Here is a 57,671-nt window from a genome sequence, read left to right on the forward strand (position 1 = left end):
GAACACGACACCGACCCCCCACCGTTCTAGCCACAGGGGCAGGGTCAGGGGCGGCGAATAGAGTGACGGTGGTCTAGTCGGAAGAAGAATTTTCCCGTTTCAGTGGGCGCATGTCTGACCGCGTTGGGGGCGCCGGACTACCGACGTGGCGGGTCAGATGGATTAGCCAGGGCCGAGCGGTCGGGATGTGGCGGGCCTCGTCACTTTCCCCGGTGGGAACTGCGGACTCGTTCGGGCCCGGGAGAGCCGGAAGTGCTCGAACGCGCTTCGAAAACCGCCCGGAGTGACTGACCTCACTCCGAGTCGACCACCTGCGTACTCATGGTGGATTCAGGTAACGAAATGGGGAAGGTAGATGCAACTGCGAGGAGCCGTCACTACGGTGGGAGACGATTATGAACCCAGGAGAACGAGCAACACCCCGTAACCCTGATTCGTCCGACGCGGTATTTCGTCCGCCCACAGCGGCAGACGGCACACGTATGTGGGAGATCGCTCGCGACAGTGGAGTTCTGGACCTCAACTCGTCATACGCCTACGTGCTGTGGGGAGCGGAGTTCGCGGACAGTTCCGTGGTCGTCGAGGTCGAAGGCCGAGTCGTCGGCTTCGTCACAGGCTTCATACGAGCCTCCGAACCGGACACGATTTTCGTGTGGCAGGTCGGCGTCGACGCCGACCAGCGAGGCAAGGGCCTCGCGGCACGGCTCCTGCACAGTCTGATGGACCGCACTGGTGCGCAACAGGGCACCGTGAGACTTCGGACGACAATCAGCCCGGACAACGAGGCCTCGCAGCGCACCTTCGGGGCAGTCGCTCGCGACCGCGGCATGACGTTGTCCAGTGAGGATTACCTGAGCGCCGAACTTCTCGGCGAGGAGCACGAACAGGAAGATCTCTACACGATTTCCTAGACCTGGGCGACGGGCCGCCCGGCCCGCCACCGCCGCCCGCACCATCTTTATTGGAGTGATCACGAAATGACCGAATCCACGTCTGAAGCCAACCTTGATACCTCGATCTTCACCGACCGTGAGTCCGAGGTCCGTAGCTACTCCCGCAACTGGCCGGTCGTGTTTGACACCGCCAAGGGAGTCACGCTGAAGACCGTCGATGGTGACGAGTACCTCGACTTCTTCGGTGGTGCCGGTGCCTTGAACTACGGCCACAACGACGAAGACATGAAGAACGCGCTGATCGACTACATCACGCGTGACGGAGTCACCCACTCGCTGGACAAGTTCACCGTCGCCAAGCGGGCTTTCCTGGAGACGTTCAGCAGCACGATTCTCGAGCCGCGTGGCCTCGACTACAAGGTGATGTTCCCCGGGCCGACGGGCACCAATGCCGTCGAGTCGGCGCTGAAGCTGGCGCGCAAGGTCACCGGCCGTGAGGCCATCATCAACTTCACCAACTCATTCCACGGCATGACCCTGGGATCGCTGTCCGTGACCGGTAACTCGATGAAGCGCGCCGGCGCCGGCATCCCGCTGGTCCACGCCACGCCGATGCCCTACGACAATTACTTCGGTGGGGTCACCGAGGACTTCCAGTGGATGGAGCGCGTACTCGTCGACTCCGGCTCGGGCATGAACCGCCCGGCAGCCGTGATCGTGGAGTGCGTCCAGGGTGAGGGCGGCATCAACGCCGCTCGCGCCGAGTGGCTCCAGGCCCTCGACGCGCTCTGCAAGCGCCACGACATTCTGCTGATTGTCGACGACGTCCAGATGGGCTGTGGTCGCACCGGCGAGTTCTTCTCCTTCGAGTTCGCGGGGATCAAGCCGGACATCGTGTGCCTCTCCAAGTCCATCGGAGGCTACGGCCTTCCGCTGGCGGTCACCCTGTTCAACCGCGAGCTGGACGAGTGGACCCCGGGCGAGCACAACGGCACCTTCCGCGGTAACAACATGGCGTTTGTCGCCGCCGATGTGGCGCTGCGCAAGTACTGGTCCGACGACAAGCTGCAGAACCGCACCCTGGAGAACGGTCGCGTTCTCCGCGAGCGCTTCTCTCCGTTGGTCTACAAGTACGAGGACAAGGTCGAGTTGCGTGGCCGCGGCATGGCGTTCGGCATCGCGTTCCTCGAGAAGCCCGAACTAGCCGGGCAGGTCATGGCCCGCTGCTTCGACAACAAGATGCTCGTCGAGACCGCCGGTCCGAGCGACGAGGTCGTCAAATTTCTCGCGCCGTTGACGCTCACCGACGAAGAGCGGGACCGCGGTATCGAGATCTGCTACGAGGCCGTCGACTACGCGCTCGCCCAGCAGTACGCCTGATATCGCAGCACGCCAGCTCCGGCAACACACCTGACCGCGCCCTTCGAGGAGGCACTTCATGATCGTCCGAACCACCGCCGAGATCACCGATACCGACCGCCACGTCAAGGGCAACAACGGTAACTGGGAGTCCAAGCGAATCGTCCTGGCCAACGACCGTGTGGGTTTCTCGTTTCACGAGACCACCATCGCCGCCGGTACGACCAACGACTTCCATTACGCCAACCACATCGAGGCCGTCTGGTTGACCCGCGGTAAGGGCACTCTGCGGGACCTGACCAACGACAAGGAGTACCCGCTCGCGGCCGGGTCGATGTACCTCCTTGACGGGCACGAGAAGCACCAGGTGATCGTGGAGGAGGAGATGCAGATGCTGTGCGTCTTCAACCCTCCGGTCGTGGGCGACGAGAACCACGACGAGAACGGTATCTACCCGCTCCTGCGCCTACAGGACGACGGGTCGGTCGTTCGCGAGAAGTAAGACCCCGCGCCCAGGACTCCCCGGCAGCCGGTCACCGTGACCGAGCCCGCCGGGGAGTCCTGTGTTCGCGGGATGAGCCGGGCCACCCCCGAGGGCGCTGCAGGACCTAGAACGGCCACTCGCTGCGCATCGGTCGGTCCAGGCCCGGCTCGATGAGGTATTCGAGGCCGAACGAGAGCTCGTAGACCGCGGGCGGCAGGCTCAGCATGAGTCCGATGTCGCTCGTCTGACTGGCGTGGCACTCCATCGCCTGACGCTTGAGGGAGAGGACGTCCTCGGGCAGATCTATGGCCCACGCGATCTCCGACTCCGGCACTCCGACCGGCTGACCGTCGTCGCCGGTGAGGATCATCTCCCGGATCTCCGCCACGTCCGAGCCTCCGGAGGCCAGCGCGTCGAAGAGTTCAGCAACCTCCGGCCTGTCCATCATCGCCAGCTGGGCGGTCTGGTTGGTCGTGGACTCCATGAGCCGGGGCCGGCGCGACGCCAGTTCGGCCGCCCGTCGGGTAAGGCGATGCACTGCGATGTGGTCGGGGTGGCCATAATTGCCGTGATAGTCGTAGCCCACCACCACATCGGCGTCCTCACGGTCGAGGATCCGCACGAGGCGTCCTGCGGCGTCGTCCACATCGGCCTGATTGAGGGACCGCGGGTCGTCGTTCTCGGCCCAGCCGGTCATGCCCGAGTCGCGGAAGCCCAGCCAGTCGAGGCGTTCGACGCCGAGTACGCGGGCAGCCGCGAGGGCTTCACCTCGTCGGTGTTCGACCAGGTTGCCGTCGTCCCCTAGGTGTTCGGGTCGTTGACCGTGGTCGCCGTCAGTGGCGAAGACCGTCACCACACGATGTCCGGCGCGGGCGGCGAGCGCCATCATGCCGGCGGTTTGCGAGGACTCGTCATCGGGGTGGGCGTGGACAAAAACGATGGTGGACACGGTGTTCAGGGTATGCCGCTCAGGGGAGATCGAGGGCGCGGACCCAGTCGCCGTGCCCGTGCGCCGTGGCGAGGGGACGACCGTTGACGGCGACGACGAAGATGCCCTTGTGCCGCCGGAGCGATTCCGGCACCTGCGCGGCCACGTCGGGCAGAAGGGTCACGCCCTCGACCGAAATCCACACCGCGCCAGTGTCGCCGCAGAGGGCAGTCATGCGTCGGACGAATTCGGCGCGCGCGGGCGGCTCGAGGTACCCGAGTACAGCGGTGTGGAACACCACGGGAGTCGAACCGGCGGGGCAGGCGGCCACGGCGGCGTCGACGTGCTCAACGAGGTCGCCGGCGATGAACTGCGGTGGATCGGCGGCGGCGATGTCCAGCGCCGCGTCGAGGCGGGGGACGCGTTCGTCCTGCTGGCCGGGCCAGATGAGGCTGCGCAGCCACGCCCGCGAGTCGGGGTCGGAGGCATCGATCGGGGACAGGTCCACACCACCCCGGTGCGCAACCACCGGAAGCGAACGGGGCAGGGGGATGCCGTCGCGAAGATCGCAGGCGAGGACCGGGGTAGCGCCCGGTGTGGACGGGTCGGTGGGGTGCAATTCGTGTGACCCGCCGTCGTCGAACTCGTACCGGTATGCGTAGCGGTCTGGGTATAGGCATAGGCCGGCGGAGGCGCCCACCTCGACCAGTGACAGGGGGCCGGGTAGTAGGGACAGGAACGGCAGCAGTACAGCGCAGCGCTTGGCCTCGTTGGTCTGCGTGGAGTGGGTGAGCGCGATCTGCTCGATCTCGGACCAGTGGGCGTGGACGTACGTGCGGAAGGCGGCGTAATCCTCGGTCTCGGGCGCGCCGGCGTGGCGGGCGGCGGCGAAGACCAGCGCAGGCTGCCGCTTGATCCTGGGAAGGGACTCGATCAACGCACAGGTGCCGGGATCATCGGCGATGCCCCGGGCCCACGATAGGTAGACCGGGGTGCGACCGCGGACCTCGAAGCGGGCGAAGTCGGCGTAGCGGGTCGCAACATCATCGACATGCGCGGAGTCCATGCGACAAGAGTGACACAGGGCTGCGGATCGCCCAGCATCATGGCGGAGGGGCTGGTGCCGGACCGCAAAAGACGGTACCTTGGTGATACATCAACGAAATTGCGTACCGCCACACCACGCCGACCCCTGGAGGCCACCATGGCAGACGACACCGAGTTCATCGCAGCGCAGAACGCCGCAACCGACGGAGAATTCGTTCGCGACGCCACCTACATCAACGACCGCGTGGTGGCGGGTCTCGAGCCCGGGTCCGCACCGGTAGGCGACAAGATCGGCGAAATGCGCTGGCCTGTCGAGGCCGGGCGGTACCGCCTCATGGCCGCCCGCGCCTGCCCGTGGGCCAGCCGCACGATCATCGTGCGCCGCCTCATGGGACTTGAGGACGCCATCTCGATGGGCCTCGCGGGACCCACTCACGACATCAATTCCTGGGTGTTTGACCTCGACCCGGACGAGAAGGATCCGGTCACCGGCCTGCACCGCCTACAGGAGGCTTACTTCAACCGCATCCCCGATTACCCCCGGGGCATCACCGTTCCCGCGCTCGTGGATGTGCCCACCAAGTCTGTGGTGACGAACGCGTTCCAGAAGTTGAACTTTGACCTCCTGACCGAATGGTCCGCATTCCACCGTGAGGGCGCCCCCGACCTGTACCCGGAGAAGCACCGCGACGAGATCGACGAGCTGGACTCCTGGATCTACCCCACTGTGAACAACGGCGTCTACCGCAGCGGATTCGCTGCCGAGCAGAGCGCGTACGAGAAGGCCTACGACGAGCTGTGGGCCTCCCTGGACCGACTCGAGGAGCGGCTGACGACGCGTCGGTTCCTCGTGGGCGACACGATCACCGCCGCGGACATCCGCCTGTTCACCACCCTCGTGCGCTTCGACGCGGTCTACCACGGACACTTCAAGGCCAATCGCAGCAAGATCAGCGAGATGCCCGCGCTGTGGGGTTACCTCCGTGACCTGTTCCAGACCCCCGGCTTCGGTGACACCTGCGATTTCCCGCAGATCAAGGAGCATTACTACAACGTCCACCGGGACGTGAACCCCACCGGCATCGTGCCCAAGGGGCCCGACCTGACCGGCCTGTTCACTCCGCACCACCGCGAGGAGTTGGGCGGCAGCCCGTTCGGCGACGGAACGGCTCCCGGTCCCATCGCGAACCCGGTAGAACGCGTCCCGGAGGGGCATGGCGCGGACTGAAGGTCGGGTTAACGCCTAGACTCATCGCCTGTGAACCCAGCCTCCGCCGAACTCGGCCGCTACCGTCGTGGCGCCCGGCAGTTCCTCATGTTCGGCATCGTCGGCGGCTCCGGGATGGTCGTCAACATGATCGTCACTGTTTTGATGAACAAGGCCAACGGCGGCACCCAGAACGCGCAGGACATCCTGTTCCCCATCGGGGGGACGGAATTCAACTTCCGGTTCACCACGCTCGTCTGGGTGGTGGCGTTCTTCGTGGCAAATTTTTACAATTTCCTGCTCAACCGTCACTGGACGTTCGGCAAGGGGCACAAGGCGCCGGCGTGGCAGGAATTCTGGCCGTTTCTGGTGGTGGGGTCGGTGGCCGCGGCTGCGGGAATCTTCATCAAGCTCGCGTTCACCAATCCCACCAGCCCGATCTATCTGCCCGAGCCGTGGTGGCACGAGGACGCGGGTATCCACTCCCGGGAGTATTGGAGCCAGCTGCTGACGATCGTCATCACGATGCCGATCAACTTCGTCGTCAACAAGCTCTGGACGTTCCGCGCGGTGCGTAACCGTCACCACGCGCGGTCCACGGCCGACGCGGTGGTCTAGGCCGGGCCGTGGAGAACTCGCCCCTCGTCCTCTGGTTCGACCTGCTGGGCGTGTTCTTTTTCGCACTGTCCGGAAACCTGTTGGCGGCGCGCAAGGACATCGACATCACCGGCGGCCTGGTGCTGGGGCTGCTCGCCGGCCTGGGTGGCGGGATCATCCGAGACGTCCTGCTGGGGGTCACCCCGCTCGCGCTCGCGCAGCCCGTCTATCTAGTCCCCGTGGTGGCCGCGGCGACGGTGCTGTACCTGCTCGGATCGCACATCCACCGTGTGCAGACTCTCATCGTGACGTTCGACGCCGTGGGGCTCGGCCTGTTCTGCACCTTCGGCACGGCGCGGGCGCTGGACCACGGGATGCCGGTGGCGTCTGCGCTGCTGCTCGGGGTGGTCACGGCTGTCGGTGGCGGGTTACTGCGCGACGTGGTGGCCAACGAGATCCCGGCCGTGTTCAGCGGTTCCAATCTGTACGTCATCCCGGCGGCCACCGGAGCCGCGTTGACCGCGGTCGCGGTCGAAACGGGGACCTGGGGCCCGGTCGCGGCAGTCGTGCTGTCCTTCCTCGCCTTCGCGTTCCGCATGGTCGCGTGGTTCAGGCAGTGGCGCGTCCCGGCGCCTGTCCGCAGCTGGACCGTGCGGGACCTCGACGTGCTCCGGCGGCGAGAACGGTCGGTGTTCGGCCGCCCGCGCGAGGAGGAGAGTTTCGACGACAACTACGACGACGACAACAACGACGAGGACCGCCGTCGCGGGAACGACGGCGATCCCGATAGTGGTCCAGGCTTCCGGCCGGGCCGACGCCGGTAGGGTTGCCCGGTGCAGTACTACCTCAGCCTGCTAGGTTTCGCGGCGATCGATTCGGTCAACCTTCTGGCCTTCGCCGTCATCGCCGGACTCTGGCTGACTGCGGCCAGTCGCGGGGGGACATTCGCTCCGCGTGCCGCCAGGTTCACAGGTGGTGCGTTCTGCGGCATCGTGGTGCTCTCGCTCATCTCGGTGTGGGTGATCGGCAACAACCAGGAGTTCGTCCGCAGCCTGTTCTACAGCCTGTGGGCGATGGTGGTGCTGGGGGTGGTGGGCTTGGTCGTCACTGTTCTGGGATTGCGCCGTCCGGCGGCCGCCAAGGAGGATGCCGTCGAGGCGCCGCTCGCTGAGACCGCACTCCAGAGGTTCGGAATCATGGCCACGGGCATCGCGCTCGGCATCATCCAATCCGGGACGTCGGCGCCGTTCGCCGCCGGGATGGTGCTCATCTCGTTCGCCGAGACCCCGTGGTGGTCGAAGCTCCTGCAGATCCTGTTCTTCGCGATCGTCGCGATCCTGCCCAGCGCGGTGCTCATCCTCGCGCTATCCCGGGTGCGCTCGGGAGGGGTCGTCGCAGCCACGCGGCGCATCGACCGCTTCCTTTCGTTCGGCCGGGTAGCCGGACGTATCCTCACTTTGGTTGTGGGCGTGGCGCTGCTCGCGCTGGCCGTCATGCGGATCGTGCAGCTGTTCGGCGTCTTGTCCTGACGGGGTGGTGTCGTAGTCCGCTCCTAGTCTGTGCGCCACCACCGCCAAGGGTGGTCCGACGAACACAGGAGAAACCATGCAGAACGCGCAGATTGACCAGACCGCCGCTGGCACCGCCGCGGCAGACACCGTCACCGCCGATACCGGCGCCGTGCTGTGCGAGGACGGATTGCGCCGGCCGCCGTGGGCGGCGCGGGACCCGTTACTACGAGAGTATTACGACACCGAATGGGGTATACCCGTCCGCGACGAGGCGGGACTGTTCGAGCGACTCGTGCTCGAGGGGTTCCAGTCTGGTCTGAGCTGGGTCACGATTTTGCGTAAACGCCCGGCGTTCCGAGAGGCGTTCGCGGGCTTCTCTCCTGATGCGGTCGCGGCGTTCGAGGAGCAGGACATCGCCCGGCTGATGGCGGATGAACGGATTGTCCGCAACCGTCGCAAGATCAACGCGGCTATTGCCAACGCCCGCGCCGTGATCGCCCTGCGCGAGGACGGTGGGCTAGCGGAGTTGATCTGGTCGTACCGGCCCGAGCACACACCGGCCCCGCGGACGATGGACGATGTGCCGTCCCGCTCACCGGAGTCGGAGGCGCTGGCCAAGGAACTCAAGCGGCGGGGGTTCAGCTTCGTGGGACCGGTGACGGTGTTCGCGCTCATGGAGGCGATCGGGGTGGTGGACACCCACCTGGTGAACTCGCACCGGAGGGGAACGTCGGGGGTCTGGCAGCACTAACGGGCGGGCTTCGGCAGGGCTGGCAGGTCGGCGCGGCGAGGCAGCCCCGGCAGTGGTGCCGCGAGCGGGCCGGCTTGGTCGACGTGACCGGTGACCGGCCCGGAGAGGCAGCCGGGGATGCCCCGCAGCCTGGCCATCCGAGACAGTGAATCGTCTAGTTCGCTGCGGGACAGGGCGCCGATCTCCACGGCGCCTTCCACGGCATCGAGGGCCTCGGAGATGCCGTCGGTGGTGATCCACAGCGGAGAATCGGCTCCAGCGATGAGTGATTCGGCCACGGCGCGCTGGAGCGGGAAGTCGTTCGTTACCGCCCGCATACCGGACAGGTCGTCGGTGAAGATCGGGCCGTCGAAGGGCGGGGCGCCGTAGCCGTAACCGTCGCGCAATAGTCGGTAGGCGGCCGGGGAGAGCGAAGCCGGACGATCCACCCCTGTCAAGCCGGGTACCTGCTGGTGGCCCAGCATCATCCCGGCACCGGGCGTCTGCGCGAGTTCGGCGAACGGGTGCAGGTCGTAGGGGACCAGCTGGTCCAGCGGCGGGACGGTCACAGATTGAACGTGACTGTCCCCGGTCGAACGGCCATGGCCCGGGAAGTGCTTGAACACGGGGGTCACGCCAGCGTCAATCAGCCCCCACGCGAATGCGTTCGCGTACTGAACCACACGCGCCGGGTCGCCGGAGAAAGAGCGGTCACCGATCACCGCGGCGTCGGGCTGCTCGGATACGTCGAGAGAGGGTGCGAAGTCGACGGTCACGCCCATCCCACGGAGGAATTCGCCGCGGGATCGGGCCACCGACCGCACCTCGTCAGGGCTCATGGTGGCGGCCATGACCCGGGCCGAGGGCACAGGCCCGGCGTAGGGAGCGATGCGGGAGACGCGGCCGCCTTCCTCGTCGATCGCCACGAGAAGCGGCAGGGGGGTGTCCGCCTGGAGGCGGTCGAGCGCGTCGCTGGAGACCACTTCGCCCACCACGTCGCCGCCGAGGAAGATCCCGCCGATTTTGTGCTCTTCCACGGCGCGACGGGCGTCGTCCATGGAGTTCACGCCCACGGTGAACAGTTGCGCGATCCGATCGCGCTGGGTGAGTGAGTCGAACGGTGACGTGCAGGGCGGCTCGGGCGAGGCGGCGGCCGGGTCGCTCACAGAGGAATCAGCGGGCTGGCTCGCCAGCTGGTTCGCAGACCGGCTGCTGCCGGGGACGTCGTTGCTCTGCGTGCCCGAATCCCCGCACCCGGACAGCACGAGGGCCACGGCCAGCGCAGTGGCTGTCAGAAGCGTCCGGCGGGAAGATGTCACACCCTCAAATGTAGCCGTCGGTCCGGCCGGCGCGGTCACCCGGAATACAGGATCGCGGCCGGGCGTAACGTCGAGAGGCATGAGCGCACCAAAGTCCCGAGACCGCCTCCTTCCGTCGCATCTGCGTCGACCCGTCGTCGGTGCACCGATGGCCGGCGGACCTACCACCCCGGCGCTGATCGCGGCGGTCGGCGAGGCGGGAGGGCTCGGGATGATCGGCTCGGGCTATCTCGATGCAGGCGGCACCCGGAACGAGGTCGCGCGGGTGCGGGAACTCACCGATGCGCCGTTCGGGGTCAACGTATTTCTCCTGGACCCCGCGGACTCCGCGACGGCGCTGGCAGATGCCGGTGGCATGGAGGCGGTGCAGGAGTACGCGTCCACCATCGGCGCGGTGTCGCAGCGGCTGGGCGTGGAATTGGCACGCGATCCCCAATTCACAGACTTCGACCAGGACGGCACCGTCACGGCGCTCGTCGAGGACCCGGTCGCGGTGGTCTCGTTCACGTTCGGTATCCCTGACCCGGCCGTGGTCCGCGAATTGCACGAGGTGGGCTCTGCGGTGGTCGTGACGGTCACCGGTGTTGCCGACGCACGGCGGGCCGTGGACGCGGGCGCGGACTGGCTCTCCGTGCAAAGTGCGGAGGCCGGAGGGCACCGCTCCACCACGGCGGTGGGCGAGGAGCCGGATGACATCACGACCGTGGATCTGACGCGCGCGGTGCGTGAGGCCCTGCCCGAGGTGCCGTTCGTCGCCGCCGGAGGGATCGCGACGCCCGAGGACGTGGCGGCGGCGCTCGCCGCCGGGGCCGACGGGGTGCAGCTGGGCACGGTGCTGTTGCGCACCCCGGAGGCGGGCACAAGCGCTCTGCACCGCGCCGCGCTCTCCGATCCCCGGTTCACCGAGTCTCGGCCCACGCGGTGTTACACGGGCCGATACGCCCGCGCCCTGGTCAACGGCTTCGTCGACGAATTCGACACGGCGGCACCCGCCGCGTACCCGCACCTGCATCTGCTCACCGGGCCGATGCGAAAGGCCGCCGCGCAGGCCGGGGACATCGAGGTCCCGCCTCTGTGGGCGGGCTCGCGCTGGCGTGCGGCTGACGTCTACGCAGATCGGCCGGCGGGGGAGATTGTCGCCGAACTGTGGGATTCGGCGACGACGTCAGGCTGAGCTGTCACCGGTCTGTGATCAGGTCGCGCTGGCGCGGCGCTCGGCCTCGGCAGCGATATCCGCCAGATCCTTCTGCATGGTCCGACAGGTCGACCGCTGGGCGAACCCGCCCATCACGGCCATCACCACGCGGGAGATGGCAGGAGCGTGGGCTGTGTGCGCGCCGAACTGCATTCGCAGGGTCGAGCCCCCGTCGGCGTCTGGGGTGATGGTGAAGATGGTCTTGTACTCGGTCCCACCGTTCTCGGCGACGATCGTTGTGGAATGCGGCGGCTCGGCGGCTAGGACCATCATCTCCTCGGTCGCCTTCATCCCGAACATCGTCCGAGTCTCCCGCCACCGTAGGCCGGGCTCGTATGGGCTTTCGGTGAGGATCTCCACGGACCGGACGCCACTGAGCGTGCGGGGCGCCTCGGGGATATTGGTGAGTACCTCCCACACTGTCGCGGGGTCGGCGGCGACGTGGCGGGACAGGTCGAGTTGCATGCCCGCGAGTGTAGTGAAATATACGACGCCGGCATCCGTCCGAAGACGAATGCCGGCGTCGGGGTGTTGCTGCTGGGCGCTGAGGCCCAGGTTCAGCTAACTCAGGCCTCGGGGGCCAGCGAGCCGGTGACCTGTGCAACGAAGCCGCCGACCGTCTCGAGGACCTCGGCGACGAGGTCGGCGCCGCTGTCGACGACGTCGGAGCCGGTCTCAACGGCGGCGGAGCCGGTGGCCAGGCCGGGGAGGAAAGTAGCGATGGAACCCATTTGATGGTCCTTTCGTCATGCGCGGCACCGTGTGCGCCGCTCTGTCTGAGTGGAGCTCTTTCGAACTCTGTGGTTCATCCAGAACCCAACACCGAACGTTACGTAGCGATGAGGCGGCATTCACCCGGTAGGTGGTCGGATTCCGGCGAAAAGTGCACCGTTTCCTTTACCTGCGCAGGTCGGAGGGGCGGTCGTTCCTAATGTGAGTTGTATCTCATTAGCGGCCGTATGGAGATTGCCGAAATGCACAACGCCGGCATCCGTCCTGGGACGAATGCCGGCGTTGAGGCAACTAGGACCCGTGGGGTCCGGGGTCACTCAAGCTCAGAGCGAGCCGACGATGTTGCCGAGCGAGCCGGTGACGGTGCCGTACACGCCCTCGGCGGCGGCGGAGCCGGTGCTGACGAAGCCCTCGGCGGCGGCGGAGCCGGTGCCGATGAGGCTGTTGAAGAAGCCGAGGACGCCGGTGAAGATCTGCTCGATCATGGTGATGATCCTTTCGTATGTGGGCGGCGCCGTGATGCGCCGCGCTCGTGGTGCAGTCCTGCTTTCGGACTCGTGTAGTACATCCGGATTCCCCCGGCGGTTGTTACCCGGATTCGGCGAAAAAGTTGTCCAGCGACCATCTCGGCGGCCCAGCAGCCCTTATTTGTCCAGTTAGTAAGGCTTTGTATCTTTATATGTTAAAGAGGTCACATTCGACATCGAATCCGTTCCCGGACCCCGCACCGAGCCGATTCCGCCGGCGTCGCACCTCCGCCGGCGGGGACGGGGGACAATGGACGGCATGACGCCAACCACCGCGCACACACCCGCATCATTGCCCCTTCCAGAGGGCTTCCGCGCCCACTCGGGAGCCGCAGGGCTGCGCGAGCGCGGAGATGACGTCTTTGTCGTCGTCAATGACGGTCCCTCCCCGGCGTCGTCCGCTGTCTTCACCCGGTCCCTGTTCGCCGGCCCGTCGGTCGTGCTCAGTCGCGCTAACGCGGCGTCCGGACGCGCCCGCGGCGTTGTGGTGGTGGCCAAGAATTCCAACGTCGCCACCGGCGAGCAGGGCATGACCGACGCCCGCGAGGTGCTCGAGCATGCGGCCGCCGCCGTGGGAATGGCGCCCGAGGATCTCCTCATCGCCTCCACCGGCGTTATCGGCCGCCGCTACCCCATGCCGGTCCTGCGCGAGCACCTCCGGGGCTTGGTCGGCGCCGAGTTCGACGCCGACGCCTCAGCGCTGGCTGCCGCCATGATGACCACCGATACGCACCCCAAGACCGCGCAGGTGGAGGTGACGACGACGACGGGCGGCACCGCACGGGTCGTGGGCATCGCCAAGGGTGTCGGGATGATCGAGCCCGACATGGCCACGATGATCGCCGTGATCTTCACCGACGCCGCAGTGGAGCCGGCTGTGCTGGATGCCGCGTTCAGGGACGCGGTGGACCAGACCTTCAACTGCCTGTCCGTGGACACCGACACCTCGACCTCCGACACGGCCGTCGCCCTGGCCAGCGGGTCGGGCGACCCGGTCGGGGAGACCGAACTGCGCGAGGCGTTCGACGCAGTCTGCCTGGATCTGACCCGCCAGCTCGCCCGCGACGGCGAGGGCGCCACCAAGCTGCTCACCGTCGAGGTGACCGGGGCCCGCGACCGCGACCAGGCCAAGCGCGTGGCCAAGGCGATCCTCAACTCGCCGCTGGTCAAGACCGCCGTCCACGGAGCCGACCCCAACTGGGGCCGCGTCGCCATGGCGATCGGCAAATGCCACGACGACACGGACATCGACCCGGAACGCGTCCGCATCGCCTTTGGCGACCTCGAGACCTACCCCGCCTTCGCGGGCGAGGCCGAGCTCCAGCGGCTGACCGAGATCATGCAGGCCGAGGAGGTCACCATCTCGGTGGACCTGGGCGTGGAGGGCGGGTCCGCGGACGGGACCTGCACTGTGTACGGCTGCGACCTCACCCGCGAGTACATCTCCATCAACGCGGACTACACGACGTGACCGGCGCGACTGACGAGGGCCTGTCTTGGGCCGACGTCGAGGCCATCCGCGCGGTGTTCGCCCGCCGCCTCTACGTAATGGACACCAAGCAGTGGGACCAGTACGGGTCGTGCCACACCCACGATGTGGTGAGCAAGTCTTGGGCGGCGAGCGGTGGGGCTGCAGAAGTCCGAGGACGCGACGCCCTCACTGAAGCAATTCGTCAGACCCTCGACGGGCCCTCCCCGGTGACGCGCGTGCACCACGGCCACTCGCCGCTGCTGGAGGCCACGGGGCCAGACCCAGTGACCGGTGAGGCGACCGCCAGCGGGATCTGGGCGATGGAGGACCGGCTCTGGTGGAACGTGGACGGCCGTGAGCGCCGGCTTCACGGCTGGGGTCATTATCACGAGCGCTACCGGCAGGTCGACGGCTTCTGGCTGATCTCCTACCGGCGCCTCGAGCGGCTCCGTGTGGACACGGACTGGGTGTGACTACCGAGTGACGGTGGGGGGCTAACCGGCCGCGTCCGGGTCACGGCGGGCCATCTTCAGCAGAGTGTCGCGGGTGTCGTGCCAGACCTCGCCGGCGATATCGCCCCACGGATCGTGGCCGCCCGGCACCATGGTCGCGCGGGCGGGGTCGCCGGCCCGCCTCGCCGCCCGGACATAGGACTCGGACTGTTCGGGGCGGACCACCTTGTCGTCACGTCCGTGGATGCACACCACCGGAACGCCGGTGGGTAGGTGACTGATGGGGGAGGCGTCCACGTAGCGCTGGCGGCGTTTTCCCGGCTCGCCGCCGAGGAGGTCGTGGACGTACCGGTCACGGGCACGCTCGGCCATGAGCAGGTCCGCGACACCCGCCAAGGAGACGCAGCCGGCCACGGGGACGGCCGGCCGGGATCCGGGAAGCGAGGACGGGAGCCGTTCCCGCCCCGCGACCCAGAGCGCCAGGTGCCCACCGGACGAGTGCCCGGCCACCACTACGCGGTGGAGGTCCAGACGATCGCCGAGGTCGGCGGAGATCTCGGTGAGGTGATCCACGGCCCTGCACACGTCGGCGACGGTGGTGGGCCAACCGCCGCCGGAGTCCACGCGCCGGTACTCGATGTTCCACACCGCCACGTCGAATGAGGCCAGGTCGCGGGCCTGATTTTCCATGTAGGTCAGACCGAGGGAGTCCCGCCACCCGCCACCGTGGATGAGCACCACCACCGGCAGGGCAGGGTTGGCCGAGTCCGGTAGATAAAGGTCGCCGAAGGTCTGACCTTCGGTGTTGCCGGGGTCGTCGTAGAAATAGCGACGCGGCTCGCTCAACGGCACCGCCCCCTCTGGTGGGCGGTAGGGGCGGGAGGCGACACGGTTGGCTGTCTGCCCCGCGGTAGCGGGATCGTCGGCGCGCTCGGCCAACCCCGAGGTGAGCGCCCACCCTGCCGCGCCGCCCAGGCCCATGGAGAGGCCTATCAGGACCGAGCGGCGCGTCCGGTCCGTCCTGTATCTGGGCATGCGGCGGCCGTCTCTTCCTCAGGTGCGGGTCGTTCGGCCGGAACTAGACGGTGCCGGCGACGATATCGTTCTCCGCACCATCGTAGAACGGGATGTACCCCTTCTCTTTGGACAGCACGTACAGGGGCTCGTCAAAGGTGGAGGTGTCGAACGCCTGCTCGCGCAACTCGGTCTTGCGGCTCTTGAACGTGGAGGTGTGCTCGAGCTCCCTGGACAACCTGATGAACTGCGGGATCGCGTAGGACGGAAGGGTCTCGCGCAGGTGGCGGGCCAGGCCCTCGCCGTCGAACTCGGCGTCGTCGTTGAGGCGCACCGCAGCCATGCCGGCCTTGCCGTCGGCGCCGGGGACCGGCACGCCGTAGACCACAGCCTGGTCGACTTCGGGGCGGGCTCCCACGGCGGACTCGACCTCGGTGGTGGCCACGTTCTCGCCCTTCCAGCGGAACGTGTCGCCCAGGCGGTCGACGAACGAGGCATGCCCCAGCCCTTGGTCCAGCATGAGATCCCCGGAGATGAACCACGCGTCCCCGTCGGCAAAGGCGTCGCGGACGATCTTCTTCTCCGTTGCCTCCTTGTCGGTGTAGCCGTCGAAAGGCTGCGAGTCGGAGATGCCGCTCAGGAGCAGTCCGGTGCCGCCCCTGCCGACCTTCTTCAGGCGGCCGTTGGAGTTACGGAGGGGATCGCCGGTGTCGGCGTCGTACTCGACGATCGCGAAGTCCATGGGGCAGTAGCCGGTGGTCCGCTGGACGTTGAACGCGTTGACAAAGGCGATGTTGCACTCGCTGGCCGCGTAGAACTCACAGATGCGGTCGATCCCGAACCGCTTCTGGAACTCGGACCAGAGCTCGGGGCGCAGGCCGTTGCCTGTCATCACGCGGATCGAATGGTCGCGGTCGCCAGGGCCGGGCTTCTGGTTGAGCAGGTACCGGCAGATCTCGCCGATGTAGATGGCCGCGGTGGCGCCGGAGTCGCGGGCCCGCTCCCAGAACTTGGTCGCGGAGAAGTGCTCTTCGATCGCCATGCAGGCGCCGGCGGCGAGCACGCAGCCGAGGCCTACGGTGAGGGCGTTGTTGTGATACATCGGAAGCGGGCAGAGCAGGACGTCGTCCTTCTTCAGGCGCACGCCCGACAGGCCGAATCCGGCCATGGCCCGGTTCCACCGGTAGTGCGTCATGGCGGACGCCTTCGGCAGGCCCGTGGTGCCGGAGGTGAACACGTAGTAGGCGGTCTCGGTGCCGACTGTGGCGTCGGCCTCCGGCGGATTGGTCTCGCCCACGTCCTCGCCCAGGGTGGCGAGCTCATCCTCGAGCCACACCAGATCTGACAGTTCCTCGGGGCGGTGTCCGGCGGCGATCTTGTGATGCGGCAGGTCGACCTCGGTGCCCACGGCGACGAGCTCACCGATCCAGTTCTCGCGCGGGATCGAGTTGACGGCTTCCGCGCATTCGGCGCCGACCAGGGTGACCTTGGCCTCGAGAATCTTCTGCGAGTGGTCCAGGACGTCGCCGCGTTGGTGGTGATTGAGCAGCCCCACCGAGGCGCCCGCCTTGACCGCACCCATGATGGCGATCATGACCTCGGCGCGGTTGCCCATGCAGATGCCGACGGTGTCACCACGCCGTACGCCTCTGGTCTGGAGTACGTCCGCCAGACGGTTGGCGCGCCGGTTGGCCTCGCCGTAGGAAATCTCGGTGCCCCGGAACCGCACGAAAGGCGCGTCGGGCCGGGCTGCGGCGTGCTCCTGGAACTTCCGACCGATCGACACCCTGTCCTTGCTGCGCGAGGTCCGGACGATCCACAAGCCGTGGAGGACTGTCGGCAGATCGGCAGCCAGGGAGGGCAGTCCCCGGGCCAGGTCGAGTGGGCTGAGTGTGCGAGCGCCCTCAGACTTCCGGGCGGCGCTGCGGGTCCGTCCGGTCACGACTGCTCCTCTTTATGGGTGGTGGGGAGTGACCTGGCGGGATCGCCCGAGAGTCCACGCCAGGCGAGTTCGACGACGACCCCGGCGGCCACCGATGTGGGGATGGAACGGTGTGCGACCCGGTCCGCGACCGCCTCACCCGCACCGACGAGCGCGGTGGCCACCACTTCGAGGACCTCGCGGCTGCGCTCGTCGACGGAGTTCTGGGCCAACAGATCGGCGGTCAGGTCCACCAGGACCGAGCGGGTCTTCTCGACCTCCTCGGCGAACGCCGGTTCGGCCACGGCCTGCCGGTAGACGACGTTCCAGGAGTCGGTGTGCTGATCGACGTACTCGAGAAAGGCCTCCACCACGCTCTCCAACCGCCCCCGCGGGCCGCTGCTGCCGGTCGCCGCGGTGGTGAGTTGGTCGATGAGGCGGCCGGATTCCCGCACCACGCACGCCGCGAACAACTCCTCCTTCGAGCCGTAATACAGATAGAGCATGGGCTTGGAGATGCTGGCGTCACGGGCGATGGCGTCCATGGAGGCTGACCGGTAGCCGAGATCCGAGAACACACGGATGGCCGAGTCGAGCATCTGCTGCTCGCGGATCGCGCGCGGGATGCGCTTTGTCCCCGTCGTCACTTCGGTCTCCTCCCGAGCGCGTGGTGTCGTATGCCACACCAACTTACCGGCCGGTAAGGACTTGTGGGGCACGACTAGCGCATGAGGTCGGGTGTGTCGGGTGCTACTCTTCTGGCGTCGGAGTGCCCCACGGCACCTCCGTTGGCCTCTTTTCACGTGAACCGCAGGGAGAACTCGATGAGCTTCGGTACCGGAGCGCTCGCCAGCGCCGTCGGCGGAATCGTCCTCGGCGGAATCGTCGCTTTTGGCGCGAACACCGCAATGGCCGAGAACTCGATCCCGGAGGTCTCCCAGCCGCCCGCCGACCAGGCCCTCCTCGGCCAGGTCGAGTACGGCGCCCGCTAGTCCCTCACCACTACCGGCGTAGGTGATCCACGGGATCCGTCTCGGCGTCGGCGCGCGCGACGCGGTCGTCGCATTCTTCGCGTTCTTTCTACTGGCCTGCATGCAGGCCCCGGGCCTCGTCGTCCCGGACACAAAGTACGACCTGGTTGTCGACCCCGTTCGCTTCCTCTCCCAGGCCACCCATCTATGGACCGGCCTGTCCTTCGGCGGCCAGGTCCAGAACCAGGCCTACGGCTACCTCTTCCCGCAGGGACCGTTCTTCGCCCTGTTCGACCTGGTGGGATTGCCCGCCTGGCTGACCCAGCGCCTGTGGTGGGCGGTCCTGTTCACGGTCGCCTTCGTCGGAGTGGTGCGGGTGGCAGCCGCGCTGCGGATCGGCACCCGTTCGACCCGTGCGGTCGCCGGGGTCCTCTATACGTTGGCTCCGCGGATGCTGGGCGACCTGGGCTCCATCTCCTCGGAGATCTGGCCCGTCGCGTTGGCGCCGTGGGTGCTGCTGCCCGTGATCCGGGTGCTGCAGGGCCGGATGTCCCCGCGCCGTGGCGGGGCCGGGGCCGCGCTCGCGTTGGCGCTGATGGGAGCGGTCAACGCCGTGGCCACCGTGGCCGCGTGCCTGCCGGCGATCCTATGGTGGGCCATGCATCGGCCGGGTCGGACATGGGGTCGCCTGGCCGCCTGGTGGCTACCGCTCTCGGCCGCCGTCTGCGTGTGGTGGGCCGTGCCGCTGCTGCTGCTGGGCAGGGTCTCGCCGCCGTTCCTCGACCACATCGAGTCGGCGGAGGTCACCACCAGATGGGCGTCCGTCACCGAGGTACTCAGGGGCGCGTCCACGTGGGTGCCGTTCGTCTCCACCGACCGGGTTGCCGGTGCTGCGCTGACGAGCGAACCGGTGTACGTGCTGGTCACCGGTGCGATCGCGGCCATCGGCATTCTGGGACTGCTGCGCCGGGGAATGCCCGCGCGCGGCCGACTGTTGGTGATCGCGGCGGTGGGTCTCGTGGCAATGGCGGCGCCGTGGGTCGGCCCGGCCGGCGGCGGGCTCGCCGAGACGCTGCGTGCGTTCCTCGACGGCTCGGGCGCACCGCTGCGCAACGTCCACAAATTCGACCCCCTCGTGCGGCTGCCATTGGCCCTGGGGTCGGCGCACCTGTTGGCGCACTTGCTCAGCGGGGTGGGCGCGGACCGTAAGCGGGCACTGTCCGCGCTGGCGCATCCCGAGCGGAACCGTGCAGTCGCGGCCGCCATGGTGATCGTGCTGGTCGGAGGCATTTCGGTGGCACCGGCGTGGCTCGGCAGGCTCGCCCCGGTGGGAGCACACGAGCGCCTGCCAGATTACTGGCCGGCCGCCGCCGAGTGGCTGTCGGAGAACGCGCCGGTCGATCGTGCGGGGGAGGCCGGTGACGGCCCCGACCCCGCCGCCACGACCCGCGCCCTGGTGGTGCCGGGTGCCTCGTTCGGACGCCAGGTGTGGGGCGTGACGCGGGACGAGCCCCTCCAACCCCTCGCCGAGACCCCGTGGGCCGTGCGCGACTCCGTGCCTCTGCAGCCGGCGCCCGCGATCCGCGCCCTCGACGCGGTCCAACGCCGCCTGGCCGACGGTCGACCCGCCCCCGGTGCCGCTGGCACGCTCGCCTCGCTGGGTGTGGGTTTCCTCGTGGTGCGCAACGACCTGTCCGAGGACTCGGGTGCGCCGCGTCCCGCGCTGGTCCATCAGGCGATCAATGGTTCACCCGGCCTGGTGAAGGTCGCCGAGTTCGGCGATCCCGTCGGCGGAGCCCGCGCACCGGACGGTGGGGAAAGAAGCAACGGAAACGACGACGACGAGGCGGTCGTGGTGCCGGACTCCGGACTCCGGCCCGCCTATCGCGCGATCGAGATCTACCGCGTCGACTCCAGGCTGGGGGCGGACTCCGAGTCTTCCGGCCCTCCGCGGTCAGCCACGGCCCCGTACACGGTGGAGGTGCGCGACCTGCCGGTGATCGCCGGCGGACCGGAGGCGATGTCCAGCCTCGACGATTTGCTAGCGAGCCGCGACACGATCGGCTCGCCGTCGCGGGTCACCCGACTTCTCGAGTCGGACGCCCTGGCCGCCGGCGTCGACCCGGCCTCGGACCCGTTCCCGCGTCCTCGCCCGGTCTCGGTAACCGGGCCGGTGCTCACCGATTCGCCGACCGACCGCGAGACCGATTTCGGACGCGTCGACCACCACTCTTCGGCCGTTCGAGCCGAGGGGGACCCGCGGCGCAGCCGGGGCACGGTCCCGGACTACGCGGCGACGATCGCCGAAGAGCAGCCGCCCAGGGCGCAGGCCCGGTGGTGGGACGCGAGGGTGACGGTGTCGTCGTCAGCGGCGGACTCGTCGCAGACCGGCCCCGTGCGGCCCGCGCACTCGGTGGCCGCAGCAGTGGACGGAGACCCCGACACGACCTGGCGCTCGGGCGGTTACGGCTCCGCCTTCGGTGAGTGGATGGAGATCGACCTGCCCGAGCCGGTCGACCGCGCGGTACTGAGACTGACCGTGCCCGCCCCGGACGTCGGGCCGGAGGTCGCCAGTGTGCAGATACGGACGGATACGGGCACCACCACCGCCTACCCGTCGGCCGACAACGAGCTCACCGTGGCGCTGCCCCCGGGCCCCACCGGGCGGGTTCGCGTGACCGCGACCGGGTTCGCCGACGGCGGCCGCGGCACCTACTTTGAGATCGCCGAGATCGGACTGAGTGCCAGCGGTCAGGAGATCCCGCTGCTGCGGACCGTTGCCCTGCCCGACCGGCCCGAGCCCGACCCCGACGATCTCGCCGCCCGCGCGCCGTCCGGCTGGCTGCTGCGCCAGGAACTCGCCGGCCGGTCCGACTGCGTTCACGGCGGCAGCCCGGTCGACGGTCTGGCCGGTGCGGAGGAGGAGACCGGCTCGGTCCGCTGCGCCCCCGATCTCGCGATCGAACCCGAGGAACCAGGCCGCTTCGCCCGACTGCTCGACGTGCCCGCCGACACCGCCGTCGCTCCGCAGCTGCTCGTGCGCCCGCGTCCCGGGCCCGCACTCGACGACGTCCTGCGCGGCACGCCCGCGACCCGGGCCCGGCAGGTCAAGGCGTCCGGCGAAGCCCTGGTCACCGACCCCGCCGGGTCGGCCGGTGCGGCCGTGGACGGCGACCGCGCCACCAGTTGGCACGCGCGGGATGTGCCCTCGCCGTCGCTCGCACTGCGACTGCCCACTCGTCAGCTCGTCGGCTCGCTGCGACTCTGGGCGTCCCGCTCCGCCGTCCCGGCCGCGCCGAGCGTCATCACCGTGGACACCGGAGTCCAGAAAACCCGCGTCGACCTGGACTCTCTCCCGGTCGAGGAGGACGGCTCGGTGATCGTGGACCTGCCCGCGGACTTCACCGACGCCGTCACCCTCCGTGTGGACGACACCCACGACGTCCGCAGTCCGGCCGGGGCCCGGGTCCCCGCCGGTATCGCCGAGGTGTGGGTGCGGGATGACTCAGGCGCCCGCATCGGAGCGCTGCCCGCCGCCAACGACGATCCCGTCACCCTGACCTGTACCGACGGGCCTCGCGTGCACATCGGCGACCGGGTGGTCCGCACCAGGGTCGAGGCCACGCGCCGGGATCTCCTGCAGGGCCGCGCACTCCGGGCGGAACTGTGCGACGTCGACCCCCTTGCGCTGGCCGCGGGGCCGCAGGAGATCTCCGTTGAACCTGGTGAGGCGTTCACGGTGGACACGGTGGGCCTCGTCGTCGTCGACCCCGGAGGAACCACGGGCGGACCCGCACAGGTCCTCGGCGGGGCCTCCCAGCCCACCCGGGCTGTCACGACCATGGCGTGGGAGGACTCGCGGCGCGAATTGCACTTGACCGGCTCGCTGCGCGAACGCGTGCTGGTGGTGCCGGAATCGGTGTCCCCGGCGTGGGAGGCACGGCTCGTGGCCGACGATTCCGGCGAGTTGCTCGACGTGCGACCCGTGACCGTGGACGGCTGGAAGCAGGGCTGGGTGCTGCCCGCAGGACCCGGCGCGACCCTCGTGCTGACCGTCCCGCTCGATGCGCCGTATCGGGCCGCGCTGATCACCGGCCCCGTCGCGTTGTTCCTGGTCCTGCTCCTGTTCCTCGTCCGCGGAGGCCGCGACCGGGCGGGCGCACGGGCCACCCCGCGGCAGGCACGTGGTGCAGTGACCGCGGCTGCTACCGCCGGCGTCGGCTACGTGTTGGCCGGTCCGGTCGGGCTCGGACTGGCCGTCGCGCTGACCGTCAGCGCACTGGGCGCGAGCCGCTATCTCGGCGCCGGCCGGGTGCGACGGATGCTGATCGCGGGATCCGGCATCGGGATCGCCACCGGCGCCGCGTTGCTGGCTCGTTCACCCTGGCCCGATCCGCTCTCATACGCCGGCGACGGATGGGCGCCTCAGGTCGCGACGATGGTCGGACTCGTCTGCGCCGGACTAGCCGCGGCCTGGCCCTCGGACGGCAGAGCTCCCGTCTCGCGGCCCGGTGCCCGGCGTGATGCCCGGCGTGATTTCCTGCGCGGTGACAGCCAGTGACGCGACGGCTCCTCCACCAACGCGTAGCTGGCCGCGGCGATCACCGTCGACACCACCACCGTCACCAGCCAGATCGTGAGCATCTGCCCGGCGAACATCTCCACGAACGCTATCTGGAACGCGAAATGCAGAACCAGCACGTGCCACAGGAACACCCCGTAGGACCATCTGCCGAGGGCGTTCATCACCGGTGAGCCCAGGACAGCGAAACGCAGCCCCGCCGGTGCCAGTGCGATAGGGGCGAGAAGACAGAACGCCACCACTGCGCCCAGAGCGGTGCGGGCCGCGAACTCCGGGCCCGCCGGGTGGACGAACCCCTCGGTGAACCACTGGGGGACGGTGGTGGCGAAATACGCTGCGGCAGCCACCGACCACCACGCCCATCGCGCGTGCCGGTGACGGGCCAGCGCCGCCACCCGGCCGGGGGGAGCCGTGGAGAGTTCGGCAAGGATCATCCCCGCCGCGAACCACGAGGTGAAGGCCGGCGGCAGGATCTGGTCGTTCAGCCGGTCAGGCAACCCGAGCTCATACCAGGGCACCAACGCCCAGCCCAGACTCGCCACCCCCACTGTGGCGATCACCGGGATGCGCCATCGCGCCGCCTGACCCCGCAGCGCGGCCAGAGCCCACCACAGCAGCGGCAGCACGAGATAGAACACCATCTCCACCGAGAGCGACCACGCGTGCGTGAGGCCCTCGACCAGAGAATCAGGAACTAGGACCTGCGTCAGCGTCAGGTTGGACGTCCAGGTCCACAGCGAACTGTGGGCGTTCCGCGGGATGAGGAGGAACGCCGCCGCCACCAACACCAGATACGCCGGCATGATCCGCACCAGCCGTGACAGCAGGTACTCCCCCGCGGGACGCGCCGTGCCCTCACCGCCGCGTCGCGCGTGAAGAGCGTGGGCCCGCCAGAGTAAAAACCCCGAAAGCGCGAAGAACACCGCCACAGACAGGTCCATCCGACCCCATATGCGGTGGATCACCGACCCCGTGGACGAGGCGGTCTGGAACGCCACGTGCGTCGTGAGCACCGAAAAAGCAGCGACCGCGCGCATACCCTCGAGCGCCGGAACATACCCCTTCGCGGAGGGCAGAGTTCCGACTCGTTGGTCGGGGGTGCCGAATGCGTTCTTCATCACTGTTAATCTTCTCCTGATGAGGGCCCGGCCGGGCGATCGCCCCGGGAAACCACCCGGCATGAGCCGGCGGGCCGAGAGCGCGATACCAGGAGGACATCCGATGGCACGACAGAGCAGTCCCGCGGGGAGGTCATCAGTGCCCGCACTGGTCCTCGTCGGACTCGGCGCGTTTCTGATCACTATCGCACTCGCGCTCGTCTTCTTTGTGGTCCCGGCACAGAAGAAGACGCCGCTGGACATCAACTCCACTACCGTCACGGAAACCGCGCAGGGCACGGTACTGGTCGGAAAGGCTCTCGCCGGCAACACGCCCACCGAGCTCAACGCCGACCGGCCGGAGTGCAGTGCCGGCGACGCCGGCTCTGCCGAAGGTGACGAGGCTGAAGGCGAAGCGGCTCAGGGCGAAGCGGCTGAGGGCGAAGCGGCTGAGGGCGCTGCCGAGGGCGACGAAGCCGAAGATGCTGCCGAGACCCCCGAGGCGGAGATCCCGGTGACCTGCTTCATCGACAACGACATCCCCATGTACTCGCAGCGTCGCGTGCAGGCCGTGGAGCCGTCGGACGGCGAGGTCATCACGATGCAGGCCGCTCAGTCCCTGCTGCGTGAGGACCTTGAGGGCGACGATGCTGCGGGCCTGATCAACGCCACCATCGACCGCATCACGCTCGACCGCGTCACCGCCATGCCGGTCGATGAGCCCACCAGTACTCTCCAGGTGGTGTCCTCCGGGGACAAGGGGGACGAGACGGCTCCCACAGGCTTCGTCCGCAACGGTCTGCAGTACAAGTTCCCGTTCGACACCGAGCAGAAGAACTACGACTACTTCGACGCCAGCACCTTCACGACCAACCCGATCTCGTTCGTCGGCGAGACGACCGTCGGCGGTATGGACGCCTACGAGTTCAAGCAGGAGCTCGGCCCCATCGACATGTGGTCCTCGATCCGCGACCACTTCGCTGCGATCTCCGACGGCTACGACCCCGCCGTCGAATCCATCCTGGCCAGCTACCGCCGCGAGGGCATGACCGCCGGGCAGTGGGGACTCAAGGGGGATCCGAAGCGCGAGGTCGACATGCGTCGCTTCTACACCAACACGCGCACGGTGTGGGTCAACCCGGCAACCGGCCAGATCATCAACGGCAAGGAGGACATCTACCAGTTCTTCGCCGAGGACCAGGACGAAGCCGAGGCCTTCTTCAACGACAAGGCCCGCATGGAGGAGGAGAAGTCCGAGCCCACCCGCACGGCCGTCCGCTTCCAGTCCGGTTGGAACGAGGAGACCCAGGACGGGACTCTCGCGGCCGCTCAGGACAGCTCTGACACGCTGAACACCTTCGGTCGCGTTGTACCGCTCGTGCTCGGTATCCTCGGTCTGCTGTCTCTGGTCGGAGGCCTCGTGCTGGGCCTGCGTGGCGGCGGCACACGCCGCGGAACCAGCGGAGTCGGACGTGCAGCTCCTCGAGCCGCAGGCGGGACGGCAGGAGCCGGGCCCGGAGCTGCCGGAGTCGATCGTGGTCCGGGCGGAGTGAACCCCTCCAGGGACTGAGTGATCCCCAGACCCCGGCCCCGTCGACGCGACCGAGAACGTCCTGCACATCACGCCCACGCGGCGGATGCGCAGGACGTTTTCTTTTGCCGGTGCGCATCGTCCCTCTGGCTGCTCTGCGCGCCATGCACCGCGCCTGAAATGTGCCGCCGCCGCGCTGGACCCATTCCGCGAAGTCCCTCGCCCCTACGCGACACCTATCCGATCGCGTCACACCTAAGGGGCCCCATGGGTGCAGCGGAATTCGATGGGTCTCGCGGGGCGATGGGGCAGTCGGGGCAGGATTCGGCTCGAGCGGGCCGCAGCTGCGGGTGCGGATGCGTGCGCTGGAGCTGTGGGTGCGGATGCGTGCGCTGGAGCTGCGGGTGCGGATGCGTGTGCTGGAGCGAGCGCAGGGGTGCTGCGGTCCAGCGCGACGCGGGTGCGTCCTTAGGCGGGGCGGGTCCGGAGTGCCCGCCACCCGGCGACGCTCGTGGTGAGCAAGACCACAGCAAGGGTCCCGCCCAGCACCGCCGGAACCTCACGGGGGACAGCCCACACGACCACCGCCGTGAGCAGCAGCCCGCACCAGGCGATCCCGGCCTCCACGGTTCGGTCCGTGGCGATAGTGGCGAGGAGGAACGCCTGGAGGACACTCAACGTCACGCCGAGAGCCGCGAAAGCCCACAAAAGCCCCGCGACCGGCGCATACGCGTCGCCGACGATCATCGGCACCAGCGGGGCCGCCACCGCGACACCGACCACCATCACCGCGCCGATGCCCAACAGGACGCCGACTGCGGAGCGGACGGCGCCACGATGTCCGGCCGGGTCCGCCATCCGTGGGTACAGCACTGTCCCGACGGCCTGCGGCAGCCAAAACGCAGCCTTGGCGGCGACCGCCCCCAATGCATATCTGCCGGCGTCCTCGGGCGAGAGAATTGCGCGGGCGAGGAGCAGATCGACCGAGGTCAGGGCCATCATCACCAACTGGACCTGCCCGGCGGCGAGCACAGCCGCGACACCGGGTGAGGCCAATGACGTCCCGCCGGCGGGGGAGGGGTCTGGCGTCGTCGTCACCGTTGTCGCCGTCGTGGCCGGGAGCTGGTGCCGGTTCCCCGACCGCACGATCCGTGCGGCGATCATCCAGGCCACCGCGACGCCCACAGCCCCGGCGGCCAACGCGAACCCCACACCACCGCCCGCGGCGAGCACGGCCACAGCCGGGACGACCTTGCCCGCGCCCGCAGCGGCCAACACCACTCCGAGCCCGCGAAACCGCTCGCTTCCCTGGAGTAGCCCCTGCTCGGTGGCCAGCAGACACAAGAACGGACCGGGAGCCAGGGCCGCGGCGGTCGCGAACACAGGGGTGTCGAGCAGGAGTGACACCGGCACCACGGCCGCGGCCGCCAGCAGGGCGACCAGAAGGGCGACCCGGCGACCGAGCGCCCGCGACACCTCGGGCGGCACCCCGCGCACGTGCTCACGGGCCACCACGGCCTGCAGGGCCAACGACGGCACCGCTACCAGCAATTGCGCCGAGAGCAAGGCCGCAAAAGCGCCGTAGCCCTCCGGCCCGAGCCACCGGGACGCGGGCAGATGTAGCAGGTAGGCGGCGATATTGGCGAGCATCGAGCCCGCCGTCACCGCGCCCGCGCCCGTCAGGAAGCGCCTGGTGGCGGAGTCCGGTGTCGCCTCACGCGCCTGATCGTCCACACGGTGATCGTAGGGGCCGCGTCGGCAGGTGCCGGCTGCGCGGTCGCGGGTGGGGTGTGGTGGACGTGGTGGAATGTGCGCATGTCAGCCTCCACCACCGGGACCCGTCGCGCGTCGGCTGATGCTGGTGCCGGGGCGGTCGGCGGTACTGGACGGGCAGTCGCTGTGGACGCGGCGATCGGACTGCTGGTCACTGCGCTGTTGCTCTCGGGGCTCGCGCGGCCGGGGTTCCCGCTGCTGCGCGACTGGGTGGCCACTCCCACGCCGCCGCTGTCGGATGCCGCGCTCGGGCTGGGGGAGTCGGCTGCCCGCGCGGTCCCGCAGGACGTGGCGATGGCCTGGGCGACCCGTGCGCTCGACGCGGCGGGCCTGCCGGTGTGGCCGTTGACAGGCCTGCTCACGGCGGTGTTCTGCGTGTGGTTGGCGGTGGCGGCGGGGGCTCTGGTGCGTGTGACGTCGCGTGCTGAGGTGTGGCTGCGGCTGCCGGCGGTCGTGGGCGCGGTGTGGAATCCGTTCGTGGTGGAGCGACTGCTGCAGGGGCACTGGTCCCTCCTGGCCGGGGTCGCGGCCGTGATGACGATGCCGGTGTTGCTCGCCTCCCCGCCCGCGCCCGACACGACGACCGCCGCCACCACTGCCACCGCCGCGCCGAGTGCAACCGTCCCGCGCCTCGGCGGCGCCCGCATAGCCGCCGCCTGCGCTGCCCTGGCAGCGGCCGGGCTGACCCCCACCGGGTGGCTACTGGCGGTGATCGCGGCGGCGGCGTCGCTGCTGGCGGCGGGTGCGCGACGAGCCAGAGCAGCCGCGATGATCGCCGTAACGGCCCTGCTCACCGCCTTGCCGTGGGTGCTCGCGACCGTGCTCTCGGGGGCGGGCAGCGTTGCAGGCAGGGCGTCAGGCGAGACATCGGGCGCAGCCGCGGCGGGCTCGGCCGTGACCGGGGTGGCGGCGTTCGCGGCCCGCGCCGAGCCGGGCATCGGAACCCTCGGCTCGGTGGTGTCGCTCGGCGGGATCTGGAACTCGGAGGCCGTCCCGCCGTCGCGAGCGACCCTGTGGACGATCGCGGCGCTGGTGCTATTGCTGCTGGTGTGGGCGGTCGCGACGCCTGGGCTGTGGCGAGCGCGACGCCAGCCGGCCGTGAAGGCGACGGTCCCGGTCGCCGTGGCCACGTGGTTGCTCATCGGTGCGGCCGCGACGGGCCCGGGAATCGCTGTGCTCGACGCTCTGGTCACGGCCTCACCGGGGGCGGGATTGCTGCGGGACACACAGAAGTTCGTGGCGTTGGCGTTGCCCGCGACGGTGGTGGCGTTGGCGCTGGCGACCCGCGCACTCGCTCGATTCCTGCGGCCGGCGGGGGCGGGCCTGCTGATCACTGCGGTGGCCGTGGCGTCCGTGCCCGATGCCCCCGTGGCCCTGTGGTCGCAACTGCGCCCGGTGACCTACGGGCCGGGGTGGGCTGCCGTCGCACAGATCGTGGACGGTCAGCCGGGTGACCTACTCGTCCTGCCCGCGGGGTCGTTCCGCTCGACGCCGCTGTGGGCAGGCGGTGCCGCGGTGCTCGACCCTGCTCCGCGACTGCTCGGCACCCGAGTGCTGGTCGCCGGCGATCTGGTGGTGAGCGGCAGGGCGGTCTCTGGCGAGGGTGGCCGGGCGCGCCGGGCGACCGAGGCACTCCTGCGCGGCGACGCCCCCGACGTCCTCACCGACCTGGGCGTGCGGTGGGTGCTCGACGAGCGCACGTCCGCAGGGCCGCGGGGGGAGTCGGCGCGGACCCTGTCGGGGACCCCGGACGCCCGGGAACGCCTAGAAAGCCCGGAAAGCCCGGAAACCACGCCAACCACAGCGACCACGACGACCACGACGACGACGAGGTTCGCCGACTCCGAACTGGTCCTTTACGAGCTGGCCCCGCAGACTGGTCACGGTGCGCCACCCGCGGCGACGTCGGCGGCTCGCGGGGTCGTGCTGGCCGCGCACGCACTCTGGCTACTGCTGCTCGGGGCAACTGTGGCGTTCGCGCTGGTCAGGAGCCGCCGATCCCCCCGCCGATCACGCCGCTGACCCTGCGCCCCTCGGACACCGCGGTGAGCACTTCCGCCATCGCGGATCCGGTGGCGGGCCACGACATCCCGGCGGCCTTGCGACGGGCCGCCTCGCCCATGCGGTCGCGGAGACCGGGGTCGGCGAGTAGGCGTCGCGTGGCGACCGTCATGGCCGCGACATCGTCTACGAGGAGGCCGGTCTCGCCGTCGTCGACGGAGTCCCGCAGTCCCGCGGCGTGGTGGTAACCGATCGTGGGCACACCGTGCTGCGCGGCTTCGGACACCGCCAGCCCCCAGCCCTCCTTGCGCGAGGGCATGAGGTGCACAGTGGCGCCGGCGAGGAGGCGGTGTTTGGTGGCTTCGTCGACGTGCCCGTGGAACACCGCACCGTCGGTGGTGGGAGCAACAACGTCGCCGATGAGTCCTCGCGACGTGGCGTGCGCACGAAGTTTGTCGGACCACCAGCCGCTGCCGATCACATCCAGCACCAGCCCTGGATGCTCGGTGCGCAGCGCGGCCACCACGTCGAGCGCGTCCTCCACGTGCTTGTGCGGCACGAGTCGCGAGAGCACCACCAGGCGCGGGCCGTCGGAGCGCGTACCCGGCCCGCCCGGGGTTATCCCGGCGGGCAGGGGATCGAGTCCGTTACGCACCACCGCGATGCGGCCGCGGTCCACTCCCAGCTCGACGAGCTCGTCCGCGGACGGCAGCGACACCGTCACGTACTGACTGCGCACGTGCACGCGCGGTGCCAACCACGACTCGACCCACCAGCCGATCCGCGCCACCAGCCATCCGGCGACCGGCCACTGCTCGCGGTGGATGTGGTGGACCAGCACGACCACCGGAGCGGTGGTGGCCAGGCGGGAGAAGAAGGGCACGCCGTTCTGGGTGTCGACGACGACGTCGGGCCGCCGCAGAACGCCGAGCGGTCCCAGCCCGAGCCTCCCGAGCAGCATTGCGGCCTGAGCCCGGGGATACACGGTGAACCGGCCGCCGGCCCGGCTGAACCTGACGCCGGCCTCGCTCCTTGATGAGCGGGCCGCGCCGCGTGATCGGGAGGTGCGAAAGACGACGGTGTGCCCGGCCGAGGCGAGACCGTCGGCGACGTGCTCCAGATAACGTTCGCTGCCGCCGCCCTGGGGATGGGTGCTGTCTCGCCAGCACAGCAGCAGGATTCGAGCCACGCGGACACTGTACGCAGCGGCGGGCCGCATCCGCTCGCCGGTATCGTCACCGCTGTGATCACTGACGCCGTCCACCGCTCGGGTGCTCTGAGGTCGGTGGCCCGCCGCGCCACCCTCGGGCGATCGTTGGGGCTGCTGCGCTCGTTCCCACAGGAGCAGTCCGACCCGGATGTCTTCTACTCCGGACTCGCCCGCGACACCGTGGAACTGGTAGCCGATCTGTGGGAGCAGGCCGGGGACGGTCCCGGTGTTCCTGCGTCCCCGGTCGGCAGGCTGCCGGGGCTGACCGTGCTCGATGTGGGCGGCGGGCCCGGCTACTTCTCCGACGCCTACGCCGCCGAGGGCGCCCGCTACGTGTCGGTGGAGCCGGACGTGGGGGAGATGGCGGCAGCCGGACTGAGTCAGGCGGGCTCGATCCGAGGTAGCGGGATGGCGCTGCCCGTCCGGTCCGACTCGGTCGACGTCTGTATCTCCTCCAATGTCGCCGAACATGTCCCCGAGCCCTGGACGATGGCCGAGGAGATGTGCAGGGTGACGCGACCGGGCGGTCTCGTCGTCGTCTCCTACACCCTCTGGTACGGACCGTTCGGCGGCCACGAGATGGGCCTGACCCACTACCTCGGCGGGGAACGTGCGCGACGCATCTACGAGCGGCGCCACGGGCACCCACCCAAGAACTATTACGGCGAGTCCCTGTTCGAGGTGGGCTGTGCCGAGGGGCTGGAGTGGGCGCGCGACACGGACTCCGCGGACCTGCTCGGGGCGTTCCCGCGCTATCACCCGCGGTGGGCGTGGTGGCTCGTGCGGGTGCCGGGAATGCGCGAGGTACTGGTGTCGAACCTGGTGCTGGTCCTGCGGGCGCGCTGAGCAATCACAAGACACCTCCTGGGGTCTGGGACTCGTTTACAGTGAGCTGTAACACGTTCTTGTTTCCCATTCGCGGAGGTCCCTGTGGTCGTCGTCCATGACAAGCTCTTCTCCGGCTCACGCTGGACCGATCCGATCACCACCGGCGTCCTCGAGGTCACCTCTCCTGCGACCAACGCCGTGGTCGGCCGGGTCGCGGAAACCACCATCGAGGACCTGGACGAGATGGTCAGCCAGGCCCGGGACTCCTTCGAGTCCGGCGTCTGGCGCACCACCCCGCCCGCCGACCGCGGTGCGCTGATCGGTCGCGTGGCCGACATGCTCGAAGAGCGTCAGGCCGAGATCTGCCAGATCCTGTCCGACGAGATGGGCACGCCCCCGTCGACCGCCGCGATGATCCAGGTGACCCCCTCGCTCGGGGTGCTGCGCTACTACGCCGGGCTTGCCGCAAGTTTCCCTTGGTCAGAGGTCCGTCAGGGCGAGTACGGCTCGTCCGTCGTCACCCGCCAGCCCGTGGGAGTGGTAGCAGCCATCACCGCATGGAACGTCCCCCTGTACCTCAACGCCGCCAAGCTGGGACCGGCACTGCTGTCCGGCAGTTCGGTGGTGCTCAAGCCGTCGTCCGCCACCCCGCTCTCCGCGCTGTGGCTGGCGGATCTGTTCCGCGAGGCGGGCCTGCCCGAGGGTGTGCTGTCCGTGGTGACGGGCCCGAGCTCCGTCGGCGACCACCTCGTCTCGCACCCCCAGATCGACAAGATCTCCTTCACCGGATCCACCGGCGTCGGTAAGCACATCGCCAAGATCGCGGCCGAGAACCTGACCCGCTGCTCGCTGGAACTCGGCGGTAAGAGCGCCGCGATCGTCCTCGAGGACGCCGACCTCTCCACCGCCGGCGGCACGATGGTCTTCTCGGCGCTCATGAACTCGGGCCAGGCCTGCATCTCACAGAACCGCATCCTCGCGCCGCGCTCCCGCTACGACGAGGTGGTCCGGGCGCTCGTCGACAACGTCTCGCTCATGCCCGTCGGCGACCCCGCAGATGAGGGCACCGTGTTTGGCCCGCTCGCCAACCACAAGCAGCAGGCCAGCGTCGCGGGGTACATCCGCAAGGGTGTCGAGGAGGGCGCCACCATCGCCTATGGCGGGGGCAAGGTCGAAGGGCTGCCCGCGGAGGTCGCCGAGGGCGCGTTCGTGCACCCGACGGTGTTCCGGGACGTCGACAACTCCATGACCATCGCCCAGGAGGAGATCTTCGGGCCGGTCATCCAGGTGATCCCCTACGACACCGTCGACGAGGCCGTGCAGATCGCCAACGACTCAGAATTCGGACTCGCCGGCGCGGTCTACTCGCAGGACCCGGACGCCGCTCTCGCCGTGGCCAAGCGGGTCCGCACCGGCACCATGGGTATCAACTGGTACGCCTTCGACCCCACGGCCCCGTTCGGCGGGTTCAAGAACTCAGGGCTAGGTCGCGAGAACGGACCCGAGGGGCTCGAGGCGTACTGCGAACTGCAGAGCGTGCTCATGCCGTTCGGCTGGGAGCCCGCGCAGGGCTGAGCGCTGGGCGGCGGCCGGTGTCGGACGCCGCCGTCACTCCACGCGGTAGCCGACGCCCCGGACGGTCTGGACCTTGTTCTCGCCGATCTTGCGACGCAGGGACCGGATGTAGACGTTGACGATGTTCGAGCCGGGATCGAAGTCCATGCCCCACACGCTCTCGAGGAGCTGCTCGCGGCTGATCGTCTCGCCCTTGTTGCGCAGCAGCATTTCCAGCAGCGAGTACTCGCGGTTGGTGAGTTCCTGGATGCGGCCGTCCACCTCGACGCGGCGCGTACGGATGTCCAGGCGCATGCCGGCGTGCTCGAGGATGCCGGGGTCCTCGGAGGCCTCGTGCTCGCGCAGACGCAGTCGGATACGGGCGAGCAACTCGGGCACGCGGAAGGGCTTGACCATGTAGTCGTTCGCGCCGGAGTCCAGTCCCTCGACGGTGTTCGCGACACTGTCGCGGGCCGTGAGGATGATGACGGGGGCGCTGAATCCGTGGGCACGGGCCTCACGCAGCAGGGTCAGGCCGTCGACGTCCGGCAGACCGATGTCGAGGAGCATGAGGTCGATGTCGGAGATGGTCGACAGGATGGCGCGTGCACTGGCGCCGTCCACCGCCTCGAGCGCGGTGTACTCCGCACCACCGAGTGCTTTGACCAAGACCGAACGGATGAGATCGTCATCCTCCACGACGAGAACATTCGTCATGTAACCCTCCTTCTCCGACTACGGAGTATCGCACGTCAGAACCCCGGGCGACCGGTGCGTTCCAACCGTGTCCTCACGTCTGCACCCTGGGGGCAGGCCGATCGGTGGTACCCGGGCGCATTCGCCGGTCATCGTCCGGGTTCACGAAGGGCACGACGATGCAGAACGTGGCGCCGCCGCCCCGCGCGTTGAAGGCGAACGCCCGGCCGCCGTGCGCACGAGCGATCGTCGAGACGATGGCCAGACCGAGCCCCGTGCCGCCTCGTCCGTCGCGGAGCTGGCCACGTGCGGTGTGGAACCGCTCGAAGATGCTCTCCTCCTCCCCTGCGGGGATACCGGCGCCGTGGTCGCGAACCCACCAGAGCAGTCGACGACGGCTGATCTCGCGATCCGGGGTCTCGGGATGACGGCCCGTGGCGAAGCCTTCCGGGATGGTCGGCTCGCCGGGCTCCAGGGCATGACACCCGATCTCGATCGTGTCGCCGGGGCCGGTGAACCGGACCGCGTTGGAGCAGAACTGGAGGACGGCCTGGGTGATCCGATGCTGATCGAGCCGGGCGACGCCTTCCGCGTACGGCATGACCCGCCAGTCCCGGTCGGCGGTCACCTCGACCTTGGCCTCGATGTCCAGCACCAGTTCGGCCACATCGGTGGGGGCGGTGCGGAGGAAATCGGGGCGGTCGGCTCGTGCCAGGGTGAGCAGGTCGTCGACGATCCGGGTCATGCGCGAGAGCTCGTCCTGGATGAGGCGCGTGGATTCGGCCCGGCCCTCTTCGTCCTCCGGCATGATGTCGAGGTTTCCCTGGACCACCGTCAGCGGGGTGCGAAGTTCGTGTCCGGCGTCGTCGAGGAACTCTCGTTGGGTCCGGTACGCGTCTTCCACGCGCCCGAGCATCTCGTTGACGGTGTCGGCGAGGGAGACGATCTCGTCGGGGCCGTCGGAGGGCACCCGCCGTGAGAGGTCGTCCGCGGTGATCGTCTTTGCCGCCTCACGGATCCGGCGTACCGGCACAATCATCCGGCCGGCGATCCACCAGGCCAGCAGGGCGCTCAGGACCATGCCGCCGGCACTGGTCCAGAGGAGGTAGTCGGCGACGCTGTCGGTCTCGCGGTCCGCACCTGCGTAGTTGATGGCCACCACGATATTGGCCGTGCCCGCCGGGCTCTCGACGGTGGCTTTGCGCCAGCGGACCGACTTGTCGATGATGCCGGAGTTCTCGGTCGAGACCAGGCCGATGCGTTGGACCTGGGATCGCACTCCCGGAGGGAAGAGCGGATCCTGGTCAGCGCTGTAGCGGGACAGCGTGAACTGCGTTCCGGAGCCGTTCGCCGTCCCGATGAGCAGCACCTCGGAGGCGGGGTACTGCTGGGCCAGGTACGCCCGGATCAGCTGCTCCACCGTGGGGCTCTCGGATTCGAAGGACGGCAGGATGCCCGCGGTCATGAATGTCGAGAAGTCGGCGGCCTCACGGTTGAGTCGGGAGTCGGTCACCTGCTCGGTGCTGAGGTCGAGCAGCTGGACCGTGAAGACGACCATCGCCGCGAACACGGCGGCGGTGATGAGCGTGATTCCGGCCGTGACACGGAGCCGTGCGGAGTGCCACCACCGGGTTGAGGGAGGCTTCCTGGTATCGGGGCTCACCTCGGTGAAGAGCGGAGGTCATCGGTTGAGCTGCTGTTGCTGACGCCGGAGTTTTCGACGGCGTCGTCGTAGACGTCGCGGTCCGCAGGCGCCTTGTCGACGGTGCGGCTCGAGGGGCGGTCCTCTTCGGAGCCGGTAGGCAGCGAATTCAGCAATGTGGGCCGGTCGGACACCACGGACAGGATCGCGGGCAACGCCCCGGGCAGCGTGAGCGTAGCCCGACCGTCGATGACGGTGAGGTGTGGCCGTGAACCCTCGATCGCGGTGCCGCCGAGGCCCGAGGCGGCGGCGGAGGGTAGTGCTGCTGTGGAGGCATCGAGGAGCTGAGGGGAATCGGGGGAGGGGGTATCGATGATCCCGAAGGCGGCGGCTATGCCGAGGCCCCCGGCCACGAGGACGGGGATGGCCACAAGACCTGTGATCGCGGTTCTCATGTACCTCCCCCCAGAGACGAGCGACGCAATGTCGCAACTACTACTGTGTCATCGTTTGGCTCCACAGTGAAGAGGGCATGTCACATAGTTTCAAAGAACGGGCCGCACCCGGTGGGTGCGGCCCGTCTACTGAGACTCTGCGTCGCGTCGTGGGATTGTCAGCCCAGCCGCTTCTTGAGCGCGGCGAACTCCTCGTGGACCTCGGCCGGGACCCTGGGGCCACAGAACTCGAGCCACTCCGTGATGAGCGGGAGTTCGCGACGCCACTCCTCGGGGTCCACCGCCAGGGCGGCCTCGACGTCCTCGGCCGGGGTGTCCAGTCCGGTCATGTCGATGTCCGCGGCGCGTGCGGTGACGCCGGCTGCGGTCTCGTCACCCTCGACGCGACCCTCGATGCGGTCGACGATCCACTTGAGCACACGGCTGTTCTCGCCGAACCCGGGCCAGACAAAGCGGCCGTCGGCGCCCTTGCGGAACCAGTTGACCAGGAAGATCTTGGGCATCTTGTCCCCGCCGCGGGCGCCCATGTCGACCCAGTGCTGGAAGTAGTCACCGACGTTGTACCCGAGGAACGGCAGCATGGCCATCGGGTCGCGGCGCACGGCCCCGACCTGGCCCTCGGCCGCAGCCGTCTGCCCGGAGGAGAGCGTTGCGCCGATGTAGACGCCGTGGTTCCACGAGTACGCCTCGCTCACCAGCGGGACGGTATCGGCCCGGCGGCCACCGAACAGGATCGCCGAGATCGGGACGCCCTCGGGCGAATTGAACTCCGGCGCAGCGACGGGGCACTGGTCGATCGGCACGCAGTAGCGCGAGTTCGGATGCGCGGCGTTTCCTGCCTTGCCGTCCCCGGTCGGGGTCCAGTCGTTGCCCAGCCAGTCGATGAGGTGGTCCGGGGTGCCCTCGAGGTCCTCCCACCAGACGTCGCCGTCGTCGGTGAGGGCCACGTTGGTGTAGATGGCGTTCCCGGGCTCCAGGGTCTTCATGGCGTTCGGGTTGGACGAGTAGTTAGTTCCGGGTGCCACGCCGAAGAATCCGAACTCCGGGTTGACCGCGTACAGGCGGCCGTCGTCGCCGAAGCGCATCCACGCGATGTCGTCGCCGACCACCTCGGCGCGCCAGCCCTCAAGTGTGGGCTGAATCATCGCGAGGTTGGTCTTACCGCAGGCGGACGGGAAAGCGCCGGCGATGTAGTAGACCTTGTCCTCCGGCGAGATGAGCTTGAGAATGAGCATGTGCTCGGCCAACCAGCCCTCGTCGCGGGCCATGGCGGAGGCGATGCGCAGTGCGAAGCACTTCTTGCCCAGCAGGGCGTTGCCGCCGTAGCCGGAGCCGTAGGACAAGATCTCCCTGTCCTCCGGGAAGTGGGTGATGAATTTCTCCTCGTTGCACGGCCACGGGACGTCCTGCTCGCCCTCCGCGAGCGGAGCGCCCACCGAGTGCAGCCCCTTGACGTAGTCGCCGTCCTCACCGATCTTGTCCAGCGCCGCCGAGCCCATGCGGGTCATGACCTTCATGGAGACCACTACGTAGGCGGAGTCCGTGAGTTCGATGCCGAGCTTCGGGTCCTCTGCGTCGAGCGGGCCCATGCAGTAGGGCACTACATACATGGTGCGGCCGCGCATGCTTCCCCGGAACAGCTCGGTCATCTGGGCGCGCATCTCGGCCGGATCGCGCCAGTTGTTGGTCGGGCCGGCGTCTTCCTCGGTCTTCGAGCAGATGAATGTCCGGGACTCGACCCGGGCGACATCTTTGGGGTCAGACTGCGCGAGGAACGAGTTGGGCTTCTTGGCCTCGTTCAGCTTGACGAACGTGCCGCTCTCGACCAGTTCCCCGGTGAGTCGATCCCACTCCGCGTCGGAGCCGTCCGCAAAGACGACCCGGTCCGGCTGAGTCAGCTCGGCTACCTCCGCGATCCACGCGAGCATCTCCGCATGATCGGTTGGTACCTGACCTTCGAGGCCGGGAATGGTTGTGGTGGTCATCACAGCTCCTCGCGCGTGGTGCATGGTCTCAGACACACAGTATCGTCAACATAGGGCAGGTGGCGCCTACTAGCCCCCTCGTCCACCCCGATGTGAGATATGCCTCATGTTTTCAGATGTGCCCGTGGTCTGTGCGCTCCCACCGTGCGGGCGGATGCGCGGCTCCGGACGGGCCGGGCTCGGTGTCGTTGGTGAAGCCGCCGAACGGCACACCCTCGGTGGGATTGGCGAGGCGCCACGAGTCGTAGCTGCCGTCGAACCGCACGGTCGAGACGTGGTCGACGGTGCCGTCTCCGTCGACATCCGTATAGACGGTCAGGCCGCGGATGTCGCAGCGCGTCACGGCCTCCATGAAGCCGTCACCATCGAGGTCGGCTTCCGGCGATCCGAGGTCCAGGACGTCGTCGCCGACGGGAACGTGGAGGCCGAGAGAACTGGACGCGGCCAGTGGGGCGCCCTCGAGACCGCACACATCGGGCGAGGTGCCGTGCTCGAAGGGGTCGGAACCGAAGAGGGGGTCGGTCATGCGGTGGTGCTCCCTGCAGGGGCGGGCGCGGCCGGTGCCGCGCCGGTGGGTGCAGCAACTGTACGTGCGGTCGGAGCCGTGTGGGTGGCCCCTCCTGAGCGCCGGAGGCGGATGCGGCGCTCCAGGTCGGCGACCCTGGGCCCGGGATCGTGCGCGAAGCCGTCGGTGATAGTCGACTCGGCGGCGAGTATGCGTGCTCCCAGCGATTGTTCGGCCTCGGCGCGCAGCGCCGCGAGCCGCTCGTTGACGGCGGCGACGGTGTGGGTCCGCAGGGTCTGCGTCCGCCGGACGACGACGGTGGTCCACCCGAGGACAAGCCCGCAGACGAGGGCCAGCGGAATGATGAACATGGCCGCGCCGGGTAGCTCGGCCAGTGGGGAGAGCACCATGCGCCCCACGCCGGTTCCGCCCGCCGCGCCCATGACCATGACGAGCAGTTCCTCGCCCACGTTCCGCGGCGGCCGGCCGGGGACGATCCCGCTCGTCGGTGCCGGGATCCGTGGGCCGAGGGGAGCGGTGACCCCGAGGTGACGGGTGACCAGGGCATCGGCGCGCCGGTCCGCCCGGGCGATGGTGCCGTCGACTGCGGCGTCGGCGTCGGCGGCGAGGCCGTGCACCAGCGGATCCACGCGGGCTCGTGGCGCGGCGGAAAGTTCCTCGCGGGCGCGGCCGCCGAGGTCGCGCAGCGAACGGTGCAGGTCCTGGACGACCTCCATCCGCAGTGCCTGGACGTCCTGACGCAACGCCTGGGAGCGTGCCGTAATGGCCTCGGTGCGCCGTGCCAGGAGCCAGTCGACGGTGGCCACCCCGGGATCCGGCCCGACGGGAACGGGGCCGCCGGCTGTTGCCGCGACTCCCGGGGCGCCCCGGGCGGAATCGGGCGAGGAATCGAGGGAAGAGAGGAGGGCGGTGAGAAGCGCCGCCGGTGCGCCGGGCAGGTCGCCGTCGACCAGGTGGACCGGCACCCGCACCCCGGATTCGACGAGTCGCCGGGTGGTCACGTCCACTGTCTCGGACAACTGCGCCGCCGTGCACGTGTCGGCCCGGCCGGCCAGGGCGACCGCCATCGGCACGCGCGAGGCGACGCCGCGGGCCACCTCCACGTCGTCGGGACGGACGGGGCATACGGCGTCGACGACGAGAACCGCCGCGTCCGGCCTGTCCTCGGGCCCGGCGTCCACGAGTACGCGGACGCGGACGCCGCCCTCGCCGGTGGATTCCGCCGCCTCGGCCAGTGCCTCCGCCACCGCGGGTGCGGCCGAATCCTTGGCCCCCAGGACGGCGATCGTCAGTTCCCGGGTGGGCGCCGCCGTCATCGCGGGGCCGATTCGTCGAGCGAGCACAGGGCAGCTTCGGCGAGATCGCCGACCTGTCCGTGAGAGCAGAGCTCCTCCAGATCCGCACTCAGCCTGGCCACCCTCACCTCCGCCAGCCGACGGAGTGCGCGGTCGACGAACGCCACGACAAGGTCGACCGACCCGTCCGAGGGCTCCCGGGCATCCACGGACGGCAGCCCGCGGGCCCAGTGCGGTGTGGCTGGGTTGCTGCCGTCGCCGATGCCGTCGTCGTCGTTCCTATTTACTCCCGTCGCCACCACCAGTAAGCCGTGACGGCGCGGTCGCCGTATCCACGCTTCCTCATGGCGGCAGGGGGCGGTGCGCAGGCACACGATCTCCACATCCGGCGGGACCGGTACCGGCGCGCCTGGGGCGACGAGCGCATCCAGGTCGTCGACAGACGCCCGCCACCCACGGCGGGCGCGCAGCGCCGCGGCGAGCGTCCGCCTCCCCGACCCCAGGCCGCCCCGGACCCGGATGTCGACGGGAGCGTCGAACCGCCCCAGGGCCGCGTCCAGGAGGCGCAGTCCCCCGGAGTCGGCCGGGACCCCGGACCGTGCCCCGGAGGAACTGATGACTCGCCGGACCCGCGCGGCGGGATCGGCCCCCGTAGGGCTCGGCTGGGTCTGTGGCTCAGTGGCGTCAGTCACGGTCGGCACGAGCACATCGTGGCCCCTCGACCACCGCGCGGCAATACCTTCCCCCAGGCAGAATCGCCGATGCGCAGCCCGATCGCACTCCGCGGACCCGCGCCGTCGGCCCGTCGGATTCGGAACCGGACCGCCGATTACGGGATGATGGCCGGGTGAACCAGAGCGAGAACCCCGCCGAGGCCGCTGGCCCGACCCCGGATGACGACGCCCGACTCTTCCCCCGGGTGACCGCCTACCGGTTCCGACGCGGCACCATGCGTCCGGGACAGCAGCGCAACTGGGACGAGCACTGGCCCACCTACGGCCGGAACGTCTCCGACGACCGGGTGGACCCAGAGGCTCTCTTCGGCCGCACCGCGCCGCTGATCGTGGAGATCGGCTCCGGCACCGGCACCTCGACCGCCGCGATGGCGGCCGTCGAGCCGGACATCGACGTGATCGCGGTGGAGGTCTACCAGCCCGGCCTGGCCCAATTGCTCGGGATGATCCTGCGCGAGGATCTGCAGAACGTTCGCATGATCCGCGGCGACGGCGTGGACGTGCTCACCAACATGATCGCACCGGCCAGCCTCACCGGCGTCCGGGTGTTCTTCCCGGACCCCTGGCCCAAGGCACGCCACCATAAGCGGCGCCTGCTCCAGTCGGGGACGTTCGAGCTCATCTCCTCGCGCCTGAAGCCCGGCGGAGTGCTGCACGTGGCCACCGACCACGTCGACTACGCCGAGTGGATAGGTCCGACCGGCGACGCCGAGCCGACACTCGAACGGCTCGACGCCACCACCGACGCCGGACACGTACCGTTCACTCTGGAAAGACCCGTGACGAAGTTCGAGGGCAAGGGTCTGCAGGAGGAACGAGTGATCAACGAGTTCGTCTGGCGTCGTAGAGAGTGACGCCTCCACCACGACCCCCTACGACGACAACCGAGGCGGACCCCATGACCCCACCCGAAGAGACGCGGCCCCACGACACGTCGGGCGCCTCCTCTACGCCCGATGCCCCGGGCGTGGTGCTCCTGGTCTGGGACGCACCGAACGTCGACATGGGTCTCGGGTCCATCCTGGGAGGACGCCCCACCTCCGCGTTCCGGCCCCGCTTCGACGCGCTGGGCCGCTGGTTGCTCGGCTACACCGCCGACCTATCGGTCAAGCACGAGGACGCCCTCGAGGCCGAGGCCACGGTGTTCACCAACATCGTCCCCGGGACGTCCGACAACGTTCGGCCCTGGGTCGAGGCGCTGCGCAACGTCGGCTTTGCCGTGTTCGCCAAGCCCAAGACCAGCGACGACTCCGATGTCGACGACGACATGCTCGAGCACATCGACCTGCGGGCCGAGTCCGGGCGACTCGCCGGCGTGGTGGTGGCCTCCGCGGACGGACAGGCGTTCCGCGAGCCGCTCGAGGAGCTCGCCCAGGACATCCCCGTCGCCGTGATCGGCTTCCGGGAGCACGCCACCTGGGCAGTCCAGCACGACACCATCACGTTCCTCGACCTCGAGGACATCCCCGGGGTCTTCCGGGAGCCCCTGCCCCGGGTCAGTCTCGAGAACCTGCCCGACGAAGGCGCCTGGCTGCAGCCGCTCCGGCCGCTCGCCGCCCTGCTCACCTCGCGCTAGGAGCCCCACGTGTTCAATTCGCTCGGGCGGACCGTCGCCCACCGCCGCGTCCTCGTCCTGGTCTGCTCCGTGCTGCTCATGGCCTTCCTCAGCGTGGCCGGCAGCATGTTCGGCAACCCGTTCGGCCAGGGCGGGTTCGAGGACCCGGAGAGCGGGTGGGCCACCGCCGAGCAACTCGAGCAGGAGGCGTACGGACGCGATGCCCTGGGCGACGTGGTGGTCACCTACCACGCCCCCGAGGGCACGTCGGTTGACGATCCGGCATTCCAGGATCCCATCCGGGCATCCCTGGAATCGATACGCACCGAGTACCCCGACCAGGTCACCGGCGTGACCAGCTACGTGTTCAACCAGTCGCCGGCCCTGGTCAACCGCGATGAGGGCATCGCGGTGGCCTCCATCCAGATCGCCGGCGTGGAAGAGGAGATCCTTGAGAACTTCCGGGTTATCGAGGACCAGATCGCCGTGGACGGCATCCAGACCGACATCGCCGGTCTGCAGCCCGTGGCCGGTGCGCTGCAGGACGGGATGGACGCTGACCTGGTGCGTGCCGAGCTCATCGCGCTCCCGCTGGTGTTCCTGCTGCTCATCCTGGTGTTCGGCGGTGTCGTGGCCGCGTTCCTGCCGGTCTCGGTGGGTGTGCTGACAATCCTCGGATCGCTCGGCTCGCTCCACCTGCTCTCGCTCCTCACCCCCGTCAATTCGTTCGCCCAGAACGTGGTGACGCTCATCGGCCTGGGCCTGGCGATCGACTACGGCCTGTTCGTGGTGAGTCGGTTCCGCGAGGAGATGGCCGAGGGATATCCCCCCGACGCGGCGGTGCGCAGAACCCTGGCCACCGCGGGGCGCACCGTGGTGTTCTCCGCGGTCATGGTGGGCGTGACCCTGTCGGGGCTGCTCATCTTCCCGCAGGACTTCCTCAAGTCGGTGGCCCACGGAGCGATCGTCGCGGTGATCCTGGCCGCGCTCCTGTCGGTCACTCTGCTGCCCGCAGTCCTGGTGCTGCTGGGCACGCGCGTCGACATGCTGGGAATCAAGCGTCTGCAGCGTCATCGCACCCGCGAGCAGGTCGAGAACGGACTGTTCGGCCGTGTGGCCGACTTCTCCATGAAGCATCCCGTGGCGGTGGCGGTGCCGGTGGTGGTGATCCTGGTGGCCCTGATCATCCCGTTCTCCGGAGTCAAGTTCGGCGGCATCAACGAGACCTACCTGCCACCCGACAACACCACTCGCGTCGCGCAGGAACAGTACGACGAGAATTTTCCCGGCACCCGCACCGACCCGGTCAAGTTGGTGGTGATCGGTTCCGACGGCGGCACGCTGTCCCAGATCCGCTCCGCCGCCAATGAAGCGCCCGGCCTGACGGGGCCCTTCGAGTTCGCACGCTCCGGAAAGCAGGACTCGCAGGGCCGCGACGTGGTGGTCCTGCAGTCCGGTCTGGTGGACAGGAACGCGCCCGCGGAGACCGTCGAGTACCTGCAGTCGTTTCCGATCCCCGACGGCACCGACGTGTACGTGGGCGGTAACCCCGCCATGGAGTCGGACTCGGTCGACGCGCTGGTCGACGGACTGCCGTGGTTCGTGCTGTACGTCCTCGTGGCCACCACGCTGTTGATGTTCCTGGCCTTCGGTTCCCTGGTGTTGCCGATCAAGGCCGCCCTGATGAACATGCTGGGCCTGGGTGCCACGCTCGGCATCCTCACCTGGATCTTCGTCGACGGCCACGGCGCCGGCATGCTCGGCTTCACGCCAGGGCCGTTGACCTCGCCGGTGGTGGTGCTGCTCATGGCGATCATCTATGGCCTGTCCACCGACTACGAAGTGTTCCTCGTCTCGCGGATGGTCGAGGCCAGATCCCGCGGCGCCCGTACCTCCGAAGCCATACGCAGCGGCGTGGCCAACACCGGGCGCATCATCACCTCGGCCGCTCTCATCCTCATCGTGGTGACCGGCGCGTTCGCGTTCTCCGAGATCGTGATGATGAAGTACATCGCGTACGGCATGATCGCCGCGCTGATCATCGACGCCACAGTGATCCGCATGCTGCTCGTGCCCGCGGTCATGCAGATGCTCGGCACCGACAACTGGTGGGCACCGACCTGGATGAAGCGGGTCCAGCAGCGGATCGGACTGGGCGAGGCCGAGATCGACGACGAGCCGCACCTGCTCGTGAACCGGCCCATCGAGGCAGATGTCGGGGCGGGCGAGATGGCCGCGAACTCGCTGGAGGGGCCCGGCTCCGCTGTCGGCGTGCTCGAGCGTGAGCCAGCGCCAGCGCCAGCGCCAGCGCCAGCGGCAGAGCCAAAGCCAGAGGCAGAGGCAGAGCCAAAGCCAGAGGCAGAGGCAGAGGCAGAGCCGGAGGCCCAGCCCGCTCACCACGCTGACGACGACAATCACCCCGAGCACGCCGACGCCCCCGCCGATTCCGACGTGGAGTCGGGCGAGCAGAAGATCCCCGCCTCAGAGTTGATCGCCAGGCTGATGCGCGAGCACCAGCAGAGGCGCGGGGAGTGACTCTCGGCCGGGGCCCCGGTGTGGGATCCGGAGCCGGGTGATGAGCTCTGGTTATGGTGACGAGATGATCGGGACGCGTGCCGCCGCGATGAGGCGACGTATCCGGCTGGTATTGGGCAATCCGTGGTTCAAGGCCCTCGCGACGCTCGCCGTACTGGCCTTCATCCTCTATTGGCTGCGCGGGCAGATGCCGTTCTTCGCCCAGGGCTTCGAAGCCGTCGCGCGCCCGCACTGGGGTTGGGTCGCGGCCGCGCTGGTGTTCTCGTACCTGTCCATGTCGAGCTACGGCTCCGTGCAGAAACTGCTGCTGCAGTCGGCGGGCGTCAAGGTCGGCTACTGGGCCAGCGTCGGTCTGGTGTTCTCCGCCAACGCGTTCTCCACCTGCATCCCCGGCGGGCAGGTGTTCGGCACCACCCTGACCTACAGAAAGACCCGCCAGTGGGGTGCCACCCGAGTGGTGGCGTCGTGGCAGTTGGTCATCTCGGGAGTGCTCTCCGCGGTCGGTATCGTAATGCTGGCGCTGCTGGGCTTCTTCCTGGTGGGATCGGTGTCCAACCCGTTCCTGCTGATGCTGTCGGCGTTCGGGCTCGTAGCAATCGTCGTGGTGGTGCAGTGGGCGGCCCGCAACCCGGACAAGATCGAGGGCACACTGCTGTCCGTCCTCGGATGGGTCAACGCGCGTCGCCGCAAGCCCGTGGACCACGGTGCGGCCGGCGTGCGCAAGGTTGTCGAGCAGGCCGAGGCCGTGGACCTCACCAAGACACAACTGTCCAAGGCCTTCGCGTTCTCCCTGCTCAACTGGGTAGCCGACATCGGCTGTCTGTGGGCCGCGGCCAACGCGGTGGGCGCGCAGCACAGCATCGGCGGACTGTGCATCGCCTACGTGACCGGCAAGATCGTTGCTACCGCACCCATCACTCCGGGCGGGCTCGGGACGGTGGAATTCGCACTCATCACCACACTCACCGCGGGTGGTCTCGGCGCGCATCAGGCGTTCGCGACCGTGTTCGTCTACCGAATAGTCAGCTTCCTGCTGGTCGCATTAGCCGGCTGGGTGGTGTTCTTCCTCTTCTACCGGGGGGCCGTGGACATCGATCCGGATGCGGAACCCGAGGACGGCGGGGCTCTGGACGAGGCGCCGTCGTCGTCGTCTTCTGGCGTGGGTACAGCAGACGCTGACTTGCTCCGGTCGCACCCAGCGGAGATCTCCGCCATGTGGCCGCTCAGGGGCAAGCCGTGGCGCCCCACTGTCCCGCTCGTGTCCGGCCCGATCCCACTGCTGCGCGTGCGAGATGACGGCACCGTCGATCCGGACCAGGGCGAGACGTCCTGCTCGGTCAGTCGACCGGAACATCGTGATGAGAAAGGACGGTGAGCGGCGTGGCTCCGCTTGTTGTGTTTGTGCTGGACGCGGTGTTGGTGGTCGTGTTCTCGACCCTGGGCCGTATCGCCCACTCCGAGGAACTCGGCGTGACGCAGGTGTGGGGGACTGCGTGGCCGTTCCTCGTGGGACTGGTCGTGGGCTGGGTGATCGTGCTGCTCGCGCGTCGCGCCCCCGTCTCTATCGGGTCGGGCGTGTTGCTGTGGCTGTCCACGCTCGCGGTGGGCATGGTGATCCGTGGCCTCGGTGAAGGCCGCGTGCCGCACTGGAGTTTCATGATCTTCGCCGGCCTGGTCACCGCGCTGCTGCTGATCGGCTGGCGTGCTGTCCGGGCGGGCGTGGTCCGCCGACGCGGTTGAGTCGCTGACTCAGCAATCCCTCGGCATCTGCTCCCGCGCCTGTACCTGCCCCCTGAGCGTTGGCAACATCCGCCACCCGCGATGGCGTCCCGCGCGCGCATCGGTACGAGCGCGAGTGCTTCCACGGCAGCGGATGTGAACGAACCCGCTCTGCAGTCAGTGGATGAACCCGCCTCACAGTCCGTGCGCGAACCCGCTCCTCAGGTCAGGGAAGCGCCTGAGGAATCCGGTCGAGCAGGCCGCCCGACACGTCGAAGCCCTGTGGCATCTCAATTCCATACGGCGTGGGCAGGTCCTGCGGGATCGCGACTGTGATGTCCTCGGCCGTCTGAACCGGTGCCGGGGCCAGCTCGGGTGCGGGGGCCGGGGGCGGCGGTGCGTGCTCGATCTGGGGAGCCGGGTCGGGTGCCGGGGCCGGCGGGGGTTCGGGTGCGGGTTCGACCGGGCCTGCCCAGGCATCGAGGTCGGGCCGGGTGCCCGCGAAGACGTTCAGGTCCACATTGTGGGCGAATCCGGGAACCTCGCCGGTGTCGGCACGCTGCCAGAAGAGCCATTCGGTCCAGCCACCGATCACCGGCGAGGTCGGCTCGGAGACACCGTATTCGGCCAGCCAGAGCGGGTACTCGGCGAACCGGGCGGTGTTGTCCATCCGTTCGATCCAGAAGTAGCGGTAGGTGTAGACGATCGGCGTGCGGCCGGTGCGGTGGCGCAGGGTGTCGAGGAAGATCTGCGTCCACTCGGCCAGTTCGCGGGCGCCCAGGCCCTCGTCGTACTCAAGGTCGAGCACGGGTGGCAGCTGATGGCCGCCGACTGACTGGAGTCGATCCGCGAAGGCGTGGGCCTGCTGCGCGGGCTCCATGCGGGGCCTGGCCATGTGGTAGCTGCCCACGAGCATCCCTGCGTCGCGGGCGGCGGCCACGTCGGCCTCGTAGTAGCGGTTGGCCGCGCCGGTGCCCTCGGTGGCTTTGATGAACGCGAACGTCTGGCCGGAGGCGCCGGCGGCATGCCAGTCCACGGCCGCATCGTGGGGATGCTGCCAGCTGGAGGAGTCGACACCCTGCGCCAGACCGTCGAAGACAGGAGAGAGGGGAGTGACGGCATCGGCGCGGGGCGTGAGGACCACGACGACGACGAGGCCCACCGCCATGACGACCGCGGAGGCCAGGGCGACGAGAAGTCTGGAGATCGGGGCGCGTCGGACTGACGGACCGGCAGAGGTCATGTGCTCGAGTATGGGCGAGCCACATGAGTCACACAAGCAACTCGCGCAACTTTGCGCACATTGGCCCGGTGCGCGGTTCGGGCACGTGGTGGGTATTCAGGCCGGCGGGGCATGCCCGTCGAGGTCAGCTGGGTTTCGGAGAAGCGCGGCCAGGCCGACCGCGTCCAGTGAGAACCCTCCAAGCTCATCCGTTCTCGCGATCATCCCCGCCTCGGTGAGCCGACGGATGCGACGGGACAACGTCTCCGGCGTGGTTCCGAGATAGGAGGCCACGTCTACCTGCGAACTGGGAAGCGTGACGAGGCGGTTTCCGTCGTCGTCGTATGTTCGCGGAAGTGCCAGGAGGTACGAGGCGAGTCGGGTGAGGACCGTGTCCGCGACCTGTGCGGACAGGAGGAGTTCGGTTGCGAGCAGGCGCTGGAGAGCGGATTCGAGCAACCCGCGCAGGATCGACGGATACGCGGTGGCGAGCTGGTCGAACTCGGTGTGCGGAATCGTGCACAAACGGGTGCCGGGTAGGGCGAACGCCGAATGAGCGGGCAGTTGCTGGAGGACCAGTTGCGTCTCCCCTACGTGTTCGCCGGGTCCGAGGAGTCGCACCGTCCGGCTGTGGCCGGCGGGGCCGACGTGTACCAACCGCAGCCCACCGGTCAGCACTACCGCGATCCGACCCACGGAATGGCCGGCGTGCTGGATGCATTCGCCGCCCTCGGGGGTTTCGGACCGGGCTACACCGAGGAGGGAGGTCCAGCCGCTGTCGTCCAGCCCAGCGAACAGCGGCAGGTTGTTCAGTTGCGAACGGGTAAACCGATACCGGGTCCTTGAATGAGCCACGGCACCCATGGTGCCCCGTCCGCGGATCCGGTGCCGGGCGACAGCACTTGATCTAGATCAATGACGAATTCTCGAATCGGGTCTACGGTCCGGCTCAAGGAGGCACGTGATGACCACAACCCAGCCAGTACGGGTAGATGAGACCGTTCAGCCGGCGCAGCCGCGCCCGTTGACGACTTCGCCCTGGCAGATGTTCACCACCACCGATCACAAGCTCATCGGGGTGATGTATATCGTCACCTGCCTTGTGTTCTTCTTCGCCGGTGGCCTGATGGCGCTGCTCGTGCGGGCGGAACTATTCCTACCGGGCATGCAGTACCTGTCCAACGAGCAGTTCAACCAGCTATTCACCATGCACGGCACGGTGATGCTGCTGTTCTACGCCACCCCGATCGTGATCGGCATCGGCAACTATGTGATGCCGCTGCAGATCGGCGCTCCCGACGTGGCGTTCCCGCGGCTCAACGCGTTTGGCTTCTGGCTGTTCACGTTCGGTGGCGTAGTGGCGCTCTCCGGCTTCCTGACCCCCGGCGGCTCCGCCGCCTTCGGCTGGACCATGTACATGCCCCTGGCGGACAAGATTCACTCGCCGTACGTGGGCGCCGACCTGTGGATCCTCGGTGTGGCGATCGGCGGCATCGGCACCATCCTGGGCGCGGTCAACTTCGTCACCACGATCATCTGCCTCCGCGCGCCGGGTATGACCATGTTCAGGATGCCGATCTTCACCTGGAACCTGATGATCACGTCCGTCCTGATCCTGCTGATCTTCCCGCTGCTCACTGCGGCCGCGATGGGTGTGTTCTACGACCGGACATTCGGCGGCCGCATCTACGATCCGTCCAACGGTGGCGCCATTCTCTGGCAGCACCTGTTCTGGTTCTTCGGTCACCCTGAGGTGTACGTGGTGGCACTGCCGTTTTTCGGGATCGTCTCCGAGGTGTTCCCCGTCTTCTCTCGCAAGCCGCTGTTCGGCTACGCCGGCCTGGTCTTTGCGACCCTGGCGATCGCGGCCCTGTCCATGGCGGTCTGGGCGCACCATATGTTTGCGACCGGCGCTGTTCTGCTCCCGTTCTTCTCGTTCATGTCCTATCTGATCGCGGTTCCGACCGGTGTGAAGTTCTTCAACTGGATCGGCACCATGTGGAAGGGCAAGATCACCTTTGAGGCGCCGATGTTGTTCGCCCTCGGCTTCCTGGTGACCTTCCTCTTCGGCGGTCTGACCGGCATCATGATGGCTTCGGCGCCGATCGACTTCCACATCCACGACTCGTACTTCATCGTGGCGCACTTCCACTACGTACTCTTCGGCACCATCGTCTTTGCGACCTTCTCCGGTGTGTACTTCTGGTTCCCCAAGATGACGGGACGGATGTACGACGAGCGACTCGCGAAGCTGCACTTCTGGCTGATGTTCATCGGCTTCCATACCACGTTCTTGGTCCAGCACTGGCTGGGTACGCAGGGAATGCCGCGTCGTTACGCCGACTACCTGGCCACAGACAACTTCACCGTTCTCAACCAGATCTCGACGGTCGGCTCGTTCATCCTGGGCATAGCGATGCTGCCGTTTATCTGGAACATGATCAAGAGCTGGCGCTACGGTGAGATCGTCACCGTCGACGACCCGTGGGGCGGAGGCAACTCCCTCGAGTGGGCCACCTCCTGCCCGCCGCCGCGCCACAACTTCGAGACGCTGCCGCGGATCCGTTCCGAGCGTCCTGCCTTCGAACTGCACTACCCGCACATGACCGAGCGCATGCGCGACGAGTCCCACGTAGGGGGTCGCGCCCGCTCCCGGGATCACGGCTCGCTGAAGGACGCCGCTAGCAGGGGCACCCCGCCCAACAAGGGCTGATCGGGGTGTTCACCTCGCACCGGCCACCAGCGGTGTAGGCATCCACGTCGTGACCTCCGTTGATGCACTAGGGATGTCACCGCCGGGGGTGGCATCCCGGGGGGAGTGGGTAGTGGTCTGGGTCACGGATTAATCACAACCTGTAACACACGGCCCCACGCGTGCGAATGCCACTTTTTCTCACCTACTCTTAAGGCAGTCCCTCTGAAGAAGTCGGGAGTGCCCCTCATGACCGATGCTGTTGATCTCTCAAACCCTCGTTACCGCCATGCCCTCGTGACCGAGGTGGACGGCCCAGGCGACGATCCCACCCTCGAGGTGGTCGTGGCCGAAACTGTTTTCTTGGACGAGCACGGTGCCGGGCGTGGTGTTCCCGAACTGCGACTGCGGACAGGGGTCGACGGCATCACGCTCACGGATCGCGACCAGGTCCTGGAACTGCAGGCGGTTATTAATCGTGCGGTTAACCAGTGGCGCGACTGCGCCTCACACCTGGCCTGACGACCGGTGCGCCTCCGGGGTGGAAGAGGTCGGTCACTCGACCCTGATACTGGCCTCCCCGATCAGCGCCAGGCCCACCCCGAGGACCTGTTCAGGTGAGATGAGTGCGCCTCGCAATGCGGACGCGCCGCGGATGTCCTCGAGATCGGCGCCACGCAGGTCGGCGGCGGAGAGCTCGGCCCGCTCAAAGCCCGCCCCGCGCAGGTCGGCGCCCTCGGTGGACAGATCGGCAATCCGGGTCTCGAGTAGGTCCGCCTGACGGCACCGCGTCCCGGCCAGGCGGACACGCTGGATCCGCGCCATCCGCAGGCTGATCATGTCGGCGTGGCAATCCTCGAAGCTCACGTCGGTCAGGCGTGCGTCAGAGAGAACAATCCCGGTGAGGCGGCAGCCCACGAAACGCACCCGTGTGAAGGCGGCTCCGTCCGCGACGAGGCCCGAGAGGTCGCAACCGCGGACCACGACATCGGTCAGGCGCAGGGAGTCTGCCCGGGCGCCGCTGAGTCGGAGGTCCTGCAGGATGGACTCTCGGATCTCCATGCCGCCGATCCGCGCGGCCCCGTCTTCCGGTCCGGGCACGTGTTCGGCTGTGGCGAGAACGCCGTCCCAGAGGCCGTCGGGTTCGAGTTCGGACCGGGGAGGATCCAGTTGCTCGGGTCGCGGGGTCGACGGGGCGACGGGCGGGCGGGGCGTGCTGGATCGACGGCTGAGCGGGGTGGTCATGGGGGCCAGCTTAGGTCGGACCGCGGTCAGTCGAGGTCGCAGAGCCGCTGGAACTGGCCCCACTGGGTCTCGATGGTCACTCGGTCGAAGTCCGACTGCGCGGCGAGGCCCGAGAGTCGACTCGCCACCGCGGAAAGCGCGTTGTCCTGCACTCCCGCGGCGAGTTCGCGCACGTGCGCCGAGAGGCTGGTATCGGGGTTTTCGCTGTGGACCAGCTGGTGCACCGGCCCGGTCAGTTTGTCGCATCCGGGGGTGGCCTCGGGACCCGGTGTGGGTGGCGTCGGGCTGGCGGCAGCGCCCGTGGTGGTGCTGGCCGCGGTGGTGGGGGTGGTTGAGGTGGCGCCGGGCGACTGCTCACCGCTGGTGACCTGACTGCATCCGGACCCGATCAGTGCCGCCCAGGTGGCGGCGACGAGAAGTGGCCGGGCCGCGACTCTGCCTGTGGTCATGGGCTGAGATTAGGCGATCGGAGCTTCCCGCGGGAACAAGAGTAGGCTCTGCCGCTAGATAGACCGATCGGTCTACTGGGCAGTCTGGAAGGAGTGGTGGCCATGAGTCTGCGAGAGGTGTTCGCTTTCCCGGAGGTCGTCAACGACTACGCGGCCCGCTGTACCGCGGCGCTGGTGGTCACACTCGCGGTGGTCACCATGCTGGCTCCGCACCCGGCGCAGACGTGGCTCGCCGGCGTATTGGTCGTCGGGTTCGCACTCCGCGTCGCGGGAGGGCCGCGGTATTCGCCGTTCGGAAGGCTTTCCGTGCACGTCATTGCCCCACGGGTGAGCGCCGACCCCAAGCTCGTCTCGGGCGCCCCCAAGCGGTTCGCGCAGACCATAGGTTTAGTGATGTCGTCGGTCACGTTCGGCCTGTTCCTCGGTGGTTTCACCACGGCAGCTGTCGTGGTGCTCGGGATTCTGGTGGCCGCCGCGCTCGCAGAGGCTGCTCTGGGGTTCTGCCTGGGGTGCTGGATGTACGCCCACCTGCAGCGCGCAGGTGTGGTCTCCGCGGATGCCTGCGTCGAGTGCGCCGACATCTGGGCCAGGCCTGGGATGACCGCGCGGAATTGAGAAGCTCCTGATAGTTGGCCGCGATACGGTGTCCACATGAGCGATCCCATCGACCGCAACGACCCTGACGCACCCGACGACCTGCCGAATGACGCAGCCTCGGCTCCGTCGGCAGATTCGCAGTGGGCGTCTGAATGGGAGCCGGGCCCGGCATCGGGCGCAGCGGTCGATGAGGATGTAGAAACCGGACCGCCCGGGGCGGGCGCGTTCTCCCCCGGCGCCGGAGATGCCGCTGCCGGGGAAAGCGCGCCTTACGGTGCGCAGTCGTCTGATCCGCAGCGTGACGGCGATCAGAATTACGGCGTTCGGGACTACGGTGGGCAGGCTGATCGCGGCCAGGCCTACGGCAGCCAGCCATACGGGCCCCAGTCCTACGGAGCGCCGGACTACGGCCAGCACGGCGCCCAGCAGTACGGCGCCCAGCCTTACGGAACCCCGCAGCACGGTGCGCAACCCTACGGCCAGCCCTACGGCCAGCCGTACGGGGCGATGCAGGGCTACGGTCAGCCGTCCTCGGCAGTCCGAAAGGATCCGGGCCTCATGCTCCTAGCGTCGTTCTTCATCCCGGGCCTGGGCACGATCCTCAACGGCGACACCGGTAAGGGCGTTGGCATCCTCGTCGGATATCTCATCGGGATAGTGCTCTCCGCGGTCATCATCGGCATCCCGATGGTGATCGGTTTCTGGATCTGGGGCCTTGTCGACGCCTACCAGGGGACCCAGAAGTACAACGCAAGTCACGGACTGCCCTGAGTAGGGCGCACGGGGCCGCCGTGCCCGCGCCTTTTCCGTAACCTGGGCGCATGACAGCGACCGAGATCCCCACTGATGCCCCCCGCCCCTCGGGCCTGGACCTACAGTACGTCGACAGCGGCGTCCGGTCCCAGGATGACCTTTACAACCACGTCAACGGCACCTGGATCCGCGACCATGTGATACCCGCGGACCGGCCCATCGACGGGGCTTTTCTCGCGCTGCGCGATCTCTCCGAGGAGCGGGTGCGTGACATCATCACCGACGCCCCCGTCGACTCGGCGGTCGGTGCGTTCTACGCCTCGTTCATGGATACCGACGCGATCGAGGCCGCAGGGATCGGGGCCGTTGCTCCTGACCTCGCCGAGGTCGACGGCGCGGCAGACCGCGACGCGCTGGCCCTGGCGATGGCGCGACTCGAGCGGACCGGTGTCCCCGGCCTGATCGGTGCCTACGTCAACAACGACGCCAAGAACTCCACCGAGTACATCCTGTACATGGTGCAATACGGCATCGGTTTGCCCGATGAGTCGTTCTACCGTGAGGACCAATACGCCGAACTCCGCGAGCAGTACGTCGCGCACATCAGCCGGATGTTCGAGCTGGCAGGCCCGTCCGCTGCCGGGGCGGCGGAGAACGGCGATGCCTCCGATGAGCCTGCGGCCCGCGCCGCCCGCATCCTTGAGTTGGAGACCCGGATCGCCGCAGCGCACTGGGACGTGGTGGCCCGCCGCGACGCGGACAAGACCTACAACCCCGTCACCTGGTCGGAGCTGCCCGAACTGGCGCCCGGATTCCCGTGGCACGACTGGGCCCGCGAGATCGGCGGCACGGAGGAGACCTTCGGCCGACTGGTGGCCATGCAGCCCGACTTCCTCACCGCCGCAGCCGACCTGTGGGCCTCGGAGCCACTGGAGACGTGGAAGGACTGGCTGCGTTGGCGGATCCTGAGCTCTCGCGCGGCATTCCTGCACTCGGAGATGGTCGATCAGGACTTCGCGTTCTACGGCACCGCCATGTCCGGTACCGAAGAGATAAAGGCCCGCTGGAAGCGTGGCGTGGCGTCCGTCGAAGGCGCACTCGGGGAGGAGGTGGGCAAGGAGTACGTGGCCCGTCACTTCCCGCCCGGTCACAAGGCGCGGATGGAGGAGTTGGTCGCCAACCTCACTGCTGCGTACCGGTACTCCATCACCCGACTGCCCTGGATGACACCAGCCACCCAGGAGCGCGCGCTGGCCAAGCTCGAGGCGTTCGTGCCCAAGATCGGCTACCCGGACGAGTGGCGGGACTACTCTGCGCTCGAGGTGCGTGCCGACGACCTGTTGGGAAACGTGCGCCGCTCAGCCGCGTTCGAGCATGACTACGAACTCGGCAAGCTCGGGGGCCCCGTCGACCGCGGCGAATGGCACATGACGCCGCAGACCGTGAACGCGTACTACAACCCGGTCATGAACGAGATCGTCTTCCCGGCGGCCATCCTGCAGCCACCGTTCTTCGACGCCGAAGCGGACGACGCCGCCAATTACGGCGCGATCGGCGCGGTGATCGGCCACGAGATCGGTCACGGATTCGACGACCAGGGCTCCAAGTACGACGGCGCCGGCAACCTGGTGGACTGGTGGACCGACGAGGACCGCGAGGCGTTCGGCACCCGCGTGGAAGCGCTGATCGACCAGTACCAGGGGCTCACCCCGGAGGGGCTGGACCCCGAGAAGGACCACGTCAACGGTGCGTTCACCGTGGGTGAGAACATCGGCGATCTCGGAGGGCTGACCATCGCACTGCTCGCCTACCGCCTGGCTAACGGTGACGACGACGAGCCCGCTGACGGCAACGAGGTGGGCCCCGAGATCGACGGGCTGACCGGCATCCAGCGGCTTATCACCTCGTGGGCGATTGTGTGGCGCACCAAGACGCGCGCGGAGGAGGCTGCCCGTCGCCTGGCGGTGGACCCCCACTCGCCGCCGGAGTTCCGCTGCAACCAGGTGGTGAAGAATCTCGACGACTTCCATCACGCCTTCGGCGTGACCGAGGCCGACGGGATGTGGCTGGCACCAGAGGAGCGCGTCAGCATCTGGTGAAGCCACGTCTTCAGGTGCGTCAGGCCGGTTAATGTCCACCCATGACGATTCGGGTAGTGGAGTGGTCGACGGGTTTTCTCGGACGGATGGCGATCGACGCTATCGATGCCCGACCCGAGTTGGAACTGGTGGGCGTGTTCGTCTCCGATCCGGCGAAGGCGGGTGTGGACGCCGGTCATCTGGCCGGGATGGACCGCGAGCTCGGAGTGGCCGCGACCAATGATCGTGCGGCACTGCTCGCTCTGAAACCGGACGTGGTGGTGTACACGGCCGAGACCGAGACGCGGTTCATGGGCGGCATCGAGGACTTCACCGAGTTCCTGCGGGCCGGCATCAACGTGGTGGCCTCGGGGCCGGTCCTGCTGCAATACCCGCACAACATCATCCCCGAGGAGATGATCAGCGCGCTGGCGGACGCCGGGCGCGAGGGCGGGGCGACCCTGCACGTCAATGGCATCGACCCGGGCTTCGCCAACGACGTGTTGCCCCTGGCCTTGACGAGTCTGGCGCGGCGGATCGACCTCATCCGGGTGAGCGAGATCGCCGACTACTCCGTCTACCACCAGGGCGAGACCATGCGCCGCCTGTTCGGCTTCGGGCGATCCATGGAGACCCCGCCCCCGCTGCTGCGGCCGGGCATGCTCGCCGCCGGCTGGGGCTCGGTGGTCCGCCAGATCGCGGCGGCGCTCGACATGACCCTCGACGAGCCACTAATCGAGCGGCACGAGCGACTGCCTGCGGACCGGGACCTCTCCCTACTCGCGTGTGAGGTGCCCGCCGGAACCCAGGCCGCCATGCGGTTCGAGGTGGTGGGGCAGGTCGACGGCGAGGATCGCGTCATCCTGGAACACGTCACCCGCACCGCGCACGAGCAGGCTCCGGACTGGCCCAGGCCGGACCACGGGGACGGCTGCTACCGCATCGAGATCTCCGGGCAGCCGGAGATGCGGTTCGAGTTCTCCCATCACGACGAGCACGGCGACCACAACGTCTCCGGCATGCTCGTCACGGCGATGAGGCTGGTCAACTCGGTCGAGGCCGTCGTCGAGGCCGAACCCGGATTCGTCTACGCAAAGGACCTCCCCATGATCACGGGGCGGGGCCTCGTGGCTGGTTGAGGGCCCGGGTTCTGCGGAAGCAGCCCTTACTGCCGGGATCACCGTGTATCGCCTCGCGCCGGCGCTAGGGTGGCGGCATCACTGACTTCCGGAGGAACAGCCTGACGATGCCCGGTTCACCCGCTCCCCGCCCTAACATCCTCGTCGTCGTCGTCGATGACCTCGGTTATTCCGACATCGAGCCGTTCGGCGGCGAGATCCGCACCCCGGTGCTCCAGCAGCTCGCCGACCGGGGCGCGCGGTTCCGCCAGTTCCACACAAGCTCGCTCTGCGCGCCGACACGGGCGATGCTGCTGTCCGGGTGTGACAACCATCAGGCAGGACTGGGGGTGATGCAGCCGCTGCACGCGATGAACCAGTACATGCAGCCCGGTTATGAGGGGTATCTCAACCACTCCGTGCCCACGATGGCGGAGCTGCTCCGGGACGGGGGATACCGCACCTACATGGCGGGCAAGTGGCACGTCGGGATCACCGAGGACACCCGCCCTGCCGCACGTGGTTTCGAGCGCAGCTACGCGTTCCTGGGCGGCGGCGCGAGTCATTTCGCCGACGCCACCCCGCTCAGCGGTCAGGAGGCCAGACAGACCATGTACGCGGAGGACGACAGGTTCATCACCGACGATCTGCCCGAGGATTTCTACACCTCGACGGCGTTCGTCGACAAACTCCTCGAGTACATCGGTGACCATGACGACGACGCACCGTACTTCGGTTACCTGGCCTTCACCGCGCCCCACGACCCGTTGCACGTACCGGATGAGTGGCTCGACCGGTACGCGGGGAGATACGACGACGGCTATGAGCCGATCAAAGCCGAAAGGCTGGCCCGGATGAAAGAGATCGGTCTCGTCGCCTCCGAGGTGGAGGTCAACCCGGGCAGCGGACTGTTCGCCGCCTGGGACGACCTGTCCGGCGACGACCGCCGCAGACAGGCCCGCGCGATGGAGATCTACGCGTCGATGGTCGAACGCATCGACCACGAACTCGGTCGCCTGTTCGATGCCCTCGATGCCCGTGGGGATCTGGACGACACCGTCGTGTTCTTCCTCTCCGACAATGGTGCGAACCCCAAGCAGCCGTGGTTCTACCGGCCCAACACCGAGGAGTCGATCGAGCGGGACTTCGACAACAGCCTCGAGAACTTCGGTCGGAGGGGGTCGTTCATCTCGATGGGCGGCGCATGGGCCGAGGTGGCTGGCACGCCGCTCTCCTACTTCAAGACCACGACTTACGAGGGCGGCACCCAGACGCCACTGATCATCGCCGGCGGAGCTGTGACCAGGTCGGGTGTGGTGACGGACGAGGTACTGCACGTCGCGGACATCCTGCCGACGGTTCTGGACCTCGCGGGCATTGACCGCCCCACCAGGATCGGTGGGAAGACGGTCCCGCCGTTGTACGGCAGATCGTTGGCCCC

51 protein-coding genes and 1 pseudogene (1 of these 52 running past the window's edge) are annotated in these 57,671 nt (G+C 68.4%); 29 read left to right on the forward strand and 23 right to left on the reverse strand.

The features are described from left to right. Positions 1–395 precede the first annotated feature (395 nt). The 3 genes from ectA to ON04_RS06060 all read left to right on the forward strand — a co-directional run bounded on the left by ectA (position 396) and on the right by ON04_RS06060 (position 2,754). Entirely contained in the window at positions 396–911 is a 516-nt protein-coding gene (ectA, locus tag ON04_RS06050; RefSeq protein WP_029457862.1) for a diaminobutyrate acetyltransferase, read from the forward strand. 66 nt (positions 912–977) lie between these two features. Next, positions 978–2,273 (forward strand): diaminobutyrate--2-oxoglutarate transaminase, encoded by a 1,296-nt coding sequence (gene ectB / locus ON04_RS06055; RefSeq protein ID WP_010540697.1) that lies wholly within the window; start codon positions 978–980, stop codon positions 2,271–2,273. A 58-nt stretch (positions 2,274–2,331) separates the two neighbouring features. After that, positions 2,332–2,754: an ectoine synthase gene (locus ON04_RS06060; RefSeq protein WP_010540698.1), complete on the forward strand. Its 423-nt coding sequence runs from the start codon at positions 2,332–2,334 to the stop codon at positions 2,752–2,754. Positions 2,755–2,860: 106 nt separating this feature from the next. On the opposite strand, the gene ON04_RS06065 is transcribed toward ON04_RS06060, so the two are convergent. Then, positions 2,861–3,685: a PIG-L deacetylase family protein gene (locus tag ON04_RS06065; protein WP_010540699.1), complete on the reverse strand. Its 825-nt coding sequence runs from the start codon at positions 3,683–3,685 to the stop codon at positions 2,861–2,863. Positions 3,686–3,704: 19 nt separating this feature from the next. After that, positions 3,705–4,730, reverse strand: a complete 1,026-nt coding sequence (locus ON04_RS06070) for a DUF2332 domain-containing protein (RefSeq protein WP_010540700.1) — start codon at positions 4,728–4,730, stop codon at positions 3,705–3,707. Between the two features lie 138 nt (positions 4,731–4,868). Between ON04_RS06070 and ON04_RS06075 the strand changes: the two genes are divergently transcribed. The 5 genes from ON04_RS06075 to ON04_RS06095 all read left to right on the forward strand — a co-directional run bounded on the left by ON04_RS06075 (position 4,869) and on the right by ON04_RS06095 (position 8,777). After that, complete coding sequence (locus tag ON04_RS06075) at positions 4,869–5,939, forward strand: glutathione S-transferase family protein (protein ID WP_010540701.1); 1,071 nt, start codon at positions 4,869–4,871, stop codon at positions 5,937–5,939. Positions 5,940–5,969: 30 nt separating this feature from the next. Further along, positions 5,970–6,536 (forward strand): GtrA family protein, encoded by a 567-nt coding sequence (locus ON04_RS06080; RefSeq protein ID WP_010540702.1) that lies wholly within the window; start codon positions 5,970–5,972, stop codon positions 6,534–6,536. A gap of 8 nt (positions 6,537–6,544) precedes the next feature. Then, positions 6,545–7,339, forward strand: a complete 795-nt coding sequence (locus ON04_RS06085) for a trimeric intracellular cation channel family protein (RefSeq protein WP_010540703.1) — start codon at positions 6,545–6,547, stop codon at positions 7,337–7,339. 9 nt (positions 7,340–7,348) lie between these two features. Further along, on the forward strand, positions 7,349–8,044 hold the full coding sequence (locus tag ON04_RS06090) for a hypothetical protein (RefSeq protein ID WP_010540704.1): 696 nt from the start codon (positions 7,349–7,351) through the stop codon (positions 8,042–8,044). Between the two features lie 76 nt (positions 8,045–8,120). Then, entirely contained in the window at positions 8,121–8,777 is a 657-nt protein-coding gene (locus ON04_RS06095; protein ID WP_010540705.1) for a DNA-3-methyladenine glycosylase I, read from the forward strand. On the opposite strand, the gene ON04_RS06100 is transcribed toward ON04_RS06095, so the two are convergent. Then, complete coding sequence (locus ON04_RS06100; protein ID WP_010540706.1) at positions 8,774–10,075, reverse strand: glycoside hydrolase family 3 N-terminal domain-containing protein; 1,302 nt, start codon at positions 10,073–10,075, stop codon at positions 8,774–8,776. The genes ON04_RS06095 and ON04_RS06100 overlap by 4 nt on opposite strands. A gap of 79 nt (positions 10,076–10,154) precedes the next feature. On the opposite strand from ON04_RS06100, the gene ON04_RS06105 reads away from it, so the two are divergent. Continuing rightward, on the forward strand, positions 10,155–11,249 hold the full coding sequence (locus ON04_RS06105) for a nitronate monooxygenase (protein WP_081477134.1): 1,095 nt from the start codon (positions 10,155–10,157) through the stop codon (positions 11,247–11,249). A gap of 18 nt (positions 11,250–11,267) precedes the next feature. Here ON04_RS06105 and ON04_RS06110 read toward each other — a convergent pair whose 3' ends face one another. The 3 genes from ON04_RS06110 to ON04_RS16680 all read right to left on the reverse strand — a co-directional run bounded on the left by ON04_RS06110 (position 11,268) and on the right by ON04_RS16680 (position 12,487). After that, the gene (locus ON04_RS06110; RefSeq protein WP_010540708.1) at positions 11,268–11,735 is read right to left on the reverse strand and encodes an SRPBCC family protein; all 468 of its coding nucleotides are present in this window, start codon (positions 11,733–11,735) and stop codon (positions 11,268–11,270) included. Between the two features lie 101 nt (positions 11,736–11,836). Continuing rightward, the gene (locus ON04_RS16820) at positions 11,837–12,001 is read right to left on the reverse strand and encodes a hypothetical protein (RefSeq protein ID WP_193350594.1); all 165 of its coding nucleotides are present in this window, start codon (positions 11,999–12,001) and stop codon (positions 11,837–11,839) included. 324 nt (positions 12,002–12,325) lie between these two features. Next, the gene (locus tag ON04_RS16680) at positions 12,326–12,487 is read right to left on the reverse strand and encodes a hypothetical protein (protein WP_158217824.1); all 162 of its coding nucleotides are present in this window, start codon (positions 12,485–12,487) and stop codon (positions 12,326–12,328) included. Between the two features lie 301 nt (positions 12,488–12,788). Between ON04_RS16680 and argJ the strand changes: the two genes are divergently transcribed. Beyond that, positions 12,789–14,000, forward strand: coding sequence for a bifunctional glutamate N-acetyltransferase/amino-acid acetyltransferase ArgJ (gene argJ, locus ON04_RS06115; RefSeq protein ID WP_010540709.1), 1,212 nt, complete (start codon positions 12,789–12,791; stop codon positions 13,998–14,000). Next, positions 13,997–14,473 carry a nuclear transport factor 2 family protein gene (locus tag ON04_RS06120; RefSeq protein WP_010540710.1) on the forward strand — a complete coding sequence of 159 codons (477 nt, stop codon included), beginning with the start codon at positions 13,997–13,999 and terminating at the stop codon, positions 14,471–14,473. Before argJ ends, ON04_RS06120 begins: the two co-directional genes overlap by 4 nt. A 21-nt stretch (positions 14,474–14,494) precedes the next feature. On the opposite strand, the gene ON04_RS06125 is transcribed toward ON04_RS06120, so the two are convergent. From ON04_RS06125 to ON04_RS06135, 3 genes are read right to left on the reverse strand one after another with little or no spacing between them, the layout of a single operon-like run. Further along, entirely contained in the window at positions 14,495–15,487 is a 993-nt protein-coding gene (locus ON04_RS06125; protein WP_010540711.1) for an alpha/beta hydrolase, read from the reverse strand. 43 nt (positions 15,488–15,530) lie between these two features. Beyond that, the gene (locus ON04_RS06130) at positions 15,531–17,408 is read right to left on the reverse strand and encodes a long-chain-acyl-CoA synthetase (RefSeq protein ID WP_010540712.1); all 1,878 of its coding nucleotides are present in this window, start codon (positions 17,406–17,408) and stop codon (positions 15,531–15,533) included. Then, positions 17,405–18,034, reverse strand: a complete 630-nt coding sequence (locus ON04_RS06135; protein ID WP_010540713.1) for a TetR/AcrR family transcriptional regulator — start codon at positions 18,032–18,034, stop codon at positions 17,405–17,407. The genes ON04_RS06130 and ON04_RS06135 overlap by 4 nt, the downstream gene beginning before the upstream one ends. Before the next feature lie 177 nt (positions 18,035–18,211). Between ON04_RS06135 and ON04_RS16150 the strand changes: the two genes are divergently transcribed. Further along, positions 18,212–18,379, forward strand: a complete 168-nt coding sequence (locus ON04_RS16150; protein WP_010540714.1) for a DUF2613 domain-containing protein — start codon at positions 18,212–18,214, stop codon at positions 18,377–18,379. Between the two features lie 22 nt (positions 18,380–18,401). Next, positions 18,402–21,866 (forward strand): annotated as a pseudogene (locus ON04_RS17315) (alpha-(1->3)-arabinofuranosyltransferase); the annotation flags it as partial. 917 nt (positions 21,867–22,783) lie between these two features. Here ON04_RS17315 and ON04_RS06145 read toward each other — a convergent pair. Next, positions 22,784–24,058 (reverse strand): acyltransferase family protein, encoded by a 1,275-nt coding sequence (locus ON04_RS06145; protein WP_010540716.1) that lies wholly within the window; start codon positions 24,056–24,058, stop codon positions 22,784–22,786. A 103-nt stretch (positions 24,059–24,161) separates the two neighbouring features. Here ON04_RS06145 and pgfA point away from each other — a divergent pair, with 103 nt between their 5' ends. Next, positions 24,162–25,607 carry a cell envelope lipid trafficking protein PgfA gene (pgfA, locus tag ON04_RS06150; protein ID WP_141564655.1) on the forward strand — a complete coding sequence of 482 codons (1,446 nt, stop codon included), beginning with the start codon at positions 24,162–24,164 and terminating at the stop codon, positions 25,605–25,607. A 429-nt stretch (positions 25,608–26,036) separates the two neighbouring features. Here the strand turns inward: pgfA and ON04_RS06155 are convergent, their stop codons facing one another. After that, a complete protein-coding gene (locus ON04_RS06155; protein ID WP_010540718.1) occupies positions 26,037–27,302 on the reverse strand; it encodes a polysaccharide biosynthesis protein in 1,266 nt (421 codons plus the stop codon). Between the two features lie 81 nt (positions 27,303–27,383). On the opposite strand from ON04_RS06155, the gene ON04_RS06160 reads away from it, so the two are divergent. Then, the gene (locus tag ON04_RS06160) at positions 27,384–29,363 is read left to right on the forward strand and encodes an MmpA family trehalose lipid delivery protein (RefSeq protein ID WP_010540719.1); all 1,980 of its coding nucleotides are present in this window, start codon (positions 27,384–27,386) and stop codon (positions 29,361–29,363) included. On the opposite strand, the gene ON04_RS06165 is transcribed toward ON04_RS06160, so the two are convergent. Further along, positions 29,326–30,531 (reverse strand): glycosyltransferase family 4 protein, encoded by a 1,206-nt coding sequence (locus ON04_RS06165; protein WP_029457873.1) that lies wholly within the window; start codon positions 30,529–30,531, stop codon positions 29,326–29,328. The genes ON04_RS06160 and ON04_RS06165 overlap by 38 nt on opposite strands. A gap of 54 nt (positions 30,532–30,585) precedes the next feature. On the opposite strand from ON04_RS06165, the gene ON04_RS06170 reads away from it, so the two are divergent. Together ON04_RS06170 and ON04_RS06175 are read left to right on the forward strand one after the other, a co-directional pair. Next, positions 30,586–31,398 (forward strand): class I SAM-dependent methyltransferase, encoded by an 813-nt coding sequence (locus ON04_RS06170; RefSeq protein ID WP_050815281.1) that lies wholly within the window; start codon positions 30,586–30,588, stop codon positions 31,396–31,398. A gap of 84 nt (positions 31,399–31,482) precedes the next feature. After that, positions 31,483–32,955 (forward strand): aldehyde dehydrogenase, encoded by a 1,473-nt coding sequence (locus tag ON04_RS06175; RefSeq protein ID WP_010540722.1) that lies wholly within the window; start codon positions 31,483–31,485, stop codon positions 32,953–32,955. A gap of 33 nt (positions 32,956–32,988) precedes the next feature. Here the strand turns inward: ON04_RS06175 and ON04_RS06180 are convergent, their stop codons facing one another. From ON04_RS06180 to ON04_RS06205, 7 genes are all read right to left on the reverse strand, one after another. Further along, positions 32,989–33,651, reverse strand: a complete 663-nt coding sequence (locus tag ON04_RS06180; RefSeq protein ID WP_010540723.1) for a response regulator transcription factor — start codon at positions 33,649–33,651, stop codon at positions 32,989–32,991. Between the two features lie 73 nt (positions 33,652–33,724). After that, entirely contained in the window at positions 33,725–35,293 is a 1,569-nt protein-coding gene (locus ON04_RS06185) for a sensor histidine kinase (RefSeq protein ID WP_010540724.1), read from the reverse strand. Then, entirely contained in the window at positions 35,290–35,727 is a 438-nt protein-coding gene (locus tag ON04_RS15925) for a hypothetical protein (RefSeq protein WP_010540725.1), read from the reverse strand. Before ON04_RS15925 ends, ON04_RS06185 begins: the two co-directional genes overlap by 4 nt. Before the next feature lie 158 nt (positions 35,728–35,885). Continuing rightward, positions 35,886–37,712 carry a phosphoenolpyruvate carboxykinase (GTP) gene (locus ON04_RS06190; protein WP_010540726.1) on the reverse strand — a complete coding sequence of 609 codons (1,827 nt, stop codon included), beginning with the start codon at positions 37,710–37,712 and terminating at the stop codon, positions 35,886–35,888. A gap of 112 nt (positions 37,713–37,824) precedes the next feature. Continuing rightward, on the reverse strand, positions 37,825–38,238 hold the full coding sequence (locus ON04_RS06195) for a DUF6802 family protein (RefSeq protein ID WP_010540727.1): 414 nt from the start codon (positions 38,236–38,238) through the stop codon (positions 37,825–37,827). Further along, positions 38,235–39,581 carry a hypothetical protein gene (locus tag ON04_RS06200; protein WP_238529250.1) on the reverse strand — a complete coding sequence of 449 codons (1,347 nt, stop codon included), beginning with the start codon at positions 39,579–39,581 and terminating at the stop codon, positions 38,235–38,237. The genes ON04_RS06195 and ON04_RS06200 overlap by 4 nt, the downstream gene beginning before the upstream one ends. Beyond that, the gene (locus ON04_RS06205; RefSeq protein ID WP_141564656.1) at positions 39,551–40,234 is read right to left on the reverse strand and encodes a hypothetical protein; all 684 of its coding nucleotides are present in this window, start codon (positions 40,232–40,234) and stop codon (positions 39,551–39,553) included. The genes ON04_RS06200 and ON04_RS06205 overlap by 31 nt, the downstream gene beginning before the upstream one ends. A 146-nt stretch (positions 40,235–40,380) precedes the next feature. On the opposite strand from ON04_RS06205, the gene trmB reads away from it, so the two are divergent. The 5 genes from trmB to ON04_RS06230 are packed head-to-tail and all read left to right on the forward strand — an operon-like array spanning position 40,381 to position 46,097. After that, entirely contained in the window at positions 40,381–41,121 is a 741-nt protein-coding gene (gene trmB / locus ON04_RS06210) for a tRNA (guanosine(46)-N7)-methyltransferase TrmB (RefSeq protein ID WP_010540730.1), read from the forward strand. A gap of 44 nt (positions 41,122–41,165) precedes the next feature. Next, complete coding sequence (locus ON04_RS06215) at positions 41,166–41,843, forward strand: NYN domain-containing protein (protein ID WP_010540731.1); 678 nt, start codon at positions 41,166–41,168, stop codon at positions 41,841–41,843. Positions 41,844–41,852: 9 nt separating this feature from the next. Next, positions 41,853–44,357: an MMPL family transporter gene (locus tag ON04_RS06220; protein ID WP_010540732.1), complete on the forward strand. Its 2,505-nt coding sequence runs from the start codon at positions 41,853–41,855 to the stop codon at positions 44,355–44,357. Positions 44,358–44,397: 40 nt separating this feature from the next. After that, positions 44,398–45,732: a lysylphosphatidylglycerol synthase transmembrane domain-containing protein gene (locus ON04_RS06225; protein WP_238529251.1), complete on the forward strand. Its 1,335-nt coding sequence runs from the start codon at positions 44,398–44,400 to the stop codon at positions 45,730–45,732. Between the two features lie 5 nt (positions 45,733–45,737). After that, positions 45,738–46,097: a DUF3054 domain-containing protein gene (locus ON04_RS06230; RefSeq protein ID WP_029457878.1), complete on the forward strand. Its 360-nt coding sequence runs from the start codon at positions 45,738–45,740 to the stop codon at positions 46,095–46,097. Between the two features lie 205 nt (positions 46,098–46,302). Here ON04_RS06230 and ON04_RS06235 read toward each other — a convergent pair whose 3' ends face one another. Both ON04_RS06235 and ON04_RS06240 read right to left on the reverse strand, forming a co-directional pair. Beyond that, positions 46,303–47,319: a glycoside hydrolase family 25 protein gene (locus tag ON04_RS06235; RefSeq protein WP_010540735.1), complete on the reverse strand. Its 1,017-nt coding sequence runs from the start codon at positions 47,317–47,319 to the stop codon at positions 46,303–46,305. Between the two features lie 96 nt (positions 47,320–47,415). Next, positions 47,416–48,153: a Crp/Fnr family transcriptional regulator gene (locus ON04_RS06240; protein ID WP_158217825.1), complete on the reverse strand. Its 738-nt coding sequence runs from the start codon at positions 48,151–48,153 to the stop codon at positions 47,416–47,418. A 109-nt stretch (positions 48,154–48,262) separates the two neighbouring features. Between ON04_RS06240 and ctaD the strand changes: the two genes are divergently transcribed. Further along, positions 48,263–50,011 carry an aa3-type cytochrome oxidase subunit I gene (ctaD, locus tag ON04_RS06245; RefSeq protein WP_081477135.1) on the forward strand — a complete coding sequence of 583 codons (1,749 nt, stop codon included), beginning with the start codon at positions 48,263–48,265 and terminating at the stop codon, positions 50,009–50,011. Between the two features lie 228 nt (positions 50,012–50,239). Beyond that, positions 50,240–50,512 (forward strand): hypothetical protein, encoded by a 273-nt coding sequence (locus ON04_RS06250; RefSeq protein ID WP_010540738.1) that lies wholly within the window; start codon positions 50,240–50,242, stop codon positions 50,510–50,512. Positions 50,513–50,545: 33 nt separating this feature from the next. Here the strand turns inward: ON04_RS06250 and ON04_RS06255 are convergent, their stop codons facing one another. Beyond that, positions 50,546–51,235: a pentapeptide repeat-containing protein gene (locus ON04_RS06255; protein ID WP_010540739.1), complete on the reverse strand. Its 690-nt coding sequence runs from the start codon at positions 51,233–51,235 to the stop codon at positions 50,546–50,548. Between the two features lie 26 nt (positions 51,236–51,261). Next, entirely contained in the window at positions 51,262–51,684 is a 423-nt protein-coding gene (locus ON04_RS06260) for a hypothetical protein (protein WP_029457881.1), read from the reverse strand. Positions 51,685–51,786: 102 nt separating this feature from the next. Here ON04_RS06260 and ON04_RS06265 point away from each other — a divergent pair, with 102 nt between their 5' ends. The 5 genes from ON04_RS06265 to ON04_RS06285 all read left to right on the forward strand — a co-directional run. After that, a complete protein-coding gene (locus tag ON04_RS06265; protein WP_010540740.1) occupies positions 51,787–52,299 on the forward strand; it encodes a DUF4395 domain-containing protein in 513 nt (170 codons plus the stop codon). A gap of 36 nt (positions 52,300–52,335) precedes the next feature. Beyond that, the gene (locus ON04_RS15930; protein WP_010540741.1) at positions 52,336–53,052 is read left to right on the forward strand and encodes a hypothetical protein; all 717 of its coding nucleotides are present in this window, start codon (positions 52,336–52,338) and stop codon (positions 53,050–53,052) included. Between the two features lie 50 nt (positions 53,053–53,102). Continuing rightward, positions 53,103–55,133, forward strand: coding sequence for a M13 family metallopeptidase (locus ON04_RS06275; protein ID WP_010540742.1), 2,031 nt, complete (start codon positions 53,103–53,105; stop codon positions 55,131–55,133). A 41-nt stretch (positions 55,134–55,174) separates the two neighbouring features. Beyond that, positions 55,175–56,251, forward strand: a complete 1,077-nt coding sequence (locus ON04_RS06280) for an NAD(P)H-dependent amine dehydrogenase family protein (RefSeq protein WP_029457883.1) — start codon at positions 55,175–55,177, stop codon at positions 56,249–56,251. 107 nt (positions 56,252–56,358) lie between these two features. Next, positions 56,359–57,671 carry the 5' portion of an arylsulfatase gene (locus ON04_RS06285; protein WP_010540744.1) on the forward strand. The gene runs 340 nt beyond the window's last position, so 1,313 of the gene's 1,653 nt are visible here — the first part of the coding sequence; it begins with the start codon at positions 56,359–56,361; its stop codon lies off the right edge, out of view.

The organism is Dietzia alimentaria 72 (genome assembly GCF_000226215.1).
In the GTDB taxonomy this organism is placed as follows: Bacteria; Actinomycetota; Actinomycetes; order Mycobacteriales; family Mycobacteriaceae; genus Dietzia; species Dietzia alimentaria.

Coding starts and splice junctions, on each gene's coding strand:
- ectA (WP_029457862.1), top strand. CDS start 396: ATGAACCCAGGAGAACGAGCAACACCCCGTAACCCTGATTCGTCCGAC.
- ectB (WP_010540697.1), top strand. CDS start 978: ATGACCGAATCCACGTCTGAAGCCAACCTTGATACCTCGATCTTCACC.
- ON04_RS06060 (WP_010540698.1), top strand. CDS start 2,332: ATGATCGTCCGAACCACCGCCGAGATCACCGATACCGACCGCCACGTC.
- ON04_RS06070 (WP_010540700.1), bottom strand. CDS start 4,730: ATGGACTCCGCGCATGTCGATGATGTTGCGACCCGCTACGCCGACTTC.
- ON04_RS06075 (WP_010540701.1), top strand. CDS start 4,869: ATGGCAGACGACACCGAGTTCATCGCAGCGCAGAACGCCGCAACCGAC.
- ON04_RS06095 (WP_010540705.1), top strand. CDS start 8,121: ATGCAGAACGCGCAGATTGACCAGACCGCCGCTGGCACCGCCGCGGCA.
- ON04_RS06105 (WP_081477134.1), top strand. CDS start 10,155: ATGAGCGCACCAAAGTCCCGAGACCGCCTCCTTCCGTCGCATCTGCGT.
- ON04_RS06110 (WP_010540708.1), bottom strand. CDS start 11,735: ATGCAACTCGACCTGTCCCGCCACGTCGCCGCCGACCCCGCGACAGTG.
- ON04_RS16820 (WP_193350594.1), bottom strand. CDS start 12,001: ATGGGTTCCATCGCTACTTTCCTCCCCGGCCTGGCCACCGGCTCCGCC.
- ON04_RS16680 (WP_158217824.1), bottom strand. CDS start 12,487: ATGATCGAGCAGATCTTCACCGGCGTCCTCGGCTTCTTCAACAGCCTC.
- argJ (WP_010540709.1), top strand. CDS start 12,789: ATGACGCCAACCACCGCGCACACACCCGCATCATTGCCCCTTCCAGAG.
- ON04_RS06125 (WP_010540711.1), bottom strand. CDS start 15,487: ATGCCCAGATACAGGACGGACCGGACGCGCCGCTCGGTCCTGATAGGC.
- ON04_RS16150 (WP_010540714.1), top strand. CDS start 18,212: ATGAGCTTCGGTACCGGAGCGCTCGCCAGCGCCGTCGGCGGAATCGTC.
- ON04_RS06145 (WP_010540716.1), bottom strand. CDS start 24,058: ATGAAGAACGCATTCGGCACCCCCGACCAACGAGTCGGAACTCTGCCC.
- pgfA (WP_141564655.1), top strand. CDS start 24,162: ATGGCACGACAGAGCAGTCCCGCGGGGAGGTCATCAGTGCCCGCACTG.
- ON04_RS06160 (WP_010540719.1), top strand. CDS start 27,384: ATGTCAGCCTCCACCACCGGGACCCGTCGCGCGTCGGCTGATGCTGGT.
- ON04_RS06180 (WP_010540723.1), bottom strand. CDS start 33,651: ATGACGAATGTTCTCGTCGTGGAGGATGACGATCTCATCCGTTCGGTC.
- ON04_RS15925 (WP_010540725.1), bottom strand. CDS start 35,727: ATGAGAACCGCGATCACAGGTCTTGTGGCCATCCCCGTCCTCGTGGCC.
- ON04_RS06190 (WP_010540726.1), bottom strand. CDS start 37,712: ATGACCACCACAACCATTCCCGGCCTCGAAGGTCAGGTACCAACCGAT.
- ON04_RS06195 (WP_010540727.1), bottom strand. CDS start 38,238: ATGACCGACCCCCTCTTCGGTTCCGACCCCTTCGAGCACGGCACCTCG.
- ON04_RS06215 (WP_010540731.1), top strand. CDS start 41,166: ATGACCCCACCCGAAGAGACGCGGCCCCACGACACGTCGGGCGCCTCC.
- ON04_RS06225 (WP_238529251.1), top strand. CDS start 44,398: ATGAGCTCTGGTTATGGTGACGAGATGATCGGGACGCGTGCCGCCGCG.
- ON04_RS06235 (WP_010540735.1), bottom strand. CDS start 47,319: ATGACCTCTGCCGGTCCGTCAGTCCGACGCGCCCCGATCTCCAGACTT.
- ctaD (WP_081477135.1), top strand. CDS start 48,263: ATGACCACAACCCAGCCAGTACGGGTAGATGAGACCGTTCAGCCGGCG.
- ON04_RS06250 (WP_010540738.1), top strand. CDS start 50,240: ATGACCGATGCTGTTGATCTCTCAAACCCTCGTTACCGCCATGCCCTC.
- ON04_RS06255 (WP_010540739.1), bottom strand. CDS start 51,235: ATGACCACCCCGCTCAGCCGTCGATCCAGCACGCCCCGCCCGCCCGTC.
- ON04_RS06260 (WP_029457881.1), bottom strand. CDS start 51,684: ATGACCACAGGCAGAGTCGCGGCCCGGCCACTTCTCGTCGCCGCCACC.
- ON04_RS06265 (WP_010540740.1), top strand. CDS start 51,787: ATGAGTCTGCGAGAGGTGTTCGCTTTCCCGGAGGTCGTCAACGACTAC.
- ON04_RS15930 (WP_010540741.1), top strand. CDS start 52,336: ATGAGCGATCCCATCGACCGCAACGACCCTGACGCACCCGACGACCTG.
- ON04_RS06275 (WP_010540742.1), top strand. CDS start 53,103: ATGACAGCGACCGAGATCCCCACTGATGCCCCCCGCCCCTCGGGCCTG.
- ON04_RS06280 (WP_029457883.1), top strand. CDS start 55,175: ATGACGATTCGGGTAGTGGAGTGGTCGACGGGTTTTCTCGGACGGATG.